The following is a 56951-nucleotide window of genomic DNA, read 5'->3' on the forward strand; positions in this document are numbered from 1 at the left end:
GTCCCGTTACTCGATTGCCCGTGTGTACCGGAATAACAATCAGGTCCAATTGCACATTGCGGTGGACATTAGAAACACGGTTGGATTTCAGCACCAAGGGCGCAACACCCCCTGTTTCAAACCAGTTGATAGCAAGGCTGACGCTATCTGCGGAAAGGACAGGCGCATCGCTTACCCGCGATAAGCCAAGGCGGTTGGAACGCGTGCCATCGCTGCTGATCCGTTCATGCGCCAAAATCGTCATATTATTATCATGGAACCAGCGGATGAGCGCCTTGCCTTCGCTATCGGGAAGGCTGCCGGCGTCGGCAGACAAGGCTGCGAGCATATCGCGCCAATCGGTTACCGCGCCGCGCACATCGGCGAGAACAGCTGCCAAATGCGCCTCAAGCTGGCGGCGTTCTTTGGCGTCAACGCGCGCTGCTTCGAGGTAAATGAAGGATTCGCGCGGCTGCCCGTCAATCCGTTTCCGGCTGATAGATGACAGCATATTGGTGGCATCACGGGTAACGCTCAACACCGGGTGAATGATGCGGTTCACCGATATGCCATAAGCGGCGACCGCTGCGGAGACCGAATCCACCAAAAAGGGCATATCGTCATTATTCAGCGATATCCGCATCATCAAACGACCCTGCGCATCGGTAAAGCTATCTAGCGCAATGGCGACGCTGCCCGCCTTACGATGGAGGCCGGTTTCGATGGTGAAACGCGCAGCATCCTCTGCAGCTTTGGCATCAAAACCCTCGTTTTCGCCGGGCAAAGCGGTCTCGGCAAAGGCTGAGACCATATCCTTCAAGAGGGTCTTGTCGATTTTTACGGAATTCTTCGTAATTTTGGCGGCCGCCATGAAATGATCTCCTGAGCCCGCAAGCATCTGGTTATGTGCCATGTTCAACGACAAAATGCGTTGTAATTTTATTACAAGACTTATGACGCCCTTCTCAAGCTTAAACAAGTCACGACTGTAACTTCTTGCGACCTGCATTGCTCCTGTGTAGCGTCACACGAAACAAAACATGTTTGGAGGGTTGCGTGGATAAACGGCTTACATTGTGGATACTGGCAGGAATGATCCTGGGCGTGGCGGTCGGCTACGCTGTGCATGTCAGTTTCGCGCAAGACAGCACGCAGTTTGAATATATTACGAAGACATTCAAACTCCTCTCCGATATTTTTCTGAATTTAATCAAATTATTGGTTGCACCCCTCATTCTATCAACCATCGTCGTTGGTATTGCACATATGGGCGATAGCTCAGCGCTGGGTCGTATCGGTTTTCGCGCCATTACATGGTTTATCATCGCCAGCTTCATCTCGATTGGTCTTGGTTTGTTGATGGTAAATCTGTTTCAACCGGGCGTTGGCGCGCCCGTGGACAGCATTGGAAATGCTGCAGCAACCATTGGCGAGGTCAAAAAACTCGATTTTTGGGAATTCATTCTTTCGATTTTCCCCAAAAACGCTTTTGAAGCGATGGCCACTAACAATATCTTGCAGATTTTGGTGTTCGCCTTGTTCGCTGGCATTGCGCTTTCAGCTTTAGGTGAAAAGGGCGCGCCTTTGGTGCGCGGCGCAGAGTCACTTGCTGAAATGATGCTTCAGATCACGCATTATGTGATGCGCTACGCTCCCGTCGCAGTATTCGGTGCATTGGCAGCGGTGGTTTCAAAAAGCGGTCTGGCGATCCTTGCGACCTATTTGGAACTTGTGACCGAATTCTATCTGTCGCTCGCATTACTTTGGACAATCCTTTTGTCCATCGGCGCACTCTTTCTGGGTCGGCGGATATGGACGCTCATCCGCTATATTCGTGAACCGATGTTGATCGCATTTTCGACCGCATCCAGCGAAGCCGCTTTGCCTAAGCTGTTTGAACAGCTCGACCGCTTTGGTGTCCCGCGCCGGATTTCGGGCTTCATGCTGCCCTTAGGATACAGCTTCAACCTAGATGGTTCGATGATGTATATGAGCTTCGCGACAATCTTCATCGCGCAAGCTTATGGCATTGACCTATCCATCGGCACGCAGATCCTGATCCTGCTCACGCTCATGATTTCGTCTAAGGGCGTCGCCGCTGTGCCGCGCGCTTCGTTGGTGGTTATCACGGGCACGCTGGCGATGTTTGACCTTCCAGTAGAAGGCGTCGCACTGATCCTCGCGATTGACCAATTCTTAGATATGGGCCGCACGGCGACCAATGTCGTTGGCAATGCTGTTGCCACCTCCGTCATCACCAAATGGGAAGGTATGTTGGAGGTTGAGCAGCCAGACTATGTCGAAACGGCACATGCCCCTGCGCATACAGCAGCAGGCGGTAAGGCCGGGCTCGATCTTGCCAAGGACATGGTGACCGATAAGCGGAAAACCAAGCTTTAGGGCCTGACCTAAGCGGGGTGTTTATACCCCAGCAAGGTGCCCTTGGCACCTTTGCTGTCGAGCGTGAAGTCCATGTTGCGTTGTTCTTTGCGCCAGCGCCGCGCCACAACGCGCTCGCCGGGTCGTGCCGCGTCATCCAGCAACACTCTGCCGCCGGGGCGGATATGCGAAAATAAGCTTGATGCCGCGCCACGCACATGCGGGTGGATGGCCCAAGGCGGGCCATCGACGATGAGCAAGTCAATCTCGCTGGGAATATCCGACAATTGATACCAATGCCCCGGCCAGCCCGCCGGCGGCGGACCCAATGGGGCGTGGCGGAGATCCACGTCCATATCATTATCGCGGATCCAGCATGCTGTTGTTTCCACAAAGGCCGCATGTTGGTCAAAACTGACAAGCTTTCCGCCACCAAACAACTGCAATGCGCGGGCCGCGACAAAGGTCGAAGCACCGCAGCCTAATTCGACAACTTGCGCAGGACGCATTTCTTCGATTGCGGAAACGATATGCCACAAAAAATGTGTGTCCGCCTTCCAACTGCCCAGATTAGGCAGCGCATCCAGCGGCAATTCGAGATAGGCAAGCAAATCTGCCTTATCCTTTTTGCGTCCGCCATCTAGGCTTCGCAACAACCATGGCCATTGAATAGCGCCATAGGCCATGACCATGAAGCGGTCGCCTAACGACACGCTAAGGTCCAAATCATGGAGTGGCATCAACGCCGTCGTTTCGCGTGTAGTCATTGCGTCCCAAGAGCCTTGTAGCGGACAACAGTCAATCAAAGAGTTTACGGGCTACCAGAATTTACGCGTGCAGGGCGCGGTATAGAATGCTGTTCAAGGCACGCGCAAAGAACGCTTCAAGGCTTTGACAATGTCAAAAAACATTCCATAACGCTGCTTAGGAAGAGGAGCATTCATGGACGAGAGCCAGACAGCAAAGACTGCACAAGCGACAATCACAAATCCCAAAATATTGTTGTGGATATTGATGATTGTGTATGTGCTCAACTTCCTCGACCGGCAAATTGTCAATATTTTGGCCGAACCCATCAGCAGGGATCTCAATCTTTCCGACACCCAAATTGGTTTGTTAACTGGTCTGGCCTTTGCGCTTTTCTATACCTTGTTGGGCATCCCCATTGCACGTTATGCAGACAATAGCCGCACCAACCGCGTTGGCCTAATTTCCATATCCTTGGCAGTTTGGTCGGCAATGACCGCCTTATGCGGGTTAGCGCAGAATTTTGCACAATTAGCGCTTGCCCGCGTCGGCGTTGGCGTAGGTGAGGCAGGATGCACGCCTGCCGCCCACTCGCTAATTACCGACAGCGTCCCTGCGGAAAAAAGATCGTCGGCAATCGCTTTTTACGGCCTTGGTATTCCAATAGGCAGCTTATTAGGCCTCGTCATCGGCGGCGTATTGAATGATGCCTATGGCTGGCGCGTGGCGTTTATGGCCGTCGCCATTCCAGGTTTGATATTGGCGGCTTTCCTGCCTTTCATATTGCGTGAACCGCGCAAGGCAGAAGCGGCGGCCCGCGCATTATCCGGCGAAAAGGCACGCGAAACTTTGTCCACCAAAGACGCGCTCAAAGAAGTGTTCAGCTCGCGCGCCTTTGTGCTGTTGGCAATTGCTGCTTCATTCACGGCGTTTCTATCCTATGGCAAAAGCGTTTGGGCAGTGATTTTATTCATCCGGTCTCATGGCCTTAGCCCAGGCGAAACCGGCCTTTTGCTTGGCGTCGTTCTGGGCGTGGCGGGCATGATTGGCACATGGCTAGGCGGCATGATGGCCGACAAGTTCGGCAAAATCGATAAACGGCATTTGTTGACCACACCTGCCATTGGGATGGTGATTGCAACGCCCATCCTGTTTCTGGGCTATTTCGCAACCGACTGGCGCGTGGCGATACTCTTACTGTTTGTGCCATCGGCATTGAACGCTGCTTATTACGGCCCGACCTACGCCACTGTACAAGGCTTAGTAAAGCCAGAGGCCCGCGCTGTTGCCGCCGCATTCATGCTGTTCGGGCAAAACCTAATCGGCCTTGGCCTTGGCCCCTTGTTATTCGGCATGATGTCGGACGCATTCAAGCCACTGGCGGGCGAAGAAAGCGTCCGATGGGTGCTTTATGGCGCAGCGTGGCTTGGCCTCATCCCCGCCTACTTCTTCTGGCGCGCGAGCTTGCGGCTGAAGGCCGAGCTCAAAACGGGTTAGTCGGCGAAGGGATCGCGCACTAAAATGGTATCTTCGCGTTGCGGCGACGTAGATACCAAGGCGACGGGCGTTTCGATCAATTCCTGCACACGCGAGATATATTTGATCGCTTGCGCAGGAAGGTCGGCCCAGCTGCGTGCGCCCGCGGTGGTTTCCTGCCAGCCGGGCATTTCTTCGTAAATGGGCTCCACCGCAGCTTGATCTGCAGCATGCGCGGGCAGATAATCATAGACCTTGCCGTTCAGGCGATAGCCTGTGCAGATCTTGATTGTTTCAAAGCCGTCGAGCACATCGAGCTTGGTCAGCGCGATGCCCGTCACGCCAGATACGGCGCAGCTTTGGCGCACGATCACGGCATCGAACCAACCACAGCGGCGCTTGCGGCCGGTGACTGTGCCAAATTCATGGCCGCGTTCACCCAGCCTTTGGCCGGTTTCATCCTCCAACTCGGTCGGAAATGGACCAGACCCCACCCGCGTGGTGTAAGCCTTGACGATACCGAGCACAAAGCCCGCTGCACTTGGCCCAAGACCGGAACCGGCGGCAGCAGTTCCCGAAACCGTGTTTGACGAAGTTACGAACGGATATGTGCCATGATCAACGTCCAGCAACACGCCTTGCGCACCTTCAAACAATATCCGCGCGCCTGCCTTGCGTACCTTGTTCAGGCGCTTCCACACGGGCTGCGCATATTCGAGAACAAAGGGTGCGATTTCCTTCAGGTCAGCGATCAAGCGCGCACGATCCACTGGCGGCTCGCCAAAGCCAGCGCGCAAGGCATCATGATGCGCGCATAAACGGTCAAGCTGCGCATCCAAGGCATCGAGATGCGCCAGATCACACACGCGGATCGCGCGGCGGCCTACCTTGTCTTCATAAGCAGGTCCAATGCCGCGGCCCGTGGTGCCGATCTTGCCCGAACCTGCTGCGGCTTCGCGCAAACCATCCAAGTCGCGGTGAATCGGTAAGATTAACGCGCAATTGTCCGCCAGCGCGAAATTCTCGGTCGTGATGGAAACGCCCTGCCCGCGCAGTTTCGTCATTTCATCGCGCAGAGCCCATGGGTCCAAAACGACGCCATTGCCGATAATCGACAATGTGCCGGTGACGATACCCGACGGCAGCAATGATAATTTATAGACATTGTCGCCAACGACCAAAGTGTGGCCCGCATTATGCCCGCCTTGAAAGCGGACGACGGCATCGGCGCGTTCCGCCAGCCAGTCGACAATTTTACCTTTACCCTCGTCGCCCCATTGTGCGCCAATTACGGTTACATTCGCCATCAGATATTCCCTGTCAAAGCCAGATAGCTCTGGGGCCTTTTTCTGCGCAGGAGGTTTTTCCTACGAAGGGATTCGCCGTGCACTCCGTTATGATTATGCAGCGCTGGCGTCCACCCTAAAGCGGCGCGCAAGGCAATTTCAGACGGGAATGGCCTGACCATTCATCCAAATATGGGTGCAACCCAACACCGCCGCACTGTCATTTTCGTCCAATGCTGCCACCGTCGCCCAACCGTCATGGCGCAATTTTGCACCCGTTACGGCCTCGGTACCCAATGGAAGGAAAAGCCGGCGGACAACGCTTTCATCCGCCAGATCAACCAGAGGATCGGGATATAGCGAGAAGCCTGTGGCGGGTTCCGATGGTCCATCGGCGCGATCAATATAATAGGTCCCACCGCGACCCAGCGCCGCACTGTACCCTTTGGCGAAAATCGTAAAGCCGAACCAGCTTTGATATTCAAAGCCATGCCGCTCAGTCGGATCCAAAGTCACATTGGCGCGGCCTGCGATGGTTCCTGCGATTGCTTCCAAGGCATGGATTCGCGAGGCTAACGCGCCGCCCGCATCAATCGCCCGCAATTTCTCCACCGCTTCTGCAAATGGTCCGGTTGCCGCGAGCAGTGGCAAATAGGCATCCGCCCCAAGCGCACTCAGCCCGCCTGCATCCTTCATATCCAGCTCGGACCGAACGGCATCAATTTTGTCCGCCGCCAAAGGCAACGCCTTTTCCGCCAGCCGTTCCACAAGATCAGGCAGCGTGAAATCAATGGTGATGTCTTTGACGCCTGCCGCCTCAAGCGCATCAATGGCAACGCCCACAATTTCGCAAGCCGCCGCAACGCTATCATTGCCAACCAATTCCGCGCCCAATTGGGTTAATTCCCGTTCGGGGCGCAATTGTTTGGCGCGCAGGCGCAATACTTGCCCATGATAAGCCAAGCGCAACGGTCGCGGCGCATCCTTCATGCGGGTTGTCGCAATCCGTCCGACCTGCACCGTGATATCACCGCGCAGCGCCAGCGTGTGGCCCGACACAGGGTCAGTGAAGCGCAAATGCTGATTACGGTTGGCATCGCCACTATGCTTGGCGAGCACAGATTCAAATTCCGCCATGGCAGGCGCCACGCGCGCATAGCCATAGCTAGCCAACACGTCGATCATCGCCCGCGACACCCGCGCCGCAACCTCCGCTTGGGGCGGAAGGCGGTCACGGAACCCTTCGGGCAGTAAATCAGGTGGAATATGCATGCGCACTCTTTACGCGAAAACTTCTCGCGGGGAAGCCCCGCTTAAAACTTCAGCGCCTTCACTGTTTTCACACCGGGCAACGTGCCAAGCTGTTTAAGCACAGCTTCTGGGATCGCCGCGTCCATCGAGAGCAGCAAGACCGCTTCACCACCAGCACTGCGACGGCCCAGATGGAAGGTGCCGATGTTCAATCCAGCCTCACCCAACGCCGTGCCAACACGGCCGATGAAACCGGGTGCATCTTCGTTGACGATGTAGAGCATGTTACCTTCTAGCTCTGCCTCAAGGCTAATACCGAAAATCTCGACAAGCCGCGCCTCGCTATTGGCGAACAAAGTGCCTGCAACCGAACGCGGGCCTTGCGCCGTGTTGACGGTGACGCGCACCAATGTGTGATAGGCGCCAGTCTTGTCATGGCGGACTTCGCGAATATCGAACCCGCGCTCTTTTGCCAAAAATGGCGCATTGACCATGTTCACCGCGTCGGAAAAACGCCGCATGAAACCGGCAAGCACAGCAGCCGTAATTGGTTTAATATTCAGTTCCGCCGCCGCGCCCTCAACCTCAATTGCGATATTGTCGAGATTGTCATGCGCCAATTGGCCAACAAGTGAACCCAATTTTAGCGCAAGGTTGGTATATGGTTTCAACTTCGGCGCTTCTTCCGCGGACAGGCTTGGCATGTTGAGCGCATTGGTCACGCCGCCATTGACAAGATAATCCGCCATTTGTTCGGCGACCTGCAACGCCACATTGACCTGCGCTTCATTAGTCGACGCGCCCAAATGCGGGGTGCAGATGAAGTTTGGCGTGCCGAACAAGGGCGATTCCTTCGCAGGTTCGGTCGCAAAAACATCCAAAGCGGCCCCGGCGACTTGGCCGCTGTCCAATGCCTCTTTCAGCGCCTCTTCGTCGATTAAACCGCCACGTGCACAGTTGATGATGCGGACACCCTTTTTGGTCTTCGCAAGATTTTCTCTCGATAGGACGTTGCGCGTCTGGTCAGTCAGCGGCGTGTGCAAGGTGATGAAATCGGCCTTGGCAAGCAAGGTATCAAGGTCAGCCTTTTCAACGCCCATTTCAATCGCGCGATCGGCGGTGAGGAACGGGTCAAAGGCCACGACCTTCATCCGCAAACCCAGCGCACGGCTGGCAACAATCGATCCGATATTGCCCGCACCGATCAAGCCCAGCGTCTTGCCGGTAACTTCAACGCCCATGAAATCATTTTTCGGCCATTTGCCCGCTTGCGTTTGCGCATTCGCCTCTGGCAATTGCCGCGCAAGCGCGAACATCAAGGCGATGGCGTGTTCGGCGGTCGTAATCGAGTTACCAAAGGGCGTGTTCATGACGACCACACCCTTGGCCGACGCATAAGGGATATCGACATTGTCGACGCCGATGCCCGCGCGGCCAATCACCTTCAAGTTGGTGGCGGCATCCAATATTTGTTTCGTGACCTTGGTCGATGAACGAATGGCCAAGCCATCATAATCGCCAATCATCGCGGCAAGTTCATCAGGCGTTTTATCTGTGATAACATCTACATCACAACCGCGTTCCGCGAAAATCTTGGCGGCGTTAGGGTCCATTTTGTCAGAGATGAGTACGCGTGGTTTCGTCATTATTTTATCCTTTTGGGTCGTCACCCCAGCGAAGGCTGGGGCCTATCTCGCCTGTAGGTTACAAACGAGAGACATGAGGGGCGCCAAGCTGTCTGGCGCGACGGGGTTATGCTTTTGCGCTGTGGTAAGCCCAATCGAGCCATGGCCCGAGTGCTTGTATGTCGGCTGTATCAACGGTTGCACCGCACCAAATGCGCAAGCCCGGCGGGGCGTCGCGATATCCGGCAATGTCATAGGCCGCATGCTCTGCCTCAAGCAAAGACGCCATTTTTTTGATCATGGCTTCGTCCGCGCCCTTTACGGTCAAGCACACGGAGGTTTTCGACCGGATAGAGGGGTCAGCGGCAAGAAATCCAAGATAGTCGCTTGCCGCAACAATATCGTCCAGCGCCGCAGCATTGGCATTGCTGCGCGCCATCAGGCCTTGCAACCCACCAACTGTCTTTGCCCATTCAAGCGCGAAGATTACGTCTTCGACGGCCAACATTGACGGCGTGTTAATCGTCTCGCCCTTAAAGATACCTTCAGCGAGCGCGCCTTTCGAAATCAAGCGGAATATTTTTGGCAGCGGCCATGATGGGGTGTAGTTTTCCAACCGCTCTACGGCACGGGGTCCGAGAATGAGCACGCCATGCGCGCCTTCGCCGCCCAACGCTTTCTGCCAGCTAAATGTTGTTACATCGAGCTTATCCCACGGCATGTCATAGGCAAACACCGCTGAGGTAGCATCGTTGAAAGTTAAACCTTCACGGTTATCGGCGATCCAATCGCCATTGGGAACACGCGCGCCAGACGTCGTACCATTCCATGTGAAAACCACATCATGGGTGAAATCGACTGCGCTCAAATCCGGAATTTCGCCATAAGGCGCGTTCATGACATTGGCATTCAGCTTCAACTGCTTGTTCACATCCGTGACCCAGCCTTCGCCAAAGCTTTCCCACGCCATCATCGTAACGGGACGCGCGCCCAGCATGGTCCACATCGCCATTTCAATCGCGCCGGTGTCAGAACCGGGGACAATGCCAATGCGATGGGTATCGGGCACTTGAAGCACTTCGCGCATCAAATCGATAGCCAATTGCAGGCGTGACTTACCGATTTTCGCGCGATGCGAACGGCCAAGCGATTCGGTTTGAAGTTTTTCGGGGCTCCAGCCTGGCGGTTTCGCACAGGGGCCGGAGGAAAAGAACGGACGCGCCGGTTTAACGGCGGGTTTTACTATAGTCATGTAAGCGTCTCCTTGCAGAGAGCAGCGCGGCGTTGGGACCGCGTGGCCCAAGGCCGCGTTTAGGCGCGGCCCCGGCTTTGTCAATGACTATCGAAGTTTAAGACCTATGAAATCAGTAACCCGCCTTGCGAAACAATACTTCGCCACGGCGGCTAACATATAATTTTTCTAAGGTTACGGGGTGAAAATAGGCTTCGACACGGTCGCCTTCAGGGGTCGTGCCATAAACTTCATAGCAGCCGCCATCGACTTTCGATTTACGCACTGACCAGCCCTCTTTGGTCAATTTGTCGGTCAGTGCCTTCTGGCTTTTCCATCCAGAAACTGGTCCTGATTTACAGGTGATTGCACCGGTTGCCGAAGCAGGGACCGACGCAAAGGCGATAGCAGCCACAGCGGCAAGTGAAAGAGGTGTCCATAAACGCATATTCATGCTCCTTTTAAATTGGGTCTGCGTGGGAGGAAATATCGTGCCGCAACGAGAAGCACGAGTGGGACGAAGTGTATGAGCGCTGGTCCTAAATTATTGTGGATGAATATCCAATGGACGAGAACGAGCACGGCGGCGGGATAGACCAAACGCTGAAGACGTTTCCAACCCGCCTTGAGCGCGCGCATCGACGCATCATTGCTGGTTACCGCCAAGGGCACGAACAACAGCATCGCGGCCCAACCGGTCCAGATACCCAGCGCCAGAAACTCGGCGAGCATATCGTCAAGATTTCCCATATCGATAACATAGAAAATGAGATGCAATGTCGCATAGCCAAAGGCCGCCACACCCAAAGCCCGGCGACGCTGAATAAGCCAGCTTAACCAAGGCCGCGGACCAATCAGCGACAATAAAGGACTAAGGATCATCGCGGCAATCATGAAGCGTGCCGACCATTCGCCCGTAGGATGCAGCATATCCATAGCGATGACGTCGCCAAAAACATAAGGGCGCATCATCAAAACAGCTGGCAAGCAGAGCAATGCCCAGAATGTCTGCTTCTTATTAAGAATGAATCGCAACATGCATTCGCGATAATCGCCTGTTGCGCGCTATGCAACGCGCAAATTGTGGCGGCGAAATTCATATTTGCATGCAGTTAGGGGATGTTACGTCATTTTTTGGCTGCGCCGTTTATTTTATACGTTAAGACGCCGTCATGTCATTAAGCGTGCTTAAGAGATTTCTGCTGATCGTCGGCGTCTTTGCGCTGGCGTCGTGCAGTAGCCGCGAAAAACCACAATCCCCGCGCCCCACCGCGAGCATGCCGTCGGAAAATGCCCGCCAATGCCTCGCCGGGCTTAAATCGAAATCCGTGCGCTTTGCCGGACTACCAAACAAAACTTTCGACGGCGGATGCCGTATGATTGACACCATCAAGGTCATGGATTTTGGCATCGCGGCCACAAATATGGGGGCGATGACATGCCCGCTTGCATCAAATTTCACCGATTGGGCACGTTATGCTGTAGTACCTGCGGCCAAGCGATATCTGGGCAGCGAGGTCGTGAAGATTGAAACGATGGGCACATTCAATTGCCGCGCGATCGCCGGCAGCCGGTCCGGGAGATTGTCCGAACATGCATTTGCAAACGCTATTGATGTATCCGCCTTTGTCCTGCGCGATGGACGTCGGATATCCTTGCTGAACGGTTGGCGCGGTTCACCCGAAGAACGGGCATTCCTGCGTCGCCTACATCAATCTGCCTGTAAGAGATTTGGCACCGTTCTTGGCCCCGATTATAACGCCGCGCATGCAAATCATTTCCACTTCGATATGGCGAAATCGATGCGCAATGGCACAGCGTTTTGCCGATAAGGGTGGCAAAAGCGATATCTGCACCCTACATGTCGTTTAATGACAGACACAAAAATTAACGATCGCCGCTTTTATAAAGCACAACAAGAAGCGGATTTTGCTGAACAGCAACTTTCCACCCCGCAAACGCAAAGCAAGTCTTACAGGCTAGCCTTTCAGGATACCGACTTCCTGCTGCGTGAAGACTTGCGCCCTGTTCGTTTCCAGCTTGAATTGCTCAAAACCGAAATGTTGCTTGATGAGGCAAATATCGGCTCCATGTTGGTTATCTATGGCTCCGCGCGTATACCCGAGCCTGAGGCTGCGGACGCGATGGCCGCCGCCGCCGAAGGGGAGCGCGCCAAAATCATCGCGGAGCGGATGAAAGAAAAGTCTCGTTTCTACGCAGAAGCGCGCCATTTGGCGCAATTGGCTGGAAAAGCCAATGTTACCGATGAAGAAGGCCGCCGCCACTTTGTTGTTTGTTCCGGTGGTGGCCCGTCGATCATGGAAGCGGCCAATCGCGGCGCACATGATGTCGGCGCAGAATCGGTTGGCCTGAATATCGTGCTACCGCATGAACAAGCGCCAAACCTGTTTGTCACCCCGCGCTTAAGCTTCCAATTCCATTATTTCGCCTTACGCAAAATGCACTTTCTGCTGCGCGCACGCGCGGTTGCGGTTTTCCCCGGAGGCTTTGGCACATTTGATGAATTTTTTGAGCTGCTAACGCTGATACAGACTGGCAAGATTAAAAAGATGCCGATCCTGTTGTTCGGGCGTGAATTTTGGAACCGCGTCGTGAATTTTGAGGAGCTTATGCTCGAAGGCGTAATCAGCCCGCCTGATCTGGAACTTTTCCAGTTCGTAGAAACCGCAGACGAGGCATGGAATGCCATCTGCGATTTCTACAAAGTGTCACATTGATGTAACTGGATTATTTCGCCGGCGCCGCGGCAGCGGGTGCTGCGGCATCGGCTGCTGGCGCTGCGGCAGCTTCACCCGTTGCGGCCGCATCAGCGGCAGGAGCTTCGGCCGCAGGCGGTGTTGGCAATGGCAAGTTTGAACCTTGCGCGTTCATATACAGGATCAAGTTCGCGCGTTCTTCGGGATTGCTCAGGCCCGCAAAAGTCATCTTCGTGCCCGGAGCATATTTTTTAGGGTTGGCCAGCCATTTGTCCATGCCTTCCCAATCCCAGTTACCCGGAATGCTTTTCAACGCGTCGGAATAGGCAAAGCCTGGGACATGGCCATGTGCCTTACCCATTGCAGCCCAGAGATTCGGGCCAATGCCATTTGCGCCACCTTGCGCAATCGTATGGCAAGCCGCACATTTTTTGAACGCTGCTTCGCCCTTGGCGATGTCTGCTGTCGCAAGTAACGTCGCGATAGGTACAGCCGCAGCGCCACCAGCTTCGCCAGATGCCTCAGCCACAACAGCATAACCCTCTTTCTCGGGCGCCTCTGGATGGAAATACATGCCTGTGACGATGCTTAGTCCAAGCGCGACGATGCCGCCTGCCAAAACCCAGCCAGCAATTGTGTTACTACGATCATCCATTGTTCATCAGCCTTGAAAGTGCGTTAAAACACCGGCGTAGAATGACGGCCGGTTTCACTCGCCCCTCTAATAGCGAGTGCTACGCCGTGCAAGTGCCCAAATCCACACTTGCCCGATAAGTCTGCCTATCCTAACGCCACATCAGCATGAACAGTTATCCCGCGCCCGCACTGGCAATCGTCAAAGACATGACGCTTGCCGCCCATCAACATCCGGCAAAAGCGATTGCCTTTCAAGGCGCGCCTGGTGCGAACTCGCATTTGGCTGCGCTGGAATATGACGCCGATTGCTTGCCCCTGCCCTGTTTTTCGTTCGAAGACGCCATTGATGCGGTCAAGGATGGGACGGCTGCGTGCGCAATTATACCTATCGAAAATTCGCTGCATGGCCGCGTAGCCGACATCCACTTTCTGCTGCCGGAGTCAGGCCTGAGCATCATTGCCGAGCATTTCATGTCGATCCGCCATTGTCTCATGGCCAAAACGGCAGATGCCACACTCAAAACCGCCATGAGCCATCCGCAAGCGCTGGGCCAATGCCGCCATTTCTTGCGTGCAAATGGAATCATTCCAGTCGCTTACGCCGACACCGCCGCTGCTGCTGCCTTTGTTGCGGCCAATGACGACCCGTCGGCGGCGGCGATTGCGCCCCCGATTGCGGCGGACCTCTATGGCCTCGTCGCTATTAACGACGCCGTGCAAGACGATGACAGCAACACCACCCGCTTCGTCGTCCTGTCGCGCGCATCTGCCGACCGCAGCAGCCTTACCGGCACGTTAATGACCACGCTGATTTTTGAGGTAAAGAACATCCCTGCCGCTTTGTATAAGGCGATGGGTGGCTTTGCGACCAACGGCGTCAACATGACGAAGCTGGAAAGCTACCAAAATGGCGCAAGCTTTGCCGCGACGGAGTTCTTCGCCGATATCGAAGGCGCGCCGGGCGACGCAGCCGTCGACCGCGCATTGGAGGAGCTACGCTTTCACTGCAACTCGGTTCGCTTGCTCGGAACCTATATGCAAACCCGCGAACGGGGTTAAGACGTTATCAGCGGAAAAGCGCCGACAGAGCTTGCCTTAAAACCGTCCCAGCCGGACCCAAAAGCTGTTTGATGCGTTAGCCAATCCCCCCACGAAGGATTTATACATGGCTGACCTATCAAACATTAAAGAACATGCAGACGTTATTGGCGCGGACGGAGTCCATATCGGCACCGTCGACGGCGTTGAGGGCAACCGCATCAAGCTGACCAAAAAAGATTCTGGGCAAGGCGGCCATGCAGGGCATCATCATTTAATTGACGGCGGACTGGTTGCCACGGTTGATGACAAAACCGTCCGTTTATCGGCAAATGCTGACGTTGCCGTTACTTTTGAACAAGAAGAAGACGCCAAAAGCTAAGCGCTACGGGCGGCGGCTTAGTGCGCCGCCCCCCAGCTTGGCCCAGTGCCGATTTCAATGCCCAATGGTACAGTTAGCTTCACCAGCGGCTCGGCGGCATTGGCCATGACGTTACGAATGATCTCGCTGGCGGCGGCAACGTCCGCTTCTGGCAATTCGAACACCAATTCATCATGCACCTGCAGCAGCATTTTCACATGGCCCAGACCGGCGGCGTCCAAGGCTGGCCCCATGCGGACCATCGCCCGCTTGATGATGTCGGCGCTTGTGCCTTGAATCGGCGCATTGATCGCGGCGCGTTCGCTGCCCTGCCGTTCGGCTTGGTTGGGCGATGTGATGCGCGGGAACCATGTCTTGCGCCCAAAAAGGGTGGTCGAATGACCGCATTCACGGACCGTGGACATCGTCTCCTGAATATAATTGGAAATGCCGGGGAAGCGTTTGAAATAGGCGTCAATGAGCGCCTGAGCCTCTTCTGGAGAGGACTCCAGACGCTTTGAAAGGCCCCAGCGCGAGATGCCATAAAGGATAGAGAAGTTAATCGTTTTGGCGCGCCCTCTTGTGTCGCGGTTGACTTCACCAAACAACTCAAGCGCCGTGCGGGCGTGGATATCCTCCCCCTTTTCAAAGGCGTCGCGCAAGGGTTCGACATCGGCAAAATGCGCGGCGAGCCTGAGCTCGATCTGGCTGTAGTCGGCGGACAAAATAACGTTGCCGGGTTCTGCGACAAATGCGTCTCTTATCTGACGCCCTGTTTCGGTGCGGATCGGGATATTCTGCAAATTAGGGTCCGTCGATGACAAGCGCCCCGTCTGCGCGCCAACAAGGCTGTAGCTTGTGTGTACGCGGCCGGTTTTGGGGTCAATCTGCTGCTGCAGACTGTCGGTATAGGTCGATTTCAGCTTCGCCAATTGCCGCCAGTCGAGCACTTTGCGCGCGATCTCTACGCCCTGCCCCGCAAGGTCCTCCAACACGGTCACGTCGGTGGAATATTGCCCAGACTTGCCCTTTTTGCTGCCCTTATAGCCCATTTTTCCAAACAGAATTTCGCCCAATTGCTGCGGACTACCAATGGTGAAGGGTTGCCCTGCAAGGCCATAAATTTCCTTTTCGAGCAATTCCATTTGCGCGGCGAATTCGGACGACAGCCGCGCCAAAGCGGCGCGGTCAACCTTAATGCCCAGGCATTCCATTTTAGACAGCACGGGCACCAATGGGCGGTCTACAAGTTCATAGACGCTGGTCGCCTTTTCGGGGCTTAGGCGCAATTTCAAATGATGCCACAGGCGCAGCGTCACATCGGCATCTTCCGCCGCATAACGGGTCGCGTCGGACAATGGTACGGCAGCGAAGCCAATCTGGCTTTTGCCCGTGCCCGTCACGCTTTTATACGAAATGCATTCATGGCCCAAATGTGTCTTGGAAAGCTCATCCATGCCATGCGCCTGACGCCCTGCATCCAAGGCAAAGCTCATCACCATAGTATCATCATAAGGCGTGATATCGACATTGTGCCGCGCCAGCACAGACATGTCATATTTCAAATTTTGCCCGATTTTTAGGACTTCCGGGTCGCTGAGCAACGGCCGTAACTTCGCAAGCGCAGCCGCCATCGGAATTTGCTCTGGCCGTTCGGCGAACATATCGGTGCCGCCATGCGCGAGCGGGACATAGCACGCCTCGCCCGGCGCGACCGCAAGGCTAAGGCCCACAAGGTTTGCGCTCGCGGCCTGCAAGCTATCGGTTTCGGTATCAAAGCCCAAAGTGCCGGTTTCACGCGCACGCGCAATCCAATGGTCCAAACGCGCGATGTCGGTAACGCATTCATAAGCGGAGATATCGATTTTCGGCATTGGCGCAGGGGCAGCGGACGCCCCTGTTACCGGCCCGCGTTCGGCCCCATCACCTGCGTTCATGGCCTTAGGGTTGCCTGCAATCGCCTTATTCGCCGCCGCTGTATCCGCAACATGGCCAATACGCTTCAACAGCGAATTAAACCCATGATGCTGCAGAAATTCGGCCAGAGGTTCTTCGGGAATAGCGCCCAAAACCATGTCCTCCATGGCGATTGGCAACGGGCAATCATCTTTCAACGTCACCAAAACCTTGGACAATCGTGCCATTTGCGCATGCTCTATTAAATTGTCACGCATCTTGGATGGCTTCATATCGGGCGCTGCGGCCAAGACACTTTCAAGATCGCCAAATTCCTGAATAAGTTTGGTCGCGGTCTTTGGACCAACGCCGGGAACGCCGGGCACATTATCCACGCTATCGCCCATGAGCGCGAGCACATCGCCAACCTTGTCCGGACCAACGCCGAATTTTGCGCATACTTCTTCAGAGCGGATGCGTTCGTTTTTCATCGTGTCGAACATGTCGATGCGCGCTTCAACGAGCTGCATCAGATCCTTGTCACTGCTGACGATTGTCACGTGCCAGCCGGCGGCGCTGGCCGCTTTGGCATAGCTTGCGATCATATCGTCGGCTTCGACATCTTCTTCTTCAATCAACGGCAGCGAAAATGCGCGCGTTGCGTCGCGGATCATCGGGAATTGCGGTTTCAAGTCTTCGGGCGGGTCGGGACGATGTGCCTTATACTGGTCATAAATCCGGTTGCGGAATGTCTGGCTGGATTTATCCAGCACCACCGCCATATGCGTCGGGCCATCAGCTTGGTTCAAATCGTCCGCCAACTTCCATAGCATCGTCGTATAGCCATAGACAGCGCCTACAGGTTCCCCATGCTTGTTGGTCAGCGGCGGTAGCCGGTGATAGGCGCGGAAAATATAGGCGGAGCCGTCAACGAGATAGAGATGCTTTTGGTCAGACATGACGCTGCGATAGCAGCCCGTTTTGGCCAAGTCTTTTGCTAATTTACCGCTTTGGCATTGTGCCAAATTTTAACGGGACCCGCGCCACAAGATGAGCCCGCTTGCGATGATGATGCCCGCGCCCGCAAGGGAGGTCAGGTCCGGCCAATCGCCAAATAATATGATCCCCAACCCAATGGCTATCAAAAGCTGCACATATGTCATGGGAGCGATTTCTGCGGCAGACGCGCGCGTCGTTGCCATGAATATCAACCAATGCGCGCAGCTAGCGGTGACGGCAACTAGCATACAACGCGCAATAATCGTCCAATCGGGAACACCAATGTGCAACGCGGGAACGCCAGAAAAATGGCCAATAAAAGCCGCGCTGAGGATGAAAGGCATGGCGACCGAGGCCACTAGAAACTGCATCAGCAATGGCGAGCCTGCCCCCGCCACTACGCGGTTACCCATCATGACCAATGCCATGCACATGGCAGCCACCAAAGGCAGTAATGCGACCCATCCGAGCTCCGCAACATTAGGTCGCATGATGAGCAGCACGCCTCCAAAGGCGATGACGATGGCGAGCCACTTGGTCGCACGGGTGCGTTCGTTCAGGAAAATAGCGCTGAAAATTACCGTAATCATGGGGCTGGTAAAGCCGATGGCTGTCGCGTCCGCCAAAGGCATCAGAAATATGGCAGAAAAGAAGCATATTGTCGCCAGCGCCACCGAAAATCCACGCAACAACTGCACCTTCGGCATGGGCAAGGCAAAACCCTTCCGCCCTTCTTTCAGGAACAGCAAAGTTCCAAGACCTATCGCCCCAATCGCATAGCGCAATGCCGCAACAGCGGTTCCGGGCCATGCACCCGCGATCGACTTAATGACCGCATCGCCCATCGCCAAAAGCGCAAAGCCGCATAGCGCGTATAAGAGGCCCGACCGGGCCGAGGATGATGTCACGAAAAATTCCCCGATATTTGCGCCGCCTTAATCCGCTTTATCCGGAATGGAAAGCGGTGCCATCATCGCATGGCATCAGCGAAGATGGTGACAGTGTTCAACGTTGATCAGCAGCTTTTGCAAACCCGCTTGGGCCAGAGTTAGGACCGGTTAAAGCCCCTTAATCGCCAGCGCTGCCGACAGCACCGTTGCCAGAACCGAAAACACGGTAATCGCTGTCCACGGCATGAAACCCACATCGTCGATGTTGGCGCGGTTATGACGACGGCGATCCGCCAGGCTGCTGACCAGCACGACCAATGCAGACATCACAGATGACGCCACCCAAATATGATCCTGCCAAACAAATTGCTCAAACGCGTGCATAAGATTGCCCATAATGCGGATTTATCCGGCAATAAAGGGCGAAGAAATGGTGCGTCGGTTTGCGTGGACCGGAATTTGTTTTCGCACTCGATTCAGGGCGTCGAGGTCCAAATCAACATAAGCGAGGCCGGGTGCACTGCCCATATCGCACAATATTGTCCCCCAAGGGTCTACCACTAAGGAATGGCCATAAGTTTGGCGGCCATCTTCATGCACGCCGCATTGCGCCGCCGCGATAACGAATGCCGCGCTTTCAATGGCCCGCGCGCGCAACAGCACATGCCAATGCGCCTCACCCGTGGGCACGGTAAAAGCAGACGGTAGCGTGATAATATCCACGCCCGATTTGGCATACGCGCTGAACAAATCAGGAAAGCGCATATCATAGCAGATTGCGAGCCCCATCAGGCCAAGCGGCGTTTGAACCACCACGGGTTTTTGTCCGCCAACATAAGCTGATGACTCGCGCCACGTTTCGCCCGAGGCCAAATCAACATCGAACAGGTGCATTTTGTCATAGCGAGCGACAATCGCGCCGTCGGGAGTGATGATAATGCTTCGATTGGCCAACTTCTCCGCGCCTTCGTCTAAAATAGGCATAGAGCCGATATGTACCCATATCCGATGTCGAGCCGCCGCCGCGATCAGACTTTGCAAGGCGATATTATGTGTTTCATCCACCATATGCCCTCGGGCGCGCGCGCGGTCACGGTCAATCAAAAGCGACATCTCTGGCGCGAAATACATGACCGCCCCATTTTCGGCGGCGCTGGCAATAGCATCTGCCATATCCGAAGCGTTACGCGTCGGATCAATTTTACTTGTCATCTGATGCAAGGCTATCCGCATGAAAAACCTTATAAATTTGAAATAAATGAAAAATGACGTTGCTTGCTGTCATTCATTTCACTGGGCAGGCAACATTGCAAGACATATGCAATGCTGCGGAATGCATTGATAATGCGATGCTGCCCTATATGTGCATGGATATGGAAAAGGCGAGATGACCAAGAAACGCAACATTCTCGTAACGGGTGGCGCGGGATATATTGGTAGCCACGCGGTCTTGGCGCTCATCGACGCGGGCCATCGCCCGATAGTCATCGACAATCTTGTCACTGGATTTCGCTGGGCCATAGATGATGAAGCGACCTTTTATGAAGGCGACATCAGCGATTCGGACCTTGTTCTCAAAATCATCGGTGAACAAGCCATCGACGCGATTATGCATTTCGCAGGATCGGTTGTTGTCCCCGAATCGGTCGAAAACCCGCTGAAATATTATGATAATAATACCGCGAAGAGCCGAAGCCTGATTGAAACCGCTATAGCTGGCGGCGTGCGGCACATGATATTTTCGTCCACCGCCGCAACATATGGCATCCCGAAGTCTAGTCCCGTGTGCGAAGACATGCCGACAATGCCTATCAATCCCTATGGCATGTCGAAATTGATGACCGAGATGATGCTGCGCGATGTCGCCGCAGCGCATGATTTCAATTATTGCGCCTTGCGTTATTTCAACGTCGCTGGCGCAGACCCATTATGCAGGACCGGCCAATCCACCATTGGCGCAACCCACTTGCTGAAAATCGCGGTGGAGGCGGCATTGGGCAAGCGCGCGAGCGTCAGTGTGTTCGGTACCGACTATGCGACGGAAGATGGCACAGGCGTTCGCGATTATATTCATGTTAGCGATCTCGCTTCAGCGCATGTCATCGCGCTGGAGGCGCTGATGGCCGACCCAGAACGCAGCCACACGCTGAATTGCGGATATGGCCATGGCTATTCAGTTATGCAAGTTTTGGATGCCGTAGACCGCGTAACCAACACCAAACTACACCGCACATTCGAAGGCCGCCGCGCTGGCGACCCTGATACGCTCGTGTCCGACAATATAGCGATAAAGCAACGCTTTGGCTGGGAACCGCGATATGATAATCTGGACCTGATTGTCCAACATGCCCTCGCTTGGGAACGACGCCTGACGGATATTCAAGGGACGTAAGCGCTCACTTGCGCTTTTATCGGATGTTTCCCATATCCCGATTTATGGAAACACAATCGCACGCAAATCCGGTGACATGGTATGGCACCACCATATTATCCGTCCGTAAAAATGGCAAAGTGGTCATCGCTGGCGATGGCCAAGTTTCGATGGGCCAGACCGTGATGAAGCCCAATGCCAAAAAGGTGCGGCAATTGCACGATGGCTCCGTCATTGGTGGCTTTGCAGGGGCGACCGCCGATGCCTTCACCCTTTTTGAACGATTGGAGCGCAAGCTCGAACAACATCGCGGGCAGTTAATGCGCGCAGCGGTCGAATTGGCCAAGGATTGGCGGACCGACAAATATCTCCGCAATTTGGAAGCGATGATGATTGTCGCGGACAAGGATGTGACCTTGATCCTAACAGGCAATGGCGATGTGCTGGAGCCGAATGACGGCATCGCGGCGATTGGATCAGGCGGCAATTACGCTTTGTCGGCCGCTCGTGCACTGGCCGATTATGAAACAGACGCCGAAAAAATGGCGCGGCATGCTATGAAAATAGCTGCAGAAATATGCGTATATACCAATGACCATCTGACCGTCGAAACATTGGATAGCGCGCAATAGGCGCACTTCACTGGCCCAATTCACTTGAACACCTTTAGTAACTTCCCATGTAGGTCGTAATGAAAAACGCACTGACCCCAAAAGCCATTGTGGCTGCTCTCGACGAACATATTATTGGCCAAGCCGACGCAAAGCGGGCGGTTGCGGTTGCACTGCGCAATCGTTGGCGCCGGCAACGGCTCGGCGCGGATTTGCGTGACGAGGTTACACCCAAAAACATATTGATGATTGGCCCCACGGGGTGCGGTAAGACCGAGATTTCCCGCCGATTGGCCAAGCTGGCCGATGCGCCATTCATCAAGGTCGAGGCCACCAAATTCACTGAAGTTGGCTATGTCGGTCGCGACGTAGAACAAATTGCCCGCGACTTGGCCGAAGAAGCGGTGCGCTTGGAAAAAGAGCGCCGTCGCGAACATGTGCGCGAAGCTGCGGAAACCGCGGCCATGGAGCGGATTTTAAAAACGCTGGCTGGCGACACGGCCAGCGAAGCAACACGCGAAGCATTCCGCCAGCGCATTCGCGAACGGCATATGGACGACGTCGAAATTGAAATTGAGGTGTCTGACAATCCAACAATGCCGATGGAAATACCGGGCATGGGCGGCAATGTCGGGATGATCAATCTTGGCGAGATGATGGGCAAGGCCTTTGGCAAGGACAATTTAAAACGGCGTAAAATGAAAGTCCCCGACGCTTGGAAAAAGCTGGTTGAGGAAGAATCTGAAAAGCGCTTAGACCAAGACGATGTGAACCGCGTCGCATTGGCCGATGCCGAGGCCAATGGCATCGTATTCTTGGACGAAATTGACAAGATTGCGGTGTCGGATACGCGCAGCGGCGGTTCGGTCAGTCGCGAAGGCGTTCAGCGTGACCTGCTGCCGTTGATTGAAGGAACCACCGTCGCGACCAAATATGGCCCGATGAAAACCGACCATGTGTTGTTCATTGCGTCGGGCGCTTTCCACATTTCCAAACCAAGCGACATGTTACCCGAATTACAAGGTCGCTTGCCCATCCGCGTCGAACTGCGTGCGCTAGAGCATGCCGATTTTGTAAGAATTTTGTCCGAAACCCGCGCCAACCTGCCGATGCAATATCGGGCATTGCTGGCGACCGAAGAAGTTACGCTCGAATTCAGCGACGACGCCATTGATGCCATTGCGCGCATTGCGGTGGATGTGAATTCTTCTGTCGAAAATATCGGCGCACGGCGCTTGCAAACCGTGATGGAAAAGCTGCTGGAAGACATTAGCTACGACGCCGAGGACCGCAAAGGCGAGACGTTGAAGATCGATGCGGCCTATGTCAGCAAGCAGCTTTCAGGCATCGCCAAGGACACCGACCTGTCCAAATATGTGCTTTGACGGAGTACTAACTTTTGATATGATTCCAAGTTCTTAACCGGAGTCGGAACATGTCACAGCAAGGTGGGTGCCAATGCGGTGCCGTGCGGTATGAAGTCAGCGGATCGCCCCAGCACGTGGCCTTATGCCATTGCGAAGGATGCCGCAAAAGCGCAGGCGCGCCAGCAATTGCATGGGCAGCCTTTGAAGAGAACGAATTTCAATTGCTGCAAGGCGAACTGACCGACTTCAATTCATCAGGCAGCGCGATGCGCAGCTTTTGTCCAAGTTGCGGCACAGGTATCGCCTATCGCAACGCCGAAATGTTGCCCGGCATCGTCGATATTCAATCGGCGACACTTGATGACCCGTCCGTATTTCCGTTGCAGTTCCTTATCCAGACAGCTGAGCGGATTGATTGGATGGCGAATGCACACACCCTTCCCGCATTTGAACGCTTCCCCGGATAAAGTTCAACGTTCGGCAGTTACGGCGCTATCGCCCGATTGTGGGGTAACGACGAGCTTCCACGCCTTGTCTTTGATAAAATAGCGCTGTGCCAGTGCCTGCAAAATGGCGGGCGTTACATCGTTAAAATCGCTGTATAGCTTACCCAATGCGACAAAGCGTTCGGGGTCGTATGTCGCCCCTTTCAACTGATTGAGCCAAAATGTGTTGCCTGACGCCGCACGCTCAATGGCTTGTTTCGTCGGTTCCACCGCGCGCTGCAATTCATCGGCGCTCACAGGATTGGCAATTAAATCCGCCGCAACAGCCTCTGCGAAGGCAAAGAAACGGTTCACATCCGCAGGCTTAACCTGTGTGTACGCCATCAAATATCCGCCGCTAGTAAAGTTCAAGGGCCAGTTGGCGGCCATGTCGGGGCTATAGCTCACCGCTTGTTCTGCACGGAATTTTTCGAACAAACGATCCCGGAAAATGGCTGCCAATATTTCCAACTGCCGTCCCTCGGTAATACCCGCAATGCCGCCGCCCGTTGGCCAGGCCATAACCGCGGCCGATTGATCACTGGCTCCGCGATGCATCAGGCGCACAGGCGTGGCGGTGGGCGCAGGGAAACGGACATCGCTGGCCGCGGCTGATATAGGCAATGCCACGCGCGGCGCCATCGCCCCGAAACTTTTTTCCAATGCGGCGATTGCGTCCGTTTTCTCAAAATCGCCGAATAGCAGGACTTCGATGGGACCTTGCGCCATCAAAGGCTGCCAATAAGTTTCAAACTGCGCGGCATCCATTTTTGCCACTTCTGCAGGAGTAGCCGCCTTCCAACGTGCGTCCTTATTCCGCAGCAGATATTCCAAATCACGTTGCAACACTGACATCGCCGACATTTCAAAGCTGGCATAGCCTGATGTAGCCATTGCTTTGGCGCGTTCAACGGGCGCGGCATCCCAACCGGGATATTCCATCTTGGTCGCAATTAAGGTGAGCTGATCGGCAAGATCATCGGGTCGCGTATTGGCGCCAAATTGGAATGCGTCATCATCAACCGAGAAATTCAACTCAATCCGCCGACCGTTGACCATCTGATCAATTTCTGTGCGTTTGATATTGCCAATGCCATTTTCAGGCAGAACCAATGGCCCTGCCCATAACAACCCACCTTGGTCGGGGTTTACAGCCTTATAGCCACCACCAAAACGGACCAGTACGCGGATTTGCCCGCTTTCGGCTTTGTTGGGATAGAGCAATGCGCGCACGCCGTTGGATAGCTCCAGCCGCGTAAGGTCCCATCGCGCTAATGTTTCCTCGGCCACCAGCTTTCCAGGCGCGCCCAATTTTGGCAGTGCGGCAAAGCCAATATTGTTTTCAGACAGGCGCGCCGATTTGTTCGCCGCCACCGATGCGTTCAAAACCGCCAGTGCGCGATTATCCGCGTCGGGTATGGCAGTGGGTGAAGATACCATCAGCCGCGTGACATCGGCGCTAAAAAGCTTTTGCGTGGCATCCAAAAGCCGTTCGGGTGTGAACTTGTTTTGCATCCCTTCATACACCGCAATGACGGTTTTCGGGGCTGCCACTGTTTCGCGTATATCCACGGCGCTGACGATATCATCCGCCTGTTTGGCGGCGGCTTCGAAGGGATAGCTGTCCAGCATCGTGCGCAGCGCATTGCCGAACAAAGTCTTTTCCCGATCAATATCTGCAACCGAGGGTGGTGTCGCAACTGCATCGGCAATGATGGCGCGGACATCGCGCGTTGCGGCTTCCCATTGGTCCCCGACGGGCGTCAACGAAACCAATGTCGCATCGGCGGTGCGCGATATATCTTCCTGCGCGACCTGGGCAAATAGATAGCTGCCACCGTTGCGCGCCTGCACCTCAAGCCTGCGGTTAATAATTTGCAACGCCAAGGCATCGATCAGCAATTGTTCATTATAGAGTATCGTGTCGTTCACTTTGCGCCAGGGGCGCAGATAGGCAAGGCTGACCGTCCTTGGCAATGTCGGCTCTATCAATACGCGGACGGGTGTTCCTTGCGGGCTAGGGTCACCAAAATCGGGCTCAGATGCGCGCGGGCCTTTGCCTTTCCAATCGTTGAAATATTTCTGCACGAGATTGGCAAGCTTGGCTGGTTCCATATCGCCAGCCATGACGACAACAGCGTTTTCAGGCCGGTACCAACGGTCATGAAAGGCGCTGAGGCGGATGGCGTCTGCCGCCTGCAGCGTTTCGGGGGTCCCGATGGTGGACCGGTTTGCAAGACGCTGCCCCTGAAACGCATGCTGGCGCAGGGCATCGCTGTAGATCATCTGCGCGCCGCTATTCTCCCGCAATTCGGCCAGAACAATTGCGCGTTCGGCGTTCAGCGCGGTTGGTGAAATCCGTGGGTTGCGGATCATACCCGAAATGATCTTGACTGATTCATCCAGCTTTTCCGGCGTCGCATTAGGCAAATCAAGCTTATAGACGGTCTGCGTCGGCGTGGTTTGCGCGTTGCTATCGCTGCCGAATGTGACGCCAAACCGCTGCCAAATGCGCTTGGCTTCCCCATCCGGAACAAAGGTCGATCCGCGGAACGACAGATGCTCGATAAGATGCGCAAAACCTTGCTCATCATTATTTTCATGCAAAGCGCCCGCATCTATCCGCACGCGAATGGAAACTTGCCCCGCTGGCACATCATTTTTTTTCACTGCATAGCGCAGGCCGTTGGGTAGAACGCCAAAAGTCCATGTGTCATCTACAGGGACATCGCTGCCTTCATATAACCAAGGTACCGCAGTCGTCTTGGCGGGCGCGTTCGCGGCGGGCGCAGTTTGGGCGTAAGTGGCGGGGGGCAGCAGCAAGGCTGCCAAAACGAGAGCATAAGAAAGTTTGCGCATTACACTCCTCATAACGGGTGTGCAGCTTGACCGCACATGAACGATCCCAAGACCCCCCGCTTAAATTCCACCATCGACGGTGTCATAACCCAATTCGGCCAGACCAAGTTTCAATGCCGCGACACATTCCGCCAATTTATCCGCGTCAGTGGTGCGGACAACGAAGTTTGCACCGACCTTGCCTTCGCGGAAAAACGGGTAGCTGCCAATCTGGCAGCCTTCATGATGCTTTTCCGTGTCACCGAGCAGCTTTGCCACTTCGCTTTCGGCGACCCAGCAGCCGATTTGTTGCGACAATAAGGGCGCGCCGCCCTCAAGCGTGCCTGTTAATGCGTCCAACATGCCAGCGGTGATGTGCGGGACGCCCGCCATGATGAAGATATTGCCATGGCGAATACCCGGCGCTCCCGACATTTTGTTGGGGATGAGGTCCGCGCCATCGGGCACGCGCGCCATACGCAAGCGGCCTGGGTTGATGCCGCCGCGTGTTTCATAATATGCATGGAGGACCGCGCTTGCCTCAGGATGAATGACAACCTCCACACCCAATGCCGCCGCAATTGCGTCAACGGTAATGTCATCATGCGTTGGGCCAATCCCGCCGGTGGTGAACAAATAATCATTGCGCGCGCGCAAAATATTCACCGCCTCAATAATTGCATCCATATCATCGGCGACCACGCGCACTTCGCGCAGGCGAATGCCCTGAATATTAAGCCAAAGCGCAATTTGGCTGACATTTTTGTCCTGTGTGCGGCCAGAAAGGATTTCATCGCCAATAATCACAAGGGCAGCGGTGTAGATGCGGGAATCTGTCATCATCATCCGATAGCATAATTCACCCCCTCGCAAAGTGCGGATTATTGCCTTATATCGCTTGCATGGAACAATATGTACGCGTGACGCCCCAAGAGGCGATGCAGGCCCGCGATGGGACGATCAAATTGCACGGGGCCGAGGGCTTTGACGGCATGCGCAAGGCCGGTCGTCTTGCTGCCGAAATCCTAGATGCTTTGGTCCCACATGTTGTGCCCGGCGTAACGACCGAAGAATTGGACGACATTGTCCGCGAAATGACGATGCGCGGTGGCGCTGTCCCTGCAACCTTGGGCTATCGCGGCTATACGCATAGCTGCTGCATCTCGATCAACCATGTCATTTGCCACGGTATTCCTTCGGACAAGAAATTGAAGGACGGCGACATCGTTAATATCGACGTCACGCCGCAACTCGATGGCTGGCACGGCGATACTAGCCGCATGTTCTTGGTCGGCGATGTGCCGGTGAAGGCGAAGCGTTTGGTCGATGTAACCTATGAATGCCTCATGCTCGGCATCGAAGCGGCCAAGCCCGGCAACCGTGTCGGCGACATTGGCTATGCTATCCAAACCCACGCCGAAAAGCATCGTTATGGCGTGGTCCGCGACTTTTGCGGCCATGGCTTGGGCCAGTTATTCCACGACGCCCCCGAAATCGTCCATGTCGGTCGCCCCGGCACGGGCCCCGAACTGCGCCCCGGCATGATCTTCACGATTGAGCCCATGATCAACATCGGCAAGGCCGCCGGAAAAGTGCTCGACGATGGCTGGACGGCGGTAACACGCGACCGTTCCTTGAGCGCGCAATTCGAACACAGCATCGGCATCACCGAAGACGGCTGCGAGATTTTTACCAAGAGCCCAAAGGGTTTTGATCAGCCGCCTTATTAAGGGGGTTATGACAACCGCAACCCAGCCGTCTCGTCCAACCCAGCCATGATATTTAGATTTTGCACCGCTGCGCCGCTCGCGCCTTTGCCGAGATTGTCGAGCATCGCGATCAATCGCACTTGCGACCCATCGGGCGAACCCAGCACATAAAGATCAAGCCGGTCAGAAGGCGCTTGGTCGGCGTGCATCAATAATTCGCTTGGCGCAGCTTCGCTGTGCACCGTTACAACCGGCGACCCGGCATAATGCGCGTATAGTGCATTGCGTAACGCATCCGCGCTACCTGCCCCGGTCATAGCCGATAGCGGCAAAGGCACTTCAACCACCATCCCGCGAAAGGCGCGAACAACGGCGGGTGCAAAAATGGGTGCGTGCGTGAGCCCTGCGTGCGTCTGCATTTCGGGCACATGCTTATGCGCCAGATCAAGGCCGTAGCTGCGATAGCCGATATCCGCGCCATCACTTTCGAACCTTTGTATCAACGCCTTGCCGCCGCCCGAATAGCCCGACACCGCGTTGACCGTGTAAGGCCAATCGGCGGGGATCAAGCCAGCGGCCACTAAGGGCGCGATAAGGCCCAAAAATCCGGTGGGGTAGCAACCGGGGTTGCTGACCAACCGCGCTGACGCAATCCGTTCGCGCTGGCCCTTGCGAAATTCAGCAAAGCCATAGGCCCAGTCGGGGTCAATACGATAGGCCGTGGACGCATCGATTATGCGCGTCGTGGCCGATGTCGTCATTGCCACGGCCTCTTTTGCAGCGTCGTCTGGCAAGCAGAGAATAACAAAGTCGGCGTCATTCAACGCTTCGCGTTTCGCGGCCACGTCCTTACGTTTGGCATCATCCAAGGCGATCAGCGTGAACGCATCGCGGCCCGCCAGCCGGTCGGCAATCTCAAGCCCAGTGGTGCCCGCAGCGCCGTCGATGAAAATGGATTTGGTCAAAGCGCAATCCGCTTACGTGCCAAAATCGCGACCTCATGCTCCGCAAACCTTGCCGCCGCGTCCGCCAACGGTTCCACGCTTACCGCCATTGCGGCGCCATTCGCGTGGATGATGTTTTCGGCGTCGGCCATGATGCCGACATGGCCGGGAAAGAAAACCAAATCGCCGCGTTCCAGCGTTGCGCCTTCAGGCAATTCCGCGCCAAAATCGGCCATTTGCATATCGGCGTCGCGCGGGGCCATGATGCCTTTCAGGCCAAAGGCCAATTGGACAAGGCCGGAGCAGTCAAGCGCATCGCCGCTGCGTCCGCCCCAGCTATAGGGTGTGCCGATGAGCTGCTCTGCCAGATCGGCGGGCGATGCGTCCACATGGCCAACTTCAGACAAATGCGCGACCGGCACAAAACCATTTTCGCACGCCAGATATTTGCCACAAGCGCTCAGGTCGCCGCAAAGCAAGCGCGCGCCCATAGGGTAACGCGCCAAAACGGGCGCTTTTGTAGAAGGTGTAGCCACCAGCAAAGTCGCAGGCGCGCTGACGATATGCGTGGCGGCAAAATCATCGCCCAGTTCGGCAAAGCGCAGATAGCCCAAATAATTGTCGTGCAGACAATATCCCCAAGCCCATTCGCCTGCGACATCCAACACCGCAAATTCTTCGCCATGCATCAACGCGCTGACGGGCATCGATGTCGCATGGGCCTCCGCATGGATTTCGGTGACGGGCGCAATACCAGTGCGCAGCATCGGCACCGCATAATGCGGCGCAAAAAGCTTTCCAGCCAGACTGATATCGGCAAGGTCGCCACGGATGGGCGTGGTCCGTTTGTCGCCGACAAGACTGTGTCCCGTCAGCTTATGAATAGGCCTACCAATTGGCTTATTGATACCCAATTACTCGTTCCCCCAAATATGTCGCACCAGCGCAGGCTGGTGCCTATCTCGCCTGTCGTTTAAAATTGAGAGGCGTAATGGCCCCAGCCTGCGCTGGAGCGACTGTAGATTTCATGCAAAGCCCTTAGCCGACCGGATAAGTTTCCGTCAAATAACGAAAGACCGCCCGCAATCCAAGCGCCTCGCCACCCTTTGGCCTGCCGGGCTTGCTCGTGGGCCGCCAAGCAAAGGTGTCCAAATGCACCCAAGGCACATCGTCGGGCACGAATTTTTGCAAGAACAACGCCGCCGTAACCGCGCCTGCAAAAGCACCGCCGCTATTGGATATGTCGGCGATATCGCTGTCGAGCATTTCCATATAGGGCGCCCAAAGCGGCATGCGCCAGAGCGGATCAGATGCTGCCTTTGCGGCCTCAAGGATGCCATTTGCAACGCCTTCATCATTGCTGAACATCGCTGGTAAATCGGGACCAAGCGCCACGCGGGCCGCACCAGTCAACGTGGCGAAATCAATGATCAACGCGGCTTCATCCTGTATCGCTTTGGTGAGCGCATCCGCCAACACCAATCGCCCTTCGGCATCAGTATTGTCGATTTCAACGCTGATACCCTTGCGGCTTTTGACGATATCGCCGGGCCGCATGGCGTTGCCCGCGATGCTGTTTTCGGCCGCCGCCACCAACATGTGTAAGCGAACGGGCAAATGCGCCGCCATAATAAGCTCCGCCAAGGCCAAAGCATGTGCTGCGCCGCCCATGTCCTTCTTCATCAGCCGCATGCCGGAGGCGGGTTTGATATCCAGACCGCCACTGTCGAACGTAATGCCCTTGCCCACAATCGCAATGCGCGGGTGGCGCGGGTCGCCCCATTCCAATTCAATCAGGCGTGGCGCATGCTCCCGCGCGGCAGCCTTGCCAACAGCGTGGATCAGCGGATAGCCCGTTTCCAACGCCTCACCGGCGGTGACCGTGACCTCTGCTTTATGTGCCTTTGCGATGCGCTTGGCTTCGGTCTCCAAGGCAACTGGCCCAAGATCGCTCGCTGGTCGATTTACAAGGTCGCGCACCAAAGCAGTCGCTTCGGCCTGCAATTCGGCCATCGGAATGCGCGCAGGTTCGCGCACCAATAAGACCCGCGGCCCCACAAGCTTCGGCTCGCTTAGATATTCTTGATAGCGATATTGTCCCAATATCCAGCCGAGCATCGCATCGCCCGCGTCATAATCGGCAAGCCGATATGTCCCTTCAGGAAGGCTCTCTGCGGCTTTCGCAAGATGCCACACGCCTAATGCGGCCGCATCCGAAACCCCAGCAACGACAGACCAATCCCCGGGCTTATCACCCGGCAATATAGCTATATCATTCGCATTGCCGTCAAACTTCTGCGCCTTGATAGCTGTTCGGGCCGCATCGGATTGCAGCGCGAGCCAGGTTTCAAAACGGCCCTTGTCGGTGATGTGGATGAGGGTGGCGGCCTGTTCATTGTCAGGCTGGATCAGATTGTCGTAGCGCATGGATGCAGCATTAGCCGGAATAGCATGTGAACGGGAGATAATTCAGAAATATCGCGTATTTTTTCTGAAATGCTTGGCTTCTACGGCAACCACCGGCCGGTCTACATACAACCGCACCGCCGGCCCGCACGCGCCCTAGCTGCGATAATTCGAATTTTCATAAACTTGACGGGCGCCACCGACGCCCGTCCAATCCAGTTCATTCCGCGGCGATAAGCGTTTCGCTATCCGCATGATGACTGCCCACAAAATGCGGCGCCGAAAACACCATGACGCCGTCATCAATGGGGTCTTGCGTCAGAATTTTCTTCTCTGCCGCGTAATTTTGCAAAACACGCCATGGGTGGCGATCGCCATTTTTTGGCAGCGTGTCGAAACTGCGCGCGAAATAGCCAGAGCTGAAATCAGTCACAAATGGCAATTTGGGCATGTCCGGATCATCCAGAACCGGCGTTGCCACCAGAGCATTTTTGTCATCCATTTTCCATAACAAACGGCAGACATAATCGGCCACAATATCGGTCTTCAGCGTCCAAGACGCGTTGATATATCCAAATACGCTGGCGAAGTTCGGGATGTCGTTGAACATCACGCCTTTATAATTGAAATGCTCGCCGAAATTGACCGCTTTCCCGTCTACGCTGATCGCTGTCTTGCCCATGGTGACAAGGTTCAGGCCCGTTGCGGTGACGATGATATCGGATTCGATATGCTTACCCGACTTCAACTGGATACCAGTCTTCGTAAAATGGTCGATATGGTCTGTGACAACCTCGGCCTTGCCCTCGGTAATCGCCGTGAACATGTCGCTATCTGGGATCAGGCACAGACGTTGTTCCCATGGGCCATATTTGGGCACAAAATGGGTGTCGACATCCACCGACGCAGGCAAAGCCTCCCGCGCCATATTGACCAACCTCTCGCCTAGCTTTGCGGGGTTTCGCCGCGCATACCAATATGTAAAGCGCTGCATGTTGATATTGCGCCACCGCGTGAGCGCATAGGCCAGCTTTTCTGGCATAATCTTGCGCACAAATTTCGAGAATGGGTCAATGGCAGGCCGCGACACCATGTAGGTTGGCGAGCGTTGCAGCATGGTTACCTGCGCGCCTTGTTGCGCCATCACTGGGACAATCGTGACCGCCGTCGCACCGGAGCCGATGACCGTTACCTTCTTACCCGCATAATCCAAATCCTTGGGCCAATGCTGCGGATGGATGATTTGGCCGCCAAAGTCGCCTTCGCCCGCAAAATCGGGCTTATAGCCTTGATCATAATCATAATAGCCCGCGCACATGAACAAGAAGCGGGCGGCAAAATGCCGCTCTGCACCGCCATCGACGGCCTTAGCCGTTATGTGCCAGCGGGCATCTGCGCTCGACCAATTGGCCGAGATAACCTTATGGCCAAAATGGATATGCGGCGAAATGCCATATTCGTCAGCGGTTTCATGGACATATTCATGAATGGACGGGCCATCCGCGATTGTTTTTTCATGCAACCATGGTTTGAAACGATAGCCCAAAGTGTGCATGTCGGAGTCCGACCGGATACCAGGATAACGGAACAAATCCCATGTCCCGCCCATATCGGCACGTTGTTCCACAATCGCGTAGCTTTTGTTCGGGCATTGCATGGTGAGATGCGCCGCAGCGCCAATACCGGACAGACCGGCACCCACAATTAAAACATCAATAGTCGTCTCAGCCTGCGCCATATGCCTCTCCATTTTACACGAAAATCTTACTGACATCGTTGCAAATTGCAACTGGCTTTCGTGTGGGGGAAAATGCCGCTACGGCAGTGGTGAACATAAAGGAAATAAGATCCCATGAGCGACAATATCGACGAAGAATATATCTATGACGAAGTGTCCGGCGAATGGATAAGCGCCGCCGACGCAAAAGCCGCGAGCGCACTGAATGACACGGTCGAAGTGCGTGATGCGGTTGGCAATCTGCTTGCCGATGGCGATCAAGTGACGTTGATTAAGGATCTGACGGTCAAAGGCGCGGGCCAGACTTTGAAACGCGGCACGTTAATCAAATCGATCCGGCTAACGGGCGACGCGCAAGAAATTGACTGCCGCTTTGATGGAATCAAGGGCCTTGTGTTGCGCGCGGAGTTCGTGCGGAAGCGCTGATCGTCTATTCCAACTGCCCAGCCGTCACCGGAATATTCGCCTATCTTGAAATCGTACCGCGCAATTCCCAATTCGAATAATGCGGGCCGGGCCCCTCTGGTCGTTATATGACGGCGATGTCGGACCGCTTTATGAGTTCAAGAGGAGACCCGATATGAATGCAGCCGTTGGAATGCCTTGCCCTGTGTGCAAGGTAGCGTTGGTCATGAGCGACCGCCAAGGTGTCGAGATTGATTATTGCCCGCAATGTCGCGGTGTATGGCTGGATCGCGGGGAGCTGGATAAGATCATCGAACGCAGCGCTGCTGCCGAAATGCCCACGCAACCCGCAGCTGCCCCGCAAGCGCCACCTCAAGGCGGCTTTGCTCCACAAGGCTATCCCATGCCGCACCAAGGCTATGGCCATGGCTACCCCTATAAAAAACGCCGAAAGTCGTTTCTCGAAGAACTGTTCGACTAAGGGTTTTTGCGCGACACAAAAAAAGGGCCGCCTTTCGGCAGCCCTTTTTTTTCGCATGACGCGGCTGATTAATCAGCTGCGGACAGGTTGATGGCCGAAGCCTTACCGTTGCGGCCGATTTCGACTTCGAAATTTACGCGCTGTTCTTTATCCAGCGTGTGCATGCCAGCTGCCTGAACAGCCGAGATGTGCACGAAGCTGTCATCACCGCCGCCATCAGGCGCGATAAAGCCATAACCTTTGTCTGCATTGAAAAATTTTACGGTGCCTACTGGCATAATATGTTCCTTTCACGAAACAGGTGACCACCGGACAACAGCGCCAGGTGGGTAGCCAAGTCGTGGTAGGGAAAAACGTTGCCCGCTCCGATCTTGTGACCGGTGACGCGCCTCAAAAATCCGTCGCGTTCGACGATAGCGTATTATGCGTATACGCTTATTTTAGCTGATGTGCAAACTAGAAGCGAAAATAACGACTTATTCCCGCTCAGCGCCGTTTTCGGGCATCTGCGCCGCACGCGTGCCGCTGAGCCGTTTCCGGTTGGCGACCACGCTTTTGGAATAATGCGCGATGCTCGCGCTGACGATCGCCTCGGGGTTACTCCCCAACTTTCCGTTCAACAGGTCACAACCAAGCTGTATGTTCGCCGCGACCTTTTCCGTCACCATGCGCTCCGCCTCGCGCACCGCCGCTGGCCCGCCTTGGGCTAAACTGCCAATGCGCATCGCGATCACCATGTTCGACTCCGCCGCAAGCGCCCAAGCGTCCATGCTGATGTCGAACCAGTTGGGTTTTTTCGGTGTCGCGGTCATGCCCCAACCCTAACCCGCGCCGCCAAAATGTCACGCAGGAATAACGCCGCACCGTCCGGCGCGCTTTTCACCCGAAGCTTAGCCCCCGACCCGCGTTAGCCGCGTACGGTTGCGCGTTATCCATTCGGACATATTGTCATCCTGAAAATCCACTTGCTTGACGGTTTCAATCTTGTTGCCATCGCGTGTGGTAGTGAGACGAAGAATGGCAGGGCGATTATCATCCTTACCGAGCGCTTCCTCGACCATCGTCCAATGCGTGGCATCGGTCGCTGCCCCGTCCATACGCACAGTGTAGGTAAAGACCTCCACTGGACGCGCCTTACGAAACGTGCCGGTGGTGATGGTACCAGCCATAGGGTCAAACAGTTCGACCGACGTAATCCTTATATTACCGACTTTTGGACCATCGTCGAAATCGGATTTTCGGATCATGGTCACGCCGTCGCCCTGATCCTCAACCACCGTTGTAACGGGAATGCCGAACCATTTATTCGCGCTATAATCGAGATATTCAAGGTTACCCTCCCAACTGCCAGCAGTCGAAGCGCGCGCGGCAGCAACGTCCACCAGCGCAGCCTGTGCAAACGCAGGCGTGGCAATGATGCAGAGGAGCAAGGAGGCAAAATGTCGCATATTGATGAGTCCCCGTTGAAGGTTGCAGCAATTGCAAAGAATTATCGCATTCCGATGTAAGACGATAGAGCAATTTACGCGCACGAGATGATACATTTCAATGAAAATGAAGGAATTACGCTGATATTCGTCCAAACCCGACCAACTTTCCATTTCCCTAATCATGCATCAAATTGTAACGCGCTGCCAATTAATGATTGCAGGGTGCCGTGATGTTTGAAGTGGATGCGGTTATCACCTGGGTGGACGGGGCAGATCCTGCGCTAGCATTGAACCGCGATTATCATCTGGCAAAGGCGAATGCATTAGCTTTAGCTGGGGCGACAGCGCCGTTGCATGACAATGGCACCAACCCCCATCGGTGGCTGTGCAGTGATGAGCTGAATTATTGCGTACGTTCAATTGCGAACAACGCGCCGTGGGTGCGGCGGATATGGATTGTTACCGACAACCAGACCCCAGAAATCATGCCGCTTCCCCCCGAAACCGCCGCGAAGATCAGCATTGTTGACCATCGGGAGATTTTTGCTGGATATGCGGATGCGTTGCCAACGTTCAATTCGCTGTCGATTGAAACGATGCTGTGGCGCATTGAGGGGATCGCCGAACATTTCCTCTATTTCAACGATGACGTATTTTTAACCGCGCCCGTCACACCGTCGGATTTCTTTGCGCGCAATGGCCCTGTGCTGCGCGGCAAATGGACCGATCATAGTGACCTTGCCGCAAGCGGCGCTGCCCGTGATGAAGCCAGCCTGCTGAACCATTTTAACCAGATCAACGCTGCGCAGATGATCGGCTATACCGCTGATCACGTCTTCGAAAGCGCGCATGTCGTGCACCCCATGCTGCGTTCGGTGATGGCCGAATTGTTCGACACGTTCCACGACGCGTTCATCCGCAACGCAAGCTATCGTTTTCGTGATGCGGGGCAGTTCCTGCCGCAAAGCCTGCATAACCATGCCTGCTTGGCAGACGGGAGCGCCGCGATTTTGGACACGCGCGATTACCTACACATCGCGGTCGGCGCGATTGACGATTGGTCTGCCGCGGATATCAGCGGGTATTTACGCGGCACCGCGCGCGATGCGATCAAATTCCTATGCGTCAACGACTTGCCAGAGGTGGAGCGCAGCTTCCCCGATGCACGGGCATGGATTGAGGAAGCGATTGCCCGTTAGGCGCGCGGCTAAATTGGTCTAAAGACCCGAACCGACATGACTAACCATAACCCCGATCCCTTGGCCAGCACCCCACCGCCCCGCATATTGGTTGATGCCGATGCGTGCCCCGTGAAGGACGAGATTTACAAGGTCGCGTATCGCCGCAATGTGGCAGTGGTTCTGGTCAGCAATGCCCGCTTTCGTATGCCCGACCATCCGTTGATCACAAGGGTTGTCGTGTCGGACAGTTTCGACGCTGCCGATGACTGGATTGCGGAGCAAGTGGGCACGCGCAGCGTCGTGATAACCGCCGACATATTGCTTGCAGACCGGTGCCTGAAGGCAGGCGCGGTCGTCATCGGCAACAATGGCAAACCGTTCACCAGCGCCTCCATCGGCGGCGCAATCGCCACCCGAGCGATCATGGCCGACCTGCGCGCCGGAATGGACGGGGTTGGCGGGGGACCGCCGCCCTTTACCAAAGCCGACCGGTCAAGGTTTTTGCAGGCGCTGGATGAGGCGTTGGTTAGGATGGGGTGAGGTCGGCGGCTAATTAGTATCGTGTCCCAGGACTTCAGGTCCTCAGAATTCAAACGTAACTCACTCGTTGTTATATTCATCTTCGTGATATTCACGAATTAGCTTGTCAATATCGACGTGCTCCTCTGGAACAATGCCGAAAAATTCTATTGGGTCTTCTTCTTCCATTGTGACGAAAGCTTTGCCCATCCCGGCGTGCAAAAGTTCCTGATAGCCATCAAGCTTAAGAGCGCAGACCGCACATCGGAAAGCATTAGGAAGCGCCCTTACTTCTCGTACGATTGTACCGTCATCCTCATCAATTTTGATCGGCCCGCGGTTTAGTGACTCGCCGGACAAGGCTCCCTTAAATCCACAAGAAGGACAATCTATTGCTTCACGAAGCGTGCCTGCTTTTACCCACGATTGAACAACTTCTTTGGCCTTTTCCGTACGTTCGGACTTCGCGTCGCCATCAATTTTATCGAATGCTTTTTTGGCGGATGATATCCGTTCTTTCACTTCTTTTAAAAGGTGTTCGTGCCTGTCCTTCAGCATTCCCTCGGCAACTTTAGCGTGCTGTTTCCCCAAAAAATCTTCGAAGCTAAGCCCCATATGATTGAGGAGGACACTGAACACCTCGTATGTCTGAGGCAGCCAAGTAGAATTCTCAATACCCTCAAACGCAGCCTCACCACTATGAAGCTCTTTATTTCGCCTGTCAGCCAATAACAAACAGTGGCCTGACATTTGATCGGTAAAGTCTTCGATAAAAACAGAGCATCGAGCAAATACAGCTTTCGCTGCCACAGATTTCGGATTCGCTTTTGGATTGATGCCAAATGAATAATGAATATTCCCCTCCTGAGACGGGTCAGCGAGCAGAACAGGATGAATTTTTGCGAGAGCCGCGCGACCGAGTAATTCTATGCATAAGCTCATCCAAAAGCCAAATAATGCAGATTCAAAATCTTCATTATTTGCTCTTTCAGCATACAATTTTGCCTTCCCTAGCAACTCGTCCGTAGACCAACTCATCGTATCCCCCAATAGCTTCGCCGTAGTCGGCGATTTTTTGCAAAGTTTGCGCCTTTGCCTCTGCCGTGAAGCGCACGCCAATTGTCTATAATAAGCCAATCGCCTGTATTTAGAACAACTGAATTATGTGTTGCACCACTTTCGAGAACTTCAGCAGCTAGTTCTATCGAATTCTCGATTGAAGGGTTTTTCATACAGCCTGGATCAAAGCGCAAGCGCCATGTGCCCTCGTTAGACTTCGCCAGAATTTGACAGTAAAATCGTCGATTTGGACCACGGTTCGCTATCCAGCCCGGATGAGTGAGCACGGGAGGTGGATTTACTTTCAAACTCTCTAGGTCGGGTATCAGAATTTCGGTGGCGCAGGGATTGTCACCGCCTTCGAGACATTCCAGAAGTACAAATTGCGCAGGTTTGGCAATGTGCGCTTGATCAGTATGTAGGGGCTGACGATCAAAACCAGTAATGGCAGATAGTGATCGTCGCGGCGCATCTTCCCGTGATTGAGGCCTTACGATTTGCGGTAAACCTTCGATCTGCAAACTAGACTTTAGAATTTGCAAAGACTTGGAGACATCTAGTGGTGCCAAAGACGTATCCTGAGAACTCAACCACCCCCGCTTAAATAGACGCGGAATGAGATTGTCAGTCGGCGAATAAATAGCCGTTCCCCCTAGAATTTGTTATGAAAGCTATTCAAACAACCGAGCTTGTTCACGCTTTGGCACGCCCATCAATCATGCTCCCGATCACCAGCGCCCATATATAGCTCGCGGCCGGTTTCGTCATAGACCTTGCTCATTTGTGCCATTCCGGCCTCTGCCTCTTCAGTCGCGATGAACGCTTCGGTTGGTTGGTTCTGCAACTTCGCAAACTCCCGCACCTCTTGGCTGATCTTCATCGAACAGAATTTCGGCCCGCACATCGAACAGAAATGCGCTGACTTTGCGCCTTCCGCCGGAAGTGTTTGGTCGTGATATTGCTCGGCGGTGTCGGGGTCGAGGCTGAGGTTGAATTGGTCACGCCAGCGGAATTCGAAGCGCGCCTTGCTTAACGCATCGTCGCGGACCTGCGCCGCGGGGTGGCCCTTGGCCAAGTCTGCGGCATGCGCGGCCAGCTTGTAGGTGACAACGCCGACTTTCACATCGTCACGGTCGGGCAGGCCCAAATGCTCCTTTGGCGTGACGTAGCAAAGCATCGCGGTGCCGTACCAACCGATCTGCGCCGCGCCGATGCCGCTGGTGATATGGTCATATCCCGGCGCGATGTCGGTGGTGAGCGGTCCAAGCGTGTAGAAGGGCGCTTCGCCGCACGCCTCCAGCTGCTTTTCCATATTCTCTTTGATCTTGTGCATCGGCACATGGCCGGGCCCTTCGATCATCACCTGCACATCTTGCGCCCAGGCGCGCTTGGTCAATTCGCCCAGCGTGTAGAGCTCGGCAAATTGCGCTTCGTCATTGGCGTCGTAAATGCTGCCGGGGCGCAAGCCGTCACCAAGGCTGTAGGCGACGTCATAGGCCTTCATAATCTCAGTGATTTCGTCAAAGCGTTCGTAGAGGAAGCTTTCCTTGTGATGCGCGAGACACCATTTCGCCATGATGCTGCCGCCGCGTGACACGATGCCCGTCATGCGCTTGGCCGCCAAGGGGACATAAGGCAGGCGGACGCCCGCGTGGATGGTGAAATAATCGACGCCCTGTTCGGCCTGCTCAATCAACGTGTCGGCGAAGATTTCCCATGTCAGGTCCTCGGCCACGCCGCCGACCTTTTCCAACGCCTGATAAATGGGCACGGTGCCGATTGGCACGGGGGAGTTGCGGATAATCCATTCGCGCGTGTCGTGGATATTGCGGCCAGTGGACAGATCCATAACAGTGTCCGCGCCCCAACGGATCGACCAGACCATCTTGTCGACCTCAGCCGCGACATCGGATGCAACCGCGCTGTTCCCGATATTGGCGTTAATCTTCACAAGGAAATTGCGGCCAATCGCCATCGGTTCGGATTCGGGGTGATTGATATTGTTGGGAATGATCGCGCGGCCACGGGCGATTTCGTCGCGGACGAACTCTGGGGTCACATAATCGGGGATCGACGCACCAAAGCTTTCGCCATCGCGCTTATATTCGGCAAGGCGTGCGCGGCCCAGATTTTCGCGCTCGGCGACATATTCCATTTCAGGCGTGATGATGCCCTTGCGCGCATAATGCATCTGGCTGACGTTCATGCCGGGCTTTGCGCGGAGCACTTGCTTGCGGACATTGGGGAATGGGGCGACGCCGCCGCTGCGGTCGGGGCCAAGCTGACCATTATCCTCAGGCTTCACCTCGCGCTGCGTGACCTCCATCACATCGCCGCGTGCCATGATCCATGGGCGGCGGATTTCATTCAGGCCAACGCTGATGTCGATGCGCGCGTTGCTGTCGGTGTAAGGGCCGCTCGTGTCATACACGCGCACGGGTGGTTCGCCCGACGATGGCTCCAAATGAATTTCGCGCATGGCGACATTTAACGGGCCAACATGGATTTTCTTGCTGCCGCGAATGGGACCAGTGGTAACGCCAATTTCGGTGCGCGCGGGAACGTCTGCCATGTAATCTCTCCAAAATATCATAAGGAGAGCGATTGGCGTGAAGACCGGCCTCGGTCCTCGCCAGTCCTCCGGACTGGCTGCGGTCTCACCTCCCTACGCCCATGCAAATGGGATCAGGTTCAGCGGGTCGCGGGCATTGCAGCACCGCCTCTCAGTCATGCGACTCCCCGGGGATAGAAAAGAGATAGCCGAGACGGCGGAGCCCGTCCAGTAGGTTGCCGATAAACGCACTCTAGCGAAGCGCCGTCCTCAAAAAGTATAGCTGACGCCGCCCGCCATGAACCATTGGTTCGCGTCGCCGCGTAGCGATGTTACAGGTGAACGTGCGGCATCATTGGTTAGCCGCGCATAGTTTACGAAAGCATAGATTGCCCAACCGCCATCGCGCGCGTCACCTGATAAATCAACCGCGCCAAGCAAGCTTGCCCCATAGCTTTTCCAGCCGCCTTTGGCGTCAAATACCGGCAGGCCGCTCGCAATGCTACCTGCTTGATCGATGCTGAAATAGGTGTCGGCATAATTCCCATCAACATGGGTGGCCGACAGGCTGAAGCTGGTAAATATCGCCATCGACAATGGCGTTGCATAGCTGACGCTTGGACTGATGATGCGGCCCTTATGGGCGCCCGCGACATCCCATTGGATGTCCGTTGACAAAGATACGCTATCGAAGGGATGCAATATTTTGGAGAAAGACACGCCCGCAGTCGCGCCAACCTCAATCGCCACATCTTCCTTGCCCAGCAAGCGGACGACGGAGTCTTTGATATCATTGTTGCGGTCCATGCGGAAACGCACCAGGGGGCCTGCGAGGAATTTCACATCCTTGCCGCTGTTACCATCGGCAATAAGGTCAACATAAAGCCCCGGACCACGCGCACCAAAGTCGATGCCTTCGACGCTACCTTGAACAAGCGGCGCGGGGAAAAGGTCATATTGGTCAGAGCCATCATAGCTGGGACTTATACCTGCACCAAAGCCAACCGTTACCCAGTCACCTGCAAATACGCTGCGATTGGGGCGTTCGGTCTCTGGCGCTTCACGATCTTGGGCAAAGGCAGGTGCACACAGCACGACACTGGCGCACCAAATGGCAACACAGCTTTTAAAAACGCTCATGAAATGCTCCCCTTGAATCAGATATGGGAACGCCCCGAATGTTCAATTGGTTCCAGCTATATCATAGCAAAGCGGTTTAGAGCATGTATTTCATTTTAATCCGCTGGCTGACTGCAGCAGCATCAATGGCAAAAGCGGCGGCTTTGAACTTCGGCGGTCCAGCGACAATCGCGGGGTTGCGCGAAAAACCGAAGCCTTCTTTGGGAATGAAGATTGCCATGTCCATTTTGTCATTGCCATTTTCATCATGGACAACGGCTATCGCATAAGTGCCTTGAGCTAGGCCACGGAAGGAAACTTGCGCAGAGTCGCGCGCCGGAAGTGTAGCGCGAAAGCTTTTCGGATCTTTGCTGCAATCTGGGAAAAAGCGGGGATTTGCGGTTACGCAGACCAGAACATTGCCCTTCATACTCCGCAGGCCAGAAATATTGACCTCAAGCGTTGCGGGAGATGCCGTTGCCGCCGCAGCAGCGCTAGCGAGGGCGGCGGTGCCAATCGCCAAACCCAAGATCCGTGCCGCATATTTTGTCCCAAAACCTGAAATATAAACCATAATTTCCCCGATATGCCTCATGGTGTTTTTGATGATGCGTTGCGGTTATGAGCCAACGCCCCATCCTTCCATTAACGATGAACTTGGGAAAACATTCCCACCCCATATGGTTGGTCACGCCCATAATTGTCATGATTGCTAGCACAATGCCCAATGCCCCGACATGAATAGGAATAACGAAAACCAGAACGGGTATGACGAAAGCACCCGATAAGGCCTCCCACGGATGAAACGACATGGCTGCCCATGCGGTGGGTGGGCGGCTTTCATGGTGAACGGCATGTGCCGCCTTGAACCAAAAAGGACGGTGCATAAGGCGGTGCGTCCAATAAAACCAAGTGTCGTGCACAAATAAATAGAGCAAAACCGACAAAGGCACATACCAAAAAGGAAATGCGCCGACATCGGTGTAAATTTGCGTCCAGCCTAAATTGTCCCAGCCCCAAGCCACAATGCCCGCAGGAATACCATAGATTGCGGCACTGGCGAGGCTCCAGCCGATTTCGCGCTTAATTTGATTATCAAGACCAATATATAGCCCGGGCTCGCGGAATTTGGTCGCCCAAGCAAACGCCCCGCTGACAAGCAGATAGCGGGCTCCCACAATCAACGTCATCGCCGCAGCGGACACAATCAAGACAAGCAAGCTATTCACATTATGACCTAAAATCTTAGCAATTACCTTAGCAAATTGCGGGTTTTGAACGCTTTCGGCCCCGATATAGTGATCACATCACCGTCATGCATTACAGATATTGGTCCGTCATAATTATCCGCGGCCTTACCGAGCAGCGCAAATTCGAGCGGCTTCGGGACGGATGGCACAATATGCGTGAAGGCGAGCATGCCCACATCAGCCGATGTGGCAACATCGGCGGCCAGCTCGGGGCTGATATGGTAGTTTTGTATGTCATCAAAAATCTTGGCGCGGTTTGTCATGCCGGCCTTTTGTGCACTGTTGGCGAGGGCGCCGACGATGCGCGGGGAAAGCAACTCGCTTACCAACAGGTCCGATCCCTTGGCCGCTGCCGCAAGTTTCGGGGTAAATGCGGTGTCGCCAGTAATGGTGACGCTTTTGCCTTTATAATCGACGCGATAGCCAAATGCAGGGGAGATGGGTTCATGGTCTACGGCAAACGCAGTGATACGAACGCCGTTGGTGTTGTAAACTATCCCCGGCTCGATAGCCGCGCCTGTCATGCCAAAACCCGATAGCGGCACAACGGCTTCGCCATGATGCCCAACGCGATAGGTGGAATCAATGCGATAGGCGGCATTCAAGCCTTCGGTAATTTCGGTGACGCCATTGGGGCCGGATACCTTCAACGGCGTTTTGGCGCTCGTCCCAGCCCAGCGTTGCAAGGTAAATGGACCAAGCCCTTCAAAATGGTCGCTGTGCAAATGCGTCAGCCACACGCCTTGCACTTTATCCAGCGGCATGCCCATCAGGGACAATGTTTCGCCGGATCCTTCCCCCATATCGAACACGAACAACTGGCCATTGGCGATGACCACAGTGCAAGCGGCGGCGCGATCGCGGCTTGGCAAGGGGGATCCCGTGCCACAGAAACCAACATGCAATTGGTCAGCGGGTAAATCCGCCATGACATTGCGCGCCATGGCGCCATCTGCGGCGCGACTAATTAGCGCCATCGCGATTGTGTCGCGCTGCGTATAAGACACTGCACCCACAAGCCCAACCAATCCAAGCGCCACCAAAAGCCATTTTTTCCGCATGTGCATTCCCCCAATAGGCAGCCGCTTTGACTGCAAACTATGCTCCCAGTTCTACCCGTCTTGCGCGTGAATAGCATGTAGAAAATAATGCGCCATGCCGCCGCTGGTTAAACGGACGGATTAGAAAGCTGTGCATTACGATGGCACGCCCCTTTCCCTTGCAAAATGCCTGCGCTAGGGCGGTGGAGTGACTCTCAAAAACATCAAATGCGACGTTGCCATTGTTGGTGGCGGTCTTGCTGGGGGGCTAATCGCGCTGGCACTCGCCAAGTTGCGCCCAGAGTTACATGTTGTTCTCATCGAACAAGGCCAAAGCTTTGGCGGCAATCATATCTGGAGCTATTTTGCGAGCGACATTTTGCCCGAGCATCGTTGGCTGACCGCGCCTTTGGTCACCTATGGCTGGTCGGGTTATGACGTGCATTTTCCGGCGCACAGCCGGTCGCTGGATAACATTTATTACAGCATCGAATCCGAACATTTTGATCGGGTCTTGCGCAAGGAACTTCCGGCATCATCCCTCATGCTTGGCCGTGAAGTGAGGGCCGTATCCCCACGCCTCGTGGTGCTCGACGGCGCACAGCGGATTAATGCGGGCGGTGTTATTGATGCGCGCGGCGCTGGCGATCTCCACCATCTCGACTGCGGCTGGCAAAAATTTACAGGGCAGTTGATGCAATTGTCCGAGCCGCACAACCTCACCAAGCCTATTGTCATGGACGCCACGGTGGACCAACATGATGGCTATCGTTTCGTGTACGTCCTGCCCTTTGGCATGGACAAGCTGTTCATCGAAGACACATATTATAGCGACAAGCCGCATCATGACCCGCGCATTTTGCGGCAACGGCTCGCGGCCTATGCCGACGAAAAAGGCTGGCAAGTCGAAACGATCCTGCGCGAGGAAAATGGCGTTTTGCCAGTGGTCATGGGCGGCGATCTCGACAGCTATTGGAATAGCGGCAGTGGTCGGACCGCCAAGGCCGGGGCGCGCGGTGCCTTTTTCCAACCCGTTACCAGCTACTCCCTGCCCGATGCCGTGCGCAACGCGATTTTCATTGCCGAACAGCCGGACCTAGACGGTGACAAGCTCAACCTCGCGCTGCGGCAACGGGCTGAAAAACATTGGCGCAAGGGCACATTCTTCCGCATGCTAAACCGCATGCTCTTCCGCGGCGCGGATGGTGCGGACCGCTACAAGATTTTGGAACGCTTCTACCGGCTTCAACCCGATTTGATCGAACGCTTTTACGCTGGAAATACGACGGTCGGCGATATGGTGCGCATCCTCTCCGGAAAGCCACCCATTCCCATAGGACGGGCACTAAAAGCGATCTGGAGCAAAAAAGGGTGACCAAGACAGCCGCCATCATCGGTGCCGGCTTCGGTGGCCTTGCACTCGCCATCCGTCTGCAGTCCGCCGGCATATCGACCACAATCGTCGAAGCGCGGGACAAGACCGGCGGCCGCGCTTATTATTGGGAGAAGGATGGCTTCACCTTTGATGGTGGCCCCACCGTGATTACGGACCCGCCTTGCCTAGAAGAATTATGGGCGCTGTCCGGTCATAAAATGGCGGACGACATCGAATTGATGCCGGTATTCCCCTTTTACCGCCTCAACTGGCCAGATGGCACGAATTTCGATTATTCCAACGATGCGCCGGGCTTGAAATCAGAGATTGAGAAATTGAACCCCGCAGATGTCGAGGGCTATCGCAAGTTCCTCGAATATTCGAAGGGTGTATATAAGCAGGGCTATCAAAAGCTTGGTTCGGTTGCCTTTCTGGACTTTGCCTCCATGATAAAGGCTGCGCCTGCATTGATGAAATATCAGGCGTGGCGCTCAGTCTATTCGATTGTCTCATCTTACGTCAAAGATGAAAAATTGCGCGAAGCGCTGTCGTTTCACACATTGCTCGTTGGCGGTAATCCTATGAGCACCAGCGCCATTTATGCGCTTATCCACACCATCGAAAAAGAAGGCGGTGTCTGGTGTGCCAAGGGCGGAACAAACCGCCTCGTCAATGCCATGGTGACGCATTTCGAAAGGCTTGGCGGGACCGTTCGTTTGAACGATGCTGTCGCAGAAATTGAAACACGCGGTGACAAGGTCATAGGCTTGCGAACAAAATCCGGTTGGCGCATGGATTGCGACATGGTGGCATCAAATGGCGATGTGATGCACACATATAAAGACCTGCTGACCAATAATAAGCGCGGCGAACGGGCAAGTAATGCCTTGCGCCGTAAAAGCTGGTCGCCGTCTTTGTTCGTACTGCATTTGGGTATCAAGGGCACATGGCCGGGTATCCCGCACCATATGATATTGTTTGGCCCGCGCTATAAGGGGCTGTTAGACGATATCTTCAATCATGGTGTCGTGCCAAAGGACTTCTCGCTTTATTTGCATCACCCGACCATCACCGACCCAAGCCTTGCGCCCGAAGGTTGCTCAACCTTTTACGTACTCGCGCCCGTCGCCCATTTGGGCAAAGCGCCGCATGATTGGGATGGCGATGTGGGTGAGGCAATGAAGGAACGGATATTGGACGAGCTGGAACGCCGCTTAATCCCCGATATCCGCAGCCGCATCATGACTCAGTTCCATTATACGCCCGCCGATTTTAGCCGTGACTTGTCCGCCCATTTGGGCAGCGCGTTCAGCCTTGAACCTGTATTGTGGCAATCGGCCTATATGCGCGCGCACAACCGTGATGACGCGATTTCAAACCTATATTTTGTCGGCGCAGGTACGCATCCCGGCGCGGGCATTCCCGGTGTTGTGGGAAGCGCAAAAGCAACGGCGACATTAATGCTAAAGGACGCACATATATGAAACGTCTTGCCGTGTATTGCGGGTCAGCGACGCCCGAAAACTCCATATATATCGATGTCGCCCGCGAAGTCGGTCGGGCCTTGGCCAACCGCGGCATTGGCGTTGTCTATGGCGGCGGACGGCTGGGCCTGATGGGCGCAGTGGCCGATAGCGCGCTAGAAGCAGGCGGCGACGTGATTGGCATTATTCCAGAGGCGTTGGTTGGCGCAGAAGTCGCGCACAAGGGCTGTACCGAATTGCATGTGGTATCTGGCATGCACGAGCGGAAGCAACGTTTCACCGACTTGTCCGACGGCTTTATCACTATACCCGGCGGCGTCGGCACAATGGATGAATTGTGGGAGGCCATTAGCTGGTCGCAGCTTGGCTATCACCAAAAACCCGTTGGCCTGTTGAACGCCGCAGGCTTTTACGACCAGTTGATTGCGTTTAACCAGAATATGATCGACGTTGGTTTCATTCGGCCACAACATGCCGGGATTATGCTTGTCGATGATAATCTGGATGGCTTGTTGGACAAAATGGCGACTTATGTGCCGCACAAAACGATTTTTCAGATGAAGGCAGACGATTTGTGACGTCCCTCCCGCAAGCGGACGGGGGATAATGGACCGTCCCGCACTCGTTGCCTTTGCGCAAGAAAGCATCTCGCGCGGGTCGAAATCTTTTCGTTTCGCCAGCCGCCTGTTTGACCGGACGACGCGCGAACGGGTGTGGCTGCTATATGCATGGTGCCGCAAATGTGACGATATGGCCGATGGCCAAGACCATGGCGGCGCGATGGAGGCGGTCACGGACCCCAAGGCACGGTTGCAGGCGATACGCGAATTGACCGCAATGGCACTCGCCGGAACACCCACAAGTGAGCCAGCCTTTGACTGCTTGGGCGTAGTGGCGCGGGAATGCGGCCTTACGCCACGCATGGCAGAGGATGTGATTGAAGGCTTTGCCCTCGACGCCGCCGACTGGCACCCCCGCCGCGAAAGTGACCTGTATCAATATTGCTACCATGTCGCAGGGGCGGTCGGCGTGATGATGGCGGTCGTTATGGGCGTATCCGCAGATGATGACGCCACGCTCGACCGGGCCTGCGACCTTGGTCTTGCCTTTCAACTTGCCAATATCGCGCGCGACATTGCGGAGGATGACGCGGCGGGCCGTTGCTATTTGCCCGATGATTGGCTCGCCATGCTCGATATCGGGCCCGGCGAACATATGAAGCCGCATAACCGCAAAAAACTCGCGCTGATGGGCCGCTGGCTTGCCGATGAGGCGGAACAATATGAGGCATCGGCGCGCGTCGGCGCAGCAGCATTGTCCTTACGTGCTCGCTGGGCGGTCTTATCTGCCGCCGGCATATACGGCGAAATCGCCCGCAAGGTCCGTGCGTCCGGTGCGCATGCTTGGGACCAACGGATTTTCACTAGCCGACCAGAAAAGTTTCGATGGGTCCGCAAGGCGTTGATCGACGCGATCGCTAATAATCCCCGCGCTATGGACCGCGACACCTTATGGACGCGGCCTAACTAAGCGAGCAGTTGCGCCGCCCTTCCCGACAAGCGTTCTACCGCCGCGTCATGAATTCCCGGCGCGCAGCAGATAAGACCAAAATCCAAAGGCTTGCGTTTATTATAACGTATAGGCTGCCCCAACGCATCGGTAACGACCCCGCCTGCTTCCTGCGCCACCAAATGCGCCGCCGCGATGTCCCATTCATGGCCCCATCGCAACGTGGCAACTAGATCCGCGCGATCGCAAGCAACCATCGTCATCCGCATGGCAATGCTATTGGGTTTGGTCACCGTCACCAAATCCGCATCCAATTTTGGCAAATCATCCGCAGGCACGCGTGATCCGGAGAAGTCTAAACGTGTGCTGCCCATAAGCCGCTCTCCATTGCACGTCACGCCTTCCTTGTGCGCTGCCACCCAGATTTTGTCTTGCGCCGGCGCTGCCATCACGGCGAAAATTGGCAGGCCATCGGCCACTAACGCCACCGATACGCACCATCCGCTACGCCCGCGGACATAATCGCGGGTACCGTCAATGGGGTCGACCAGCCATAACAGACGCGCGTCCAGCCGCGATGGGTCATCCACAGTTTCTTCCGATAACCACGCGGCCTCAGGCAAAATGGCGCGCAACCGTGTGGTGAGAAAGGCGTCCACTGCCATATCAATATCGCTGACCGGATTATTCTTGCTCTTTTCCCACACCTTCGTGTCGGCCGCCGCACCCGCGCGCCAACTGGCAAAGGCCAATGCCGCAGCCTCTTGCGTGGCAGCTACAACGGCAGCGCGGTCAAGCTGCCGTTCAGGCACCTGCGATCATCATGCCGTCGATACGCAATGTCGGCACGTTCATGCTGCGGGTGAATTCCAGGTCATTGGCAGCAGTCATGGCTGCAAACATGTCCTTCAAATTGCCAGCAATGGTGAATTCACTGACGGGTCCAGCAATTTCACCGTTGAGGATCAAGAAACCCGCGGCACCGCGGCTATAATCGCCAGTGACCGGGTTCACACCTTGCCCTGCAAGCTCATGAATATACACGCCATGTTTAATATCGGCGATCAGATCCGCGACGCTGACGCTGCCCCCCTCCAAATGCACATTGGATGGGCTGACGCCGGGTGCACCGCTGATCCCGCGACTGGCGTGCCCCGTGGGTTCCAGCCCCAATTGCCGCGCCGACGCGCTTTCCATCAACCATCCGGTCAAAACGCCCTTTTCAATGATTGAACGGCGCGCCGTGGGTAGGCCTTCTCCGTCAAAGGCGCGTGAACCAAGGCCGCGCATCCGGTGCGGGTCATCGACAATCGAAATGCTGCTGTCGAACAATTGCGCGCCTAGCGATTCCAGCAAGAAGCTCGTTTTGCGTGCGATGGCCGAACCGCTAATACCGCCCAGCAAATGGCCAACGAAAGAACTGCCAACACGTGGGTCAAACACTACGGGCATCTGCCCACTTTTGACTGTGCCGGGGTTCAACCGTTTGACCGCGCGCTCGCCTGCGCGCATGCCGATGCTGGCTGGGCTGTCGAGGTCGGCGAAATGCCGCGTGGACCGCCATTCATAGTCGCGTTCCTTGGCGTCGCCGTCTCCCGACAGCACGCTGGCCGATATGCCATAGCCCGAACCAGATTTGACGCCCGCAAAGCCATGGCTGGTGGCCAATGCAAAAATACTGCGTCCGGCACTGGCGCCTGCGCCTTCGCTATTGGTGACGCCTGGCACCGCGCGCGCCGCGTCTTCGCATTCCAATGCCGCCGCACGCAGCAAAGCTGGGTCGGGGTCCAGACCATCATCACCGTCAAAGTTGGGAATAGCGCCCGTCAGCAAACGATCTTGCGGCGCAAGGCCGGCATATTGGTCCTCAGGCGCTTCTTTCGCCATATCAATGGCGCGAGTGACGAGCCCTGCAAGAATGTCAGGGTTCATGTTGGAAGATGAAATCGTGGCGGAGCGTTGGCCCACAAAAACACGCAGACCGATATCTTCGCCTTCGGATCGGGCCACATCTTCCAACTGGCCAAGCCGGACTTGCACCTCCGTTGAGGCATCGCAGACATAGACGGCGTCCGCCGCGTCGGCGCCTGCCTTCATAGCTTGGGAAACGAGATTTTGCGCGCGATCAAGCGCGTGTTGTGGTGTCAGCATGATTCCCGCTTAGGCGCGGGCCGTTACAGCGTCAATCAAGCGGCCTTCAAAAAACCGTGAATAGCACCGCCAACACAGCTGGAATGGCAATCGCGGCGCTCCACAATTTCAACCGATCGGCGACATATTGCGTTTCCAGTCCGCCCTCTGCACCAGCACTCGCACTAAGCGCCTGCCAACGCCGCTCTAAATTTCGGCAAAGCGGAATGACAGCAGCAACAAAAAGGACCAAGACAAAATAAGGAAAAATAGACGTGCCGCTCGATTCAATTGTCGGCGTCACCACAAATATCAGCATTAATGTGTACACAACCAGCGCGAGTGCGACATGGTCAGACATGCGTTTGGAATAGCTCTTATACGCGCGCAAAGGCGCCTCTTGGGCTTTTGCCATTTTTCTCTCTCCTCTTCCCTGTCACAAGACTGTCACTTTATGGAAAAGGTTTCAAGCAAATTTGGCAGTGGCTAGGGGAGCCCGAGAATCTTATGGTTCTGAAGGGATAAGCGCCATTTTGGCCGTTCCATGACAAAGCGCGTGGCCTCTGCGACATTGGCCGCATTTACACCTAAGTCGCCTGCATCCATCGGCTGAATAAGGAAATGGGCAAATTGCCATTGCTCCATGGCGTCAATGTTACTGGCGGGTTGCGGCCACACCAATTTCAACTCATCGCCACGGCGGTGGATGACGTCTGATCCCGCCTTGGGGCTGATGCAGACCCAATCAATACCCGGATGCACCTCTATCGTGCCGTTGCTTTCAATCGCGATCTGGAACGCTTGGGCATGCAGCGCGTCGACGATTGCGTCGTCCACTTGCAACATGGGTTCGCCGCCCGTGATCACGACATAGCGATTTTCAGTGCCATCGCCCCACAATGCGGCGACCTTGGCAGCTAATGCCTCGGCATCATAGCGCCCGCCATTTTCGCCATCCATGCCGACAAAATCGGTATCGCAAAATTGGCAAATGGCACTGGCGCGATCTTCCTCTCGCCCCGTCCACAAATTGCAGCCGGAAAAGCGCAAGAATACCGCGCGGCGGCCCGCATGCACGCCCTCCCCCTGCAAGGTCAGGAAAATCTCTTTAACCGCGTAGCTCATGCGTAAATCGTCGGATCAAGCAGGCCCGCATCGGCAAAGCCCTTCGCGCGCAGGCGGCAAGCATCGCATTGGCCGCAAGCCTTGTGGTCGGGACTTGGGTCATAACAGGACCAGCTCATCCCGGCATCCAGGCCAAGCCGTGCGGCCTCGCGCGCAATGTCGGCCTTGCTCATGTCCAGCAACGGCGTGTGGATTGTGAAAGAATCGCCCTCCACGCCTGCTTTGGTCGCGAGATTGGCTGTCGCCTCAAACGCGCGGATGAATTCAGGGCGGCAATCGGGGTAACCGGAATAATCGAGCGCATTAACGCCGATCCAAAGGTCGCGGGCATCGCGCGCTTCGGCAAGGCCAAGACATAAAGACAGGAATATCGTGTTACGCGCAGGCACATAGGTCACCGGAATTGCACCGGACTCGACGCCCTGCTTGGGCACATCAATATCCGCCGTCAGCGCCGACCCGCCAAAGCGCGTCAGGTCTAACGGTAAGACGATATGCTCCTTCGCCCCCAAATGCATGGCAATGCGCGCAGCGCTGTCCAGCTCGACACGGTGACGCTGATTATAGTCAATGGTCAACGCAATCAGGTCATAGCCCGCCTCTCGTGCCAATCCGGCAACGACCATGGAATCAAGACCGCCGGACAAAAGGACGATTGCGGATGTATTCTGTATGCTCATGCCGCCCCCATAGCCGTTCGACATGGGCAAAGTCGAGACTGCGTTATTGGAGTGGTTTAAGGGCTATGCACACCACATCCGTGCCCGCAGTGGTGACATCTATTAGGCTATGCCTTACGTGATCAGTTGGCCCAATAGACATATTCCTGATCCTTCTTCCATGCTGCATTCAGCGGAACGTCAATCCGGATCGCGCCTTCGAGCAGGCCGGGCCATAATGGCTTGGGAAGTCTAGCATTTTGTGCTTCAATCAACGCGCGCAGTTCCGCTACGCGCGCTGGTTCCTTAGAAGCTAAATTGAATCGTTCCGTAGGATCGGTGGCGAGGTTGAACAGCCACACCTTGTCGGGACGTTTGGAAATTTGCAATTTCCAGTCGCCCGCGCGGACAACCCGGTAATGCCCCGAACGCCAGAAGGTAATGTCGCGTTTTGGCCCAGCGCCAAGTAGGTTGAAGCTGTCCATCTTGCGATCACTGGGTATGTTAGCGCCCGTTGCTGCTGCAATCGTTGCAAACATATCCAGATGCTGCGCCACATCATTGCGTACCGTCCCCGGCGCGATTTTACCCGGCCAGCGCATCAGCATCGGCACCCGAATGCCGCCTTCAAAGAAAGTGCCTTTATACCCACGATAGGGCGTATTATGGTCCTTTATGCCTGTGTACCATGCGCCGCCATTGTCACTGGTAAAGATAACGAGTGTATTCTCTTCAAGTCCGGTGTCCTTCAGTTTTTGCAGCACATCACCAATCCGCCGGTCAAGTTGGCGCATCATCGCGCCATAGACGCGCTGGGTATGATCCTTAATCTGCGGCAGGGCGTCATAATCCGATTTCAGTGCCTGCAACGGCGTATGTGGCGCATTATATGCGAGATACATGAAGAAGGGACGGTTCTTATTTGCCTCAATCGCGGCCAATGCATTGTCGGTAAAATAGTCCGTCAGATGGCCCTTGGGACGAAAACGCTGACTGTCCCCCCAATAGACGGCATATGGCAGATTTGCCCATAAAAAGCGGTCGATCGGATCCCATGGCAGCTTTGCGTTAACGACCTGCGGGTCATCTTCGGCCATGAACAAATCCCCGCCGGAACGCATGCCAAGACTTTCGTCAAAACCCTGTGACGTTGGCCGCAATGGCTTGGCTTCACCCAGATGCCATTTGCCGATGTGGATATTATGATAACCCTTGGCTTTCAAGACCTCGGGCAACATGATTTCTGCATTGGGTACCCCCATGTCAGGATAAGCGGGCAGGTCTTGGTTCAGCTCTTCATGATAGATGGGCGGATAAGGTGAATTGCCGCCGCTATGCGCCAGATTCGAAGCAAAAGCAGCTGGAACTGCGGTGAATTCAAACCCAAATCGTGTCGGATAACGCCCGGTCATCAACGCCGCGCGCGAAGGCGAGCATGTTGCATTGGCGGCATAGCCATTGGCAAAGCTGACACCCTGTTTGGCTATAGAATCGATATTGGGAGTCGGCACCGCTCCACCAGATACCCCGCCGCCGTACAGCGAAATGTCGTTCATCCCCAGATCATCAGCGACAATCAGGATGACATTGGTTGGACGTTTGCCTGAGGGCGCTACCGCCGGACCCTGCGCCCATGCAATGGGACGGTTTTCGGCAATGGGTTCTCGCCACTCGCCAATGATGCCGGGCAGATAGATTTTATACTTCTGAAAACCCAAATAGCCTGCCCCGATGAAGAGCGCCAATGCTCCAATCCATATCCATTTTTTCATGCAGAAATCTCCGGCTCGGTTAAACGTGATCGCTGCAGGGATAGCCATAGAAATAGCAAAATCACAGGTAACGAAACTAGGCTGGCATAATGTTCGGGCGGGTGATGACCGCTGATAGGTGCATGTTTTATCCAACCAGACCAGCTGAGCAACAGACGTTCTATGAAAGACACAAAAAGAAACAGCGGCACCAGCGCACGGTAGCGCATAGCCACCACTAGGGTAACTATGCCATGCGCAATCTGTGTCGCACCGGCCCAGGCAAACAGGCCAAAAATCAATGTTGGATTATGGCTAAGGTCCAAACCTGCAATCACACCAGCCCCCCCATCGGGCATGAAACTGTGGATCATCCCCGGCACAATCCAGAGGACACCGTAAAAAGCCAGAAACCAAGCTGCACCAGGTGAACCCCGATATTGGTCATTTGTGCTCAGTGGCAGGAAAGCGCGCATCTCCAATGTTTTCCCAATCTCGATTTACGTATCGATATTCCGCCCAGCCGCAAATATAATCATCCAGCCACTTGCCATTATGACCGTTGCAATAGCCGTCAACCAGTTGGCTTCTTTCCAAAACCCTGCGGCTGCTATAAATTGAAGCAACGCGAACAGTGCCGATCCGCCGAGAAGAAAGGCCGGAGCGTGGCGCGCGTCATGTGCGCCAACATTCATAAATGTGGCACAGGCAATGCTGGCCATGCTGTGCATGAACTGAACTTGGGCGCCAAGCCGGACAATGGATGAGGTATCTTCCGCCAAATGTGCGGAGAGAATTAGTGCAACGACAGATGCGAGCGCGTTGACAGTGGCAAGCCGCATCCATAGCCGCCGGTTCCAGCACGTTTCTGGCGGCGACTGTCGCGCGGGCTTCATGCGCGGTACGTCAACCAAAGGATGTGTGCCAGCGCCGCAAGCAGCGCCAGCAACAATGCCACGGTGACCCGTGGGCTGACATAAAAGGACACCACACGCTGGGTTGGGAAAGAAAAAGTTGCCAGCGTACCGAGCAGCTTGTCTGGATGGCCTTCCATAAAAATAGGGTCCATCACCAGCTTCATCATATCGCGCCGACTGCGGTAGCGCATCAGGCCAAAGATCGTCCAATCGGGATCAGCATCGGTGTTCCAAGCATCAATATAGCCACCGACCTTGCGTCCAACCATACCGGGATGGCCCCCATTGCGAAATAGCACCGGCATGAAGCGTTTCGAATAACGCTTCAGTAGATCAAAGCCTTGAACCATTTGCCCCGTTTTGGGATCCTCAACCTGCTCCATCTGCGCTTTGACCAAATTGAGCATGACAAACTCGCGGCCGTCATCGGCTTCAAGGAACGCACGCATAACTTGCGAGCTATTTCCTGTGCCCTCAAAACGACCCGCCACCTGAGCCAGAAACGCATCAATCTCTGCAGGTTTTAATGGGCCGGACCAATTATCATACCAGAACCGAAATGCACCATAAGCGATCAGCGCCGTGCCCCATATCATCCATAATGCCATGTCTCTAACTACCTGCCTTCTTGGCGCGCTCAGCATCGCGCCGCGCCTTTGCTGCCGCTTGACAGGCAGGCGACGTTTTTTGGATATTTTTGATGAGGCAGGCGCGGACATTTTCCCGGCTAAAGCTTGCCAATTCCGCGGCGCAATATTTACGGATATCTGGCATGCACGCCGTGCGGACACTGTCCTGTGCCAATAACGGTGCGGCAGAAAATAGGAGGCCAGACACCGCCACAATACATAATGCTTTAACCATTTTTAGCTTTATCCTTTTTGAACAACGCTGCCTAATATTATGGCATTAATTGTGCCATAATATTTTTGCAATCGCTTTTGTCGCTTGCGCCAGCGTCTTTTTGCCGCAAAACATAACAGCATGACCAGCGCATCGCACAAAATGACGTCAACCGTGAAAACGCCTTTGGCCGATGGCCGACGCGAACGCAGCCGGTCTAGTCGCTCAAAGATAGTCGCTGCTATGGTAGAACTGGTCGGTAAAGGCGATGTCGCGCCGAGTGCTGCGCGTGTTGCGGATGTCGCAGGCGTAGGGCTACGCTCGGTATTTCGACACTTTGACGATATGGACGAGCTTTACCGCGAAATGGGAGAGGTGATTGAGGCGCAAGTAATGCCCATCATCCTTGAACCGCCCATAGGCGCCAATTGGAAGGAAAAGCTGTTCGACATCGCTGACCGGCGCGCCAAAGTTTTCGAGACCATTCTGCCTTATCGAATTTCAGCCAATCTCAAACGCTTCCAGTCGTCCTATTTGATGCAAGACTATCGCCGGATGTTGCGGCTCGAATGCGACACAATCGAGGTGCATTTGCCCATGGCGGTAAAAGCCGATGTGGTGGGAACCCGTGGTCTCAATGTCATATTGAGTTTCCAAACATGGAGACTTCTAAGACATGATCAGGAACTGCCTTTTGAGGACGCCAAGGCTGTCGTGCGGCGTTTGCTCAGCGATGCCATATCGAGCATGGCGGAGGATTGATGCAACGCTTTGGGTTTGTTCTCGGCTTAATGCTGCTGCCTGGGTGCAGCGATGCACCCAAGTCGACCGATAAAATCTGCACTGGTCTGTCAGGCAATGATATGGTCTGGGTGCCCGGCGGCAGCTTCGTGATGGGTGACGATCCGCATTACCCTGAGGAAGGCCCGCCGCAGACAGTCACGGTCAAAGGGTTCTGGATTGACGCCCATGAAGTGACCAACGCCGAATTCGCAGCCTTTGTAAAGGCGACTGGTTACAAGACCATAGCGGAACGTAATCCTCCCAAGCTGCCCGACGCGCCGCCAGACATGCTGGTTCCGGGCTCTGCTGTGTTCAATGTCCCGTCGGACGCAGACCCACGTTGGTGGCGCTGGGTGCCGG

At 55.1% G+C, this 56951-nt stretch carries 60 protein-coding genes (2 of these 60 only partly in view); 21 read left to right on the forward strand and 39 right to left on the reverse strand.

Annotated features, from left to right (window positions below):
• On the reverse strand, positions 1–850 hold the start of the coding sequence (locus tag D7D48_RS06800; protein ID WP_125230922.1) for an NAD-glutamate dehydrogenase. 3800 nt of this gene lie to the left of the window's left edge; the window shows 850 of its 4650 coding nt (coding positions 1–850); the start codon lies at positions 848–850; its stop codon lies beyond the left edge, outside the window.
• Between the two features lie 185 nt (positions 851–1035).
• Here D7D48_RS06800 and D7D48_RS06805 point away from each other — a divergent pair, with 185 nt between their 5' ends.
• Positions 1036–2379, forward strand: a complete 1344-nt coding sequence (locus D7D48_RS06805; protein ID WP_125230555.1) for a dicarboxylate/amino acid:cation symporter — start codon at positions 1036–1038, stop codon at positions 2377–2379.
• An 8-nt stretch (positions 2380–2387) separates the two neighbouring features.
• Here the strand turns inward: D7D48_RS06805 and D7D48_RS06810 are convergent, their stop codons facing one another.
• Positions 2388–3125: a class I SAM-dependent methyltransferase gene (locus D7D48_RS06810; protein WP_245964361.1), complete on the reverse strand. Its 738-nt coding sequence runs from the start codon at positions 3123–3125 to the stop codon at positions 2388–2390.
• 175 nt (positions 3126–3300) lie between these two features.
• Here D7D48_RS06810 and D7D48_RS06815 point away from each other — a divergent pair, with 175 nt between their 5' ends.
• Entirely contained in the window at positions 3301–4602 is a 1302-nt protein-coding gene (locus D7D48_RS06815; protein WP_125230556.1) for a spinster family MFS transporter, read from the forward strand.
• Here D7D48_RS06815 and D7D48_RS06820 read toward each other — a convergent pair.
• The 6 genes from D7D48_RS06820 to D7D48_RS06845 all read right to left on the reverse strand — a co-directional run bounded on the left by D7D48_RS06820 (position 4599) and on the right by D7D48_RS06845 (position 11012).
• A complete protein-coding gene (locus D7D48_RS06820) occupies positions 4599–5888 on the reverse strand; it encodes an adenylosuccinate synthase (protein WP_125230557.1) in 1290 nt (429 codons plus the stop codon). The genes D7D48_RS06815 and D7D48_RS06820 overlap by 4 nt on opposite strands.
• Before the next feature lie 138 nt (positions 5889–6026).
• The gene (locus D7D48_RS06825; protein WP_125230558.1) at positions 6027–7139 is read right to left on the reverse strand and encodes an ATP phosphoribosyltransferase regulatory subunit; all 1113 of its coding nucleotides are present in this window, start codon (positions 7137–7139) and stop codon (positions 6027–6029) included.
• 41 nt (positions 7140–7180) lie between these two features.
• The gene (gene serA, locus D7D48_RS06830; protein WP_125230559.1) at positions 7181–8764 is read right to left on the reverse strand and encodes a phosphoglycerate dehydrogenase; all 1584 of its coding nucleotides are present in this window, start codon (positions 8762–8764) and stop codon (positions 7181–7183) included.
• A gap of 106 nt (positions 8765–8870) precedes the next feature.
• Positions 8871–9995, reverse strand: a complete 1125-nt coding sequence (locus D7D48_RS06835; protein ID WP_125230560.1) for a phosphoserine transaminase — start codon at positions 9993–9995, stop codon at positions 8871–8873.
• A 112-nt stretch (positions 9996–10107) separates the two neighbouring features.
• Complete coding sequence (locus D7D48_RS06840; RefSeq protein WP_245964362.1) at positions 10108–10422, reverse strand: PepSY domain-containing protein; 315 nt, start codon at positions 10420–10422, stop codon at positions 10108–10110.
• A 2-nt stretch (positions 10423–10424) separates the two neighbouring features.
• Positions 10425–11012 carry a protein-methionine-sulfoxide reductase heme-binding subunit MsrQ gene (locus tag D7D48_RS06845; RefSeq protein ID WP_125230562.1) on the reverse strand — a complete coding sequence of 196 codons (588 nt, stop codon included), beginning with the start codon at positions 11010–11012 and terminating at the stop codon, positions 10425–10427.
• Between the two features lie 134 nt (positions 11013–11146).
• On the opposite strand from D7D48_RS06845, the gene D7D48_RS06850 reads away from it, so the two are divergent.
• Both D7D48_RS06850 and D7D48_RS06855 read left to right on the forward strand, forming a co-directional pair.
• Positions 11147–11806 carry an extensin-like domain-containing protein gene (locus D7D48_RS06850; RefSeq protein ID WP_125230563.1) on the forward strand — a complete coding sequence of 220 codons (660 nt, stop codon included), beginning with the start codon at positions 11147–11149 and terminating at the stop codon, positions 11804–11806.
• Positions 11807–11845: 39 nt separating this feature from the next.
• A complete protein-coding gene (locus D7D48_RS06855; RefSeq protein WP_125230564.1) occupies positions 11846–12712 on the forward strand; it encodes an LOG family protein in 867 nt (288 codons plus the stop codon).
• A gap of 10 nt (positions 12713–12722) precedes the next feature.
• On the opposite strand, the gene D7D48_RS06860 is transcribed toward D7D48_RS06855, so the two are convergent.
• Entirely contained in the window at positions 12723–13346 is a 624-nt protein-coding gene (locus D7D48_RS06860) for a c-type cytochrome (RefSeq protein WP_125230565.1), read from the reverse strand.
• Positions 13347–13492: 146 nt separating this feature from the next.
• Between D7D48_RS06860 and D7D48_RS06865 the strand changes: the two genes are divergently transcribed.
• Both D7D48_RS06865 and D7D48_RS06870 read left to right on the forward strand, forming a co-directional pair.
• On the forward strand, positions 13493–14386 hold the full coding sequence (locus D7D48_RS06865) for a prephenate dehydratase (protein WP_125230566.1): 894 nt from the start codon (positions 13493–13495) through the stop codon (positions 14384–14386).
• 106 nt (positions 14387–14492) lie between these two features.
• Positions 14493–14747, forward strand: coding sequence for a DUF2171 domain-containing protein (locus D7D48_RS06870; protein WP_125230567.1), 255 nt, complete (start codon positions 14493–14495; stop codon positions 14745–14747).
• A gap of 17 nt (positions 14748–14764) precedes the next feature.
• On the opposite strand, the gene polA is transcribed toward D7D48_RS06870, so the two are convergent.
• From polA to D7D48_RS06890, 4 genes are all read right to left on the reverse strand, one after another.
• Positions 14765–17581, reverse strand: coding sequence for a DNA polymerase I (gene polA / locus D7D48_RS06875; RefSeq protein WP_125230568.1), 2817 nt, complete (start codon positions 17579–17581; stop codon positions 14765–14767).
• Positions 17582–17650: 69 nt separating this feature from the next.
• Positions 17651–18529 carry a DMT family transporter gene (locus D7D48_RS06880; RefSeq protein ID WP_245964363.1) on the reverse strand — a complete coding sequence of 293 codons (879 nt, stop codon included), beginning with the start codon at positions 18527–18529 and terminating at the stop codon, positions 17651–17653.
• 150 nt (positions 18530–18679) lie between these two features.
• Positions 18680–18895: a hypothetical protein gene (locus tag D7D48_RS06885; RefSeq protein ID WP_185739821.1), complete on the reverse strand. Its 216-nt coding sequence runs from the start codon at positions 18893–18895 to the stop codon at positions 18680–18682.
• A 21-nt stretch (positions 18896–18916) separates the two neighbouring features.
• On the reverse strand, positions 18917–19744 hold the full coding sequence (locus tag D7D48_RS06890) for a carbon-nitrogen hydrolase family protein (protein ID WP_125230570.1): 828 nt from the start codon (positions 19742–19744) through the stop codon (positions 18917–18919).
• A gap of 154 nt (positions 19745–19898) precedes the next feature.
• On the opposite strand from D7D48_RS06890, the gene galE reads away from it, so the two are divergent.
• Genes galE through D7D48_RS06910 form a run of 4 tightly spaced genes read left to right on the forward strand, consistent with a single transcriptional unit; the run spans position 19899 to position 23327 of the window.
• Positions 19899–20903, forward strand: coding sequence for a UDP-glucose 4-epimerase GalE (gene galE, locus D7D48_RS06895; protein WP_125230571.1), 1005 nt, complete (start codon positions 19899–19901; stop codon positions 20901–20903).
• A gap of 44 nt (positions 20904–20947) precedes the next feature.
• Positions 20948–21514, forward strand: a complete 567-nt coding sequence (gene hslV, locus D7D48_RS06900) for an ATP-dependent protease subunit HslV (RefSeq protein WP_125230572.1) — start codon at positions 20948–20950, stop codon at positions 21512–21514.
• A gap of 59 nt (positions 21515–21573) precedes the next feature.
• Positions 21574–22878 carry an ATP-dependent protease ATPase subunit HslU gene (gene hslU / locus D7D48_RS06905; protein WP_125230573.1) on the forward strand — a complete coding sequence of 435 codons (1305 nt, stop codon included), beginning with the start codon at positions 21574–21576 and terminating at the stop codon, positions 22876–22878.
• 50 nt (positions 22879–22928) lie between these two features.
• Entirely contained in the window at positions 22929–23327 is a 399-nt protein-coding gene (locus D7D48_RS06910; protein ID WP_125230574.1) for a GFA family protein, read from the forward strand.
• A gap of 3 nt (positions 23328–23330) precedes the next feature.
• Here D7D48_RS06910 and D7D48_RS06915 read toward each other — a convergent pair whose 3' ends face one another.
• Positions 23331–26204: a M16 family metallopeptidase gene (locus tag D7D48_RS06915; RefSeq protein ID WP_245964364.1), complete on the reverse strand. Its 2874-nt coding sequence runs from the start codon at positions 26202–26204 to the stop codon at positions 23331–23333.
• A gap of 60 nt (positions 26205–26264) precedes the next feature.
• Positions 26265–27026 (reverse strand): competence/damage-inducible protein A, encoded by a 762-nt coding sequence (locus D7D48_RS06920; RefSeq protein WP_125230925.1) that lies wholly within the window; start codon positions 27024–27026, stop codon positions 26265–26267.
• Between the two features lie 59 nt (positions 27027–27085).
• Here D7D48_RS06920 and map point away from each other — a divergent pair, with 59 nt between their 5' ends.
• Positions 27086–27913, forward strand: coding sequence for a type I methionyl aminopeptidase (map, locus tag D7D48_RS06925; protein WP_125230576.1), 828 nt, complete (start codon positions 27086–27088; stop codon positions 27911–27913).
• 5 nt (positions 27914–27918) lie between these two features.
• Here the strand turns inward: map and argC are convergent, their stop codons facing one another.
• The 4 genes from argC to D7D48_RS06945 form a co-directional block, all read right to left on the reverse strand.
• Positions 27919–28857: an N-acetyl-gamma-glutamyl-phosphate reductase gene (gene argC / locus D7D48_RS06930; protein WP_125230577.1), complete on the reverse strand. Its 939-nt coding sequence runs from the start codon at positions 28855–28857 to the stop codon at positions 27919–27921.
• Complete coding sequence (locus D7D48_RS06935) at positions 28854–29750, reverse strand: C40 family peptidase (RefSeq protein WP_125230578.1); 897 nt, start codon at positions 29748–29750, stop codon at positions 28854–28856. The genes argC and D7D48_RS06935 overlap by 4 nt, the downstream gene beginning before the upstream one ends.
• A gap of 124 nt (positions 29751–29874) precedes the next feature.
• The gene (locus D7D48_RS06940) at positions 29875–31263 is read right to left on the reverse strand and encodes a leucyl aminopeptidase family protein (protein WP_125230579.1); all 1389 of its coding nucleotides are present in this window, start codon (positions 31261–31263) and stop codon (positions 29875–29877) included.
• Between the two features lie 199 nt (positions 31264–31462).
• Positions 31463–32980 (reverse strand): flavin-containing monooxygenase, encoded by a 1518-nt coding sequence (locus D7D48_RS06945; RefSeq protein ID WP_125230580.1) that lies wholly within the window; start codon positions 32978–32980, stop codon positions 31463–31465.
• 114 nt (positions 32981–33094) lie between these two features.
• On the opposite strand from D7D48_RS06945, the gene D7D48_RS06950 reads away from it, so the two are divergent.
• Both D7D48_RS06950 and D7D48_RS06955 read left to right on the forward strand, forming a co-directional pair.
• The gene (locus D7D48_RS06950; RefSeq protein ID WP_125230581.1) at positions 33095–33406 is read left to right on the forward strand and encodes an alkylphosphonate utilization protein; all 312 of its coding nucleotides are present in this window, start codon (positions 33095–33097) and stop codon (positions 33404–33406) included.
• Between the two features lie 154 nt (positions 33407–33560).
• The gene (locus tag D7D48_RS06955; protein ID WP_245964365.1) at positions 33561–33866 is read left to right on the forward strand and encodes a TFIIB-type zinc ribbon-containing protein; all 306 of its coding nucleotides are present in this window, start codon (positions 33561–33563) and stop codon (positions 33864–33866) included.
• Between the two features lie 68 nt (positions 33867–33934).
• On the opposite strand, the gene D7D48_RS06960 is transcribed toward D7D48_RS06955, so the two are convergent.
• From D7D48_RS06960 to D7D48_RS06970, 3 genes are all read right to left on the reverse strand, one after another.
• Positions 33935–34144, reverse strand: a complete 210-nt coding sequence (locus D7D48_RS06960) for a cold-shock protein (RefSeq protein WP_185739799.1) — start codon at positions 34142–34144, stop codon at positions 33935–33937.
• 198 nt (positions 34145–34342) lie between these two features.
• A complete protein-coding gene (locus D7D48_RS06965; protein ID WP_221738627.1) occupies positions 34343–34678 on the reverse strand; it encodes a hypothetical protein in 336 nt (111 codons plus the stop codon).
• A gap of 78 nt (positions 34679–34756) precedes the next feature.
• Complete coding sequence (locus tag D7D48_RS06970) at positions 34757–35314, reverse strand: hypothetical protein (RefSeq protein ID WP_125230583.1); 558 nt, start codon at positions 35312–35314, stop codon at positions 34757–34759.
• A gap of 212 nt (positions 35315–35526) precedes the next feature.
• Between D7D48_RS06970 and D7D48_RS06975 the strand changes: the two genes are divergently transcribed.
• Both D7D48_RS06975 and D7D48_RS06980 read left to right on the forward strand, forming a co-directional pair.
• Entirely contained in the window at positions 35527–36495 is a 969-nt protein-coding gene (locus D7D48_RS06975; RefSeq protein ID WP_125230584.1) for a Stealth CR1 domain-containing protein, read from the forward strand.
• A gap of 36 nt (positions 36496–36531) precedes the next feature.
• On the forward strand, positions 36532–37017 hold the full coding sequence (locus D7D48_RS06980) for a YaiI/YqxD family protein (protein WP_125230585.1): 486 nt from the start codon (positions 36532–36534) through the stop codon (positions 37015–37017).
• Between the two features lie 60 nt (positions 37018–37077).
• Here the strand turns inward: D7D48_RS06980 and D7D48_RS06985 are convergent, their stop codons facing one another.
• The 7 genes from D7D48_RS06985 to D7D48_RS07015 all read right to left on the reverse strand — a co-directional run bounded on the left by D7D48_RS06985 (position 37078) and on the right by D7D48_RS07015 (position 44036).
• Positions 37078–38034: a hypothetical protein gene (locus D7D48_RS06985; protein ID WP_125230586.1), complete on the reverse strand. Its 957-nt coding sequence runs from the start codon at positions 38032–38034 to the stop codon at positions 37078–37080.
• Complete coding sequence (locus tag D7D48_RS06990) at positions 38031–38624, reverse strand: Fe(II)-2OG oxygenase family protein (protein ID WP_125230587.1); 594 nt, start codon at positions 38622–38624, stop codon at positions 38031–38033. Before D7D48_RS06990 ends, D7D48_RS06985 begins: the two co-directional genes overlap by 4 nt.
• Positions 38625–38767: 143 nt before the next feature.
• A complete protein-coding gene (gene thiC / locus D7D48_RS06995; protein WP_125230588.1) occupies positions 38768–40627 on the reverse strand; it encodes a phosphomethylpyrimidine synthase ThiC in 1860 nt (619 codons plus the stop codon).
• Positions 40628–40876: 249 nt separating this feature from the next.
• On the reverse strand, positions 40877–41746 hold the full coding sequence (locus tag D7D48_RS07000; RefSeq protein WP_125230589.1) for a MipA/OmpV family protein: 870 nt from the start codon (positions 41744–41746) through the stop codon (positions 40877–40879).
• Positions 41747–41822: 76 nt separating this feature from the next.
• Positions 41823–42254 (reverse strand): DUF2141 domain-containing protein, encoded by a 432-nt coding sequence (locus D7D48_RS07005; protein ID WP_245964366.1) that lies wholly within the window; start codon positions 42252–42254, stop codon positions 41823–41825.
• Positions 42220–42915 carry a sterol desaturase family protein gene (locus D7D48_RS07010; protein ID WP_125230928.1) on the reverse strand — a complete coding sequence of 232 codons (696 nt, stop codon included), beginning with the start codon at positions 42913–42915 and terminating at the stop codon, positions 42220–42222. The genes D7D48_RS07005 and D7D48_RS07010 overlap by 35 nt, the downstream gene beginning before the upstream one ends.
• 62 nt (positions 42916–42977) lie before the next feature.
• Positions 42978–44036 (reverse strand): MBL fold metallo-hydrolase, encoded by a 1059-nt coding sequence (locus D7D48_RS07015; RefSeq protein ID WP_185739800.1) that lies wholly within the window; start codon positions 44034–44036, stop codon positions 42978–42980.
• 187 nt (positions 44037–44223) lie between these two features.
• On the opposite strand from D7D48_RS07015, the gene crtY reads away from it, so the two are divergent.
• The 4 genes from crtY to D7D48_RS07035 are packed head-to-tail and all read left to right on the forward strand — an operon-like array spanning position 44224 to position 48404.
• Positions 44224–45390, forward strand: a complete 1167-nt coding sequence (gene crtY, locus D7D48_RS07020) for a lycopene beta-cyclase CrtY (protein WP_125230592.1) — start codon at positions 44224–44226, stop codon at positions 45388–45390.
• Positions 45387–46874 (forward strand): phytoene desaturase, encoded by a 1488-nt coding sequence (locus D7D48_RS07025; protein ID WP_125230593.1) that lies wholly within the window; start codon positions 45387–45389, stop codon positions 46872–46874. The genes crtY and D7D48_RS07025 overlap by 4 nt, the downstream gene beginning before the upstream one ends.
• Positions 46871–47452, forward strand: coding sequence for an LOG family protein (locus D7D48_RS07030; RefSeq protein ID WP_125230594.1), 582 nt, complete (start codon positions 46871–46873; stop codon positions 47450–47452). Before D7D48_RS07025 ends, D7D48_RS07030 begins: the two co-directional genes overlap by 4 nt.
• A gap of 28 nt (positions 47453–47480) precedes the next feature.
• Entirely contained in the window at positions 47481–48404 is a 924-nt protein-coding gene (locus D7D48_RS07035; protein ID WP_125230595.1) for a phytoene/squalene synthase family protein, read from the forward strand.
• Here the strand turns inward: D7D48_RS07035 and D7D48_RS07040 are convergent.
• The 10 genes from D7D48_RS07040 to D7D48_RS07085 all read right to left on the reverse strand — a co-directional run bounded on the left by D7D48_RS07040 (position 48401) and on the right by D7D48_RS07085 (position 55829).
• Complete coding sequence (locus D7D48_RS07040; protein WP_125230596.1) at positions 48401–49195, reverse strand: 3'(2'),5'-bisphosphate nucleotidase CysQ; 795 nt, start codon at positions 49193–49195, stop codon at positions 48401–48403. The genes D7D48_RS07035 and D7D48_RS07040 overlap by 4 nt on opposite strands.
• Positions 49188–50534: a TldD/PmbA family protein gene (locus tag D7D48_RS07045; RefSeq protein ID WP_125230597.1), complete on the reverse strand. Its 1347-nt coding sequence runs from the start codon at positions 50532–50534 to the stop codon at positions 49188–49190. Before D7D48_RS07045 ends, D7D48_RS07040 begins: the two co-directional genes overlap by 8 nt.
• A gap of 46 nt (positions 50535–50580) precedes the next feature.
• Positions 50581–50928 (reverse strand): hypothetical protein, encoded by a 348-nt coding sequence (locus D7D48_RS07050; protein WP_125230598.1) that lies wholly within the window; start codon positions 50926–50928, stop codon positions 50581–50583.
• A 71-nt stretch (positions 50929–50999) separates the two neighbouring features.
• Positions 51000–51638, reverse strand: coding sequence for a 7-carboxy-7-deazaguanine synthase (gene queE / locus D7D48_RS07055; RefSeq protein ID WP_125230599.1), 639 nt, complete (start codon positions 51636–51638; stop codon positions 51000–51002).
• Positions 51635–52318: a 7-cyano-7-deazaguanine synthase QueC gene (gene queC, locus D7D48_RS07060; RefSeq protein ID WP_125230600.1), complete on the reverse strand. Its 684-nt coding sequence runs from the start codon at positions 52316–52318 to the stop codon at positions 51635–51637. The genes queE and queC overlap by 4 nt, the downstream gene beginning before the upstream one ends.
• A gap of 122 nt (positions 52319–52440) precedes the next feature.
• Entirely contained in the window at positions 52441–54069 is a 1629-nt protein-coding gene (locus D7D48_RS07065) for a sulfatase-like hydrolase/transferase (protein ID WP_125230601.1), read from the reverse strand.
• Entirely contained in the window at positions 54066–54524 is a 459-nt protein-coding gene (locus tag D7D48_RS07070) for a hypothetical protein (protein WP_125230602.1), read from the reverse strand. The genes D7D48_RS07065 and D7D48_RS07070 overlap by 4 nt, the downstream gene beginning before the upstream one ends.
• A 24-nt stretch (positions 54525–54548) precedes the next feature.
• A complete protein-coding gene (locus D7D48_RS07075; protein WP_185739801.1) occupies positions 54549–54890 on the reverse strand; it encodes a hypothetical protein in 342 nt (113 codons plus the stop codon).
• Positions 54891–54940: 50 nt separating this feature from the next.
• Positions 54941–55573: a hypothetical protein gene (locus tag D7D48_RS07080; protein WP_125230604.1), complete on the reverse strand. Its 633-nt coding sequence runs from the start codon at positions 55571–55573 to the stop codon at positions 54941–54943.
• Between the two features lie 4 nt (positions 55574–55577).
• Positions 55578–55829: a hypothetical protein gene (locus D7D48_RS07085; protein ID WP_125230605.1), complete on the reverse strand. Its 252-nt coding sequence runs from the start codon at positions 55827–55829 to the stop codon at positions 55578–55580.
• A gap of 141 nt (positions 55830–55970) precedes the next feature.
• Here D7D48_RS07085 and D7D48_RS07090 point away from each other — a divergent pair, with 141 nt between their 5' ends.
• Positions 55971–56570, forward strand: coding sequence for a TetR/AcrR family transcriptional regulator (locus D7D48_RS07090; RefSeq protein WP_245964367.1), 600 nt, complete (start codon positions 55971–55973; stop codon positions 56568–56570).
• Positions 56570–56951: the start of a formylglycine-generating enzyme family protein gene (locus tag D7D48_RS07095; RefSeq protein WP_221738628.1), read on the forward strand. Its footprint extends 530 nt past the window's final position; only the first 382 of its 912 coding nucleotides appear in the window; it begins with the start codon at positions 56570–56572; its stop codon lies off the right edge, out of view. Before D7D48_RS07090 ends, D7D48_RS07095 begins: the two co-directional genes overlap by 1 nt.

Source organism: Sphingorhabdus wooponensis (assembly GCF_003933235.1).
In the GTDB taxonomy this organism is placed as follows: Bacteria; Pseudomonadota; Alphaproteobacteria; order Sphingomonadales; family Sphingomonadaceae; genus Sphingorhabdus_B; species Sphingorhabdus_B wooponensis.

What these genes read in the sequence shown, in the direction of transcription:
- D7D48_RS06810 (WP_245964361.1), bottom strand. Translation starts at nt 3,125, where the DNA reads ATGACTACACGCGAAACGACGGCGTTGATGCCACTCCATGATTTGGAC.
- D7D48_RS06815 (WP_125230556.1), top strand. Translation starts at nt 3,301, where the DNA reads ATGGACGAGAGCCAGACAGCAAAGACTGCACAAGCGACAATCACAAAT.
- D7D48_RS06820 (WP_125230557.1), bottom strand. Translation starts at nt 5,888, where the DNA reads ATGGCGAATGTAACCGTAATTGGCGCACAATGGGGCGACGAGGGTAAA.
- D7D48_RS06825 (WP_125230558.1), bottom strand. Translation starts at nt 7,139, where the DNA reads ATGCATATTCCACCTGATTTACTGCCCGAAGGGTTCCGTGACCGCCTT.
- serA (WP_125230559.1), bottom strand. Translation starts at nt 8,764, where the DNA reads ATGACGAAACCACGCGTACTCATCTCTGACAAAATGGACCCTAACGCC.
- D7D48_RS06835 (WP_125230560.1), bottom strand. Translation starts at nt 9,995, where the DNA reads ATGACTATAGTAAAACCCGCCGTTAAACCGGCGCGTCCGTTCTTTTCC.
- D7D48_RS06840 (WP_245964362.1), bottom strand. Translation starts at nt 10,422, where the DNA reads ATGCGTTTATGGACACCTCTTTCACTTGCCGCTGTGGCTGCTATCGCC.
- D7D48_RS06845 (WP_125230562.1), bottom strand. Translation starts at nt 11,012, where the DNA reads ATGTTGCGATTCATTCTTAATAAGAAGCAGACATTCTGGGCATTGCTC.
- D7D48_RS06850 (WP_125230563.1), top strand. Translation starts at nt 11,147, where the DNA reads ATGTCATTAAGCGTGCTTAAGAGATTTCTGCTGATCGTCGGCGTCTTT.
- D7D48_RS06855 (WP_125230564.1), top strand. Translation starts at nt 11,846, where the DNA reads ATGACAGACACAAAAATTAACGATCGCCGCTTTTATAAAGCACAACAA.
- D7D48_RS06860 (WP_125230565.1), bottom strand. Translation starts at nt 13,346, where the DNA reads ATGGATGATCGTAGTAACACAATTGCTGGCTGGGTTTTGGCAGGCGGC.
- D7D48_RS06865 (WP_125230566.1), top strand. Translation starts at nt 13,493, where the DNA reads ATGAACAGTTATCCCGCGCCCGCACTGGCAATCGTCAAAGACATGACG.
- D7D48_RS06870 (WP_125230567.1), top strand. Translation starts at nt 14,493, where the DNA reads ATGGCTGACCTATCAAACATTAAAGAACATGCAGACGTTATTGGCGCG.
- polA (WP_125230568.1), bottom strand. Translation starts at nt 17,581, where the DNA reads ATGTCTGACCAAAAGCATCTCTATCTCGTTGACGGCTCCGCCTATATT.
- D7D48_RS06885 (WP_185739821.1), bottom strand. Translation starts at nt 18,895, where the DNA reads ATGCACGCGTTTGAGCAATTTGTTTGGCAGGATCATATTTGGGTGGCG.
- D7D48_RS06890 (WP_125230570.1), bottom strand. Translation starts at nt 19,744, where the DNA reads ATGCGGATAGCCTTGCATCAGATGACAAGTAAAATTGATCCGACGCGT.
- galE (WP_125230571.1), top strand. Translation starts at nt 19,899, where the DNA reads ATGACCAAGAAACGCAACATTCTCGTAACGGGTGGCGCGGGATATATT.
- hslV (WP_125230572.1), top strand. Translation starts at nt 20,948, where the DNA reads ATGGAAACACAATCGCACGCAAATCCGGTGACATGGTATGGCACCACC.
- hslU (WP_125230573.1), top strand. Translation starts at nt 21,574, where the DNA reads ATGAAAAACGCACTGACCCCAAAAGCCATTGTGGCTGCTCTCGACGAA.
- D7D48_RS06910 (WP_125230574.1), top strand. Translation starts at nt 22,929, where the DNA reads ATGTCACAGCAAGGTGGGTGCCAATGCGGTGCCGTGCGGTATGAAGTC.
- D7D48_RS06915 (WP_245964364.1), bottom strand. Translation starts at nt 26,204, where the DNA reads ATGCGCAAACTTTCTTATGCTCTCGTTTTGGCAGCCTTGCTGCTGCCC.
- D7D48_RS06920 (WP_125230925.1), bottom strand. Translation starts at nt 27,026, where the DNA reads ATGATGACAGATTCCCGCATCTACACCGCTGCCCTTGTGATTATTGGC.
- map (WP_125230576.1), top strand. Translation starts at nt 27,086, where the DNA reads ATGGAACAATATGTACGCGTGACGCCCCAAGAGGCGATGCAGGCCCGC.
- D7D48_RS06940 (WP_125230579.1), bottom strand. Translation starts at nt 31,263, where the DNA reads ATGCGCTACGACAATCTGATCCAGCCTGACAATGAACAGGCCGCCACC.
- D7D48_RS06945 (WP_125230580.1), bottom strand. Translation starts at nt 32,980, where the DNA reads ATGGCGCAGGCTGAGACGACTATTGATGTTTTAATTGTGGGTGCCGGT.
- D7D48_RS06950 (WP_125230581.1), top strand. Translation starts at nt 33,095, where the DNA reads ATGAGCGACAATATCGACGAAGAATATATCTATGACGAAGTGTCCGGC.
- D7D48_RS06955 (WP_245964365.1), top strand. Translation starts at nt 33,561, where the DNA reads ATGAATGCAGCCGTTGGAATGCCTTGCCCTGTGTGCAAGGTAGCGTTG.
- D7D48_RS06960 (WP_185739799.1), bottom strand. Translation starts at nt 34,144, where the DNA reads ATGCCAGTAGGCACCGTAAAATTTTTCAATGCAGACAAAGGTTATGGC.
- D7D48_RS06965 (WP_221738627.1), bottom strand. Translation starts at nt 34,678, where the DNA reads ATGACCGCGACACCGAAAAAACCCAACTGGTTCGACATCAGCATGGAC.
- D7D48_RS06970 (WP_125230583.1), bottom strand. Translation starts at nt 35,314, where the DNA reads ATGCGACATTTTGCCTCCTTGCTCCTCTGCATCATTGCCACGCCTGCG.
- D7D48_RS06975 (WP_125230584.1), top strand. Translation starts at nt 35,527, where the DNA reads ATGTTTGAAGTGGATGCGGTTATCACCTGGGTGGACGGGGCAGATCCT.
- D7D48_RS06980 (WP_125230585.1), top strand. Translation starts at nt 36,532, where the DNA reads ATGACTAACCATAACCCCGATCCCTTGGCCAGCACCCCACCGCCCCGC.
- D7D48_RS06985 (WP_125230586.1), bottom strand. Translation starts at nt 38,034, where the DNA reads ATGAGTTGGTCTACGGACGAGTTGCTAGGGAAGGCAAAATTGTATGCT.
- thiC (WP_125230588.1), bottom strand. Translation starts at nt 40,627, where the DNA reads ATGGCAGACGTTCCCGCGCGCACCGAAATTGGCGTTACCACTGGTCCC.
- D7D48_RS07000 (WP_125230589.1), bottom strand. Translation starts at nt 41,746, where the DNA reads ATGAGCGTTTTTAAAAGCTGTGTTGCCATTTGGTGCGCCAGTGTCGTG.
- D7D48_RS07010 (WP_125230928.1), bottom strand. Translation starts at nt 42,915, where the DNA reads ATGACGTTGATTGTGGGAGCCCGCTATCTGCTTGTCAGCGGGGCGTTT.
- D7D48_RS07015 (WP_185739800.1), bottom strand. Translation starts at nt 44,036, where the DNA reads ATGCGGAAAAAATGGCTTTTGGTGGCGCTTGGATTGGTTGGGCTTGTG.
- D7D48_RS07030 (WP_125230594.1), top strand. Translation starts at nt 46,871, where the DNA reads ATGAAACGTCTTGCCGTGTATTGCGGGTCAGCGACGCCCGAAAACTCC.
- D7D48_RS07035 (WP_125230595.1), top strand. Translation starts at nt 47,481, where the DNA reads ATGGACCGTCCCGCACTCGTTGCCTTTGCGCAAGAAAGCATCTCGCGC.
- D7D48_RS07045 (WP_125230597.1), bottom strand. Translation starts at nt 50,534, where the DNA reads ATGCTGACACCACAACACGCGCTTGATCGCGCGCAAAATCTCGTTTCC.
- D7D48_RS07050 (WP_125230598.1), bottom strand. Translation starts at nt 50,928, where the DNA reads ATGGCAAAAGCCCAAGAGGCGCCTTTGCGCGCGTATAAGAGCTATTCC.
- queE (WP_125230599.1), bottom strand. Translation starts at nt 51,638, where the DNA reads ATGAGCTACGCGGTTAAAGAGATTTTCCTGACCTTGCAGGGGGAGGGC.
- queC (WP_125230600.1), bottom strand. Translation starts at nt 52,318, where the DNA reads ATGAGCATACAGAATACATCCGCAATCGTCCTTTTGTCCGGCGGTCTT.
- D7D48_RS07065 (WP_125230601.1), bottom strand. Translation starts at nt 54,069, where the DNA reads ATGAAAAAATGGATATGGATTGGAGCATTGGCGCTCTTCATCGGGGCA.
- D7D48_RS07070 (WP_125230602.1), bottom strand. Translation starts at nt 54,524, where the DNA reads ATGCGCGCTTTCCTGCCACTGAGCACAAATGACCAATATCGGGGTTCA.
- D7D48_RS07075 (WP_185739801.1), bottom strand. Translation starts at nt 54,890, where the DNA reads ATGCGGCTTGCCACTGTCAACGCGCTCGCATCTGTCGTTGCACTAATT.
- D7D48_RS07080 (WP_125230604.1), bottom strand. Translation starts at nt 55,573, where the DNA reads ATGGCATTATGGATGATATGGGGCACGGCGCTGATCGCTTATGGTGCA.
- D7D48_RS07085 (WP_125230605.1), bottom strand. Translation starts at nt 55,829, where the DNA reads ATGGTTAAAGCATTATGTATTGTGGCGGTGTCTGGCCTCCTATTTTCT.
- D7D48_RS07090 (WP_245964367.1), top strand. Translation starts at nt 55,971, where the DNA reads ATGACGTCAACCGTGAAAACGCCTTTGGCCGATGGCCGACGCGAACGC.